General features: G+C 68.4%; 85 protein-coding genes and 2 pseudogenes (1 of these 87 running past the window's edge). 79 read left to right on the top strand and 8 right to left on the bottom strand.

All coding sequences use genetic code 11. From position 1 onward, the window contains the following. Positions 1-8: 8 nt before the first annotated feature. From O7626_RS39570 to rsgA, 3 genes and pseudogenes are all read right to left on the bottom strand, one after another. Entirely contained in the window at positions 9-494 is a 486-nt protein-coding gene (locus O7626_RS39570) for a Rieske (2Fe-2S) protein (protein ID WP_278063014.1), read from the bottom strand. 337 nt (positions 495-831) lie between these two features. Next, a pseudogene (uvrA, locus tag O7626_RS39575) lies at positions 832-3,729 on the bottom strand (excinuclease ABC subunit UvrA); the annotation flags it as partial. Positions 3,730-3,892: 163 nt separating this feature from the next. After that, on the bottom strand, positions 3,893-4,963 hold the full coding sequence (gene rsgA / locus O7626_RS39580) for a ribosome small subunit-dependent GTPase A (RefSeq protein ID WP_278063015.1): 1,071 nt from the start codon (positions 4,961-4,963) through the stop codon (positions 3,893-3,895). Between the two features lie 220 nt (positions 4,964-5,183). On the opposite strand from rsgA, the gene O7626_RS39585 reads away from it, so the two are divergent. Both O7626_RS39585 and O7626_RS39590 read left to right on the top strand, forming a co-directional pair. Continuing rightward, a complete protein-coding gene (locus O7626_RS39585) occupies positions 5,184-5,939 on the top strand; it encodes a maleylpyruvate isomerase family mycothiol-dependent enzyme (protein WP_278063016.1) in 756 nt (251 codons plus the stop codon). 126 nt (positions 5,940-6,065) lie between these two features. Next, a pseudogene (locus tag O7626_RS39590) lies at positions 6,066-6,717 on the top strand (MBL fold metallo-hydrolase). On the opposite strand, the gene O7626_RS39595 reads toward O7626_RS39590, so the two are convergent. Then, positions 6,718-7,200, bottom strand: a complete 483-nt coding sequence (locus O7626_RS39595; RefSeq protein WP_278066543.1) for a helix-turn-helix transcriptional regulator — start codon at positions 7,198-7,200, stop codon at positions 6,718-6,720. It abuts the pseudogene before it with no gap. 135 nt (positions 7,201-7,335) lie between these two features. On the opposite strand from O7626_RS39595, the gene O7626_RS39600 reads away from it, so the two are divergent. From O7626_RS39600 to O7626_RS39705, 22 genes are all read left to right on the top strand, one after another. Beyond that, the gene (locus O7626_RS39600) at positions 7,336-7,629 is read left to right on the top strand and encodes a helix-turn-helix transcriptional regulator (RefSeq protein WP_278066544.1); all 294 of its coding nucleotides are present in this window, start codon (positions 7,336-7,338) and stop codon (positions 7,627-7,629) included. Then, positions 7,629-7,823: a hypothetical protein gene (locus O7626_RS39605; protein ID WP_278066545.1), complete on the top strand. Its 195-nt coding sequence runs from the start codon at positions 7,629-7,631 to the stop codon at positions 7,821-7,823. The genes O7626_RS39600 and O7626_RS39605 overlap by 1 nt, the downstream gene beginning before the upstream one ends. A 217-nt stretch (positions 7,824-8,040) precedes the next feature. Then, on the top strand, positions 8,041-8,856 hold the full coding sequence (locus O7626_RS39610; RefSeq protein WP_278066546.1) for a phage antirepressor KilAC domain-containing protein: 816 nt from the start codon (positions 8,041-8,043) through the stop codon (positions 8,854-8,856). A gap of 162 nt (positions 8,857-9,018) precedes the next feature. Continuing rightward, positions 9,019-9,153: a hypothetical protein gene (locus tag O7626_RS39615; RefSeq protein WP_278066547.1), complete on the top strand. Its 135-nt coding sequence runs from the start codon at positions 9,019-9,021 to the stop codon at positions 9,151-9,153. Beyond that, positions 9,150-10,244: a hypothetical protein gene (locus O7626_RS39620; RefSeq protein WP_278066548.1), complete on the top strand. Its 1,095-nt coding sequence runs from the start codon at positions 9,150-9,152 to the stop codon at positions 10,242-10,244. The genes O7626_RS39615 and O7626_RS39620 overlap by 4 nt, the downstream gene beginning before the upstream one ends. After that, entirely contained in the window at positions 10,241-10,549 is a 309-nt protein-coding gene (locus tag O7626_RS39625; RefSeq protein WP_278066549.1) for a hypothetical protein, read from the top strand. Before O7626_RS39620 ends, O7626_RS39625 begins: the two co-directional genes overlap by 4 nt. Beyond that, complete coding sequence (locus tag O7626_RS39630) at positions 10,546-10,710, top strand: hypothetical protein (protein ID WP_278066550.1); 165 nt, start codon at positions 10,546-10,548, stop codon at positions 10,708-10,710. Before O7626_RS39625 ends, O7626_RS39630 begins: the two co-directional genes overlap by 4 nt. After that, positions 10,707-11,111, top strand: coding sequence for a hypothetical protein (locus tag O7626_RS39635; protein WP_278066551.1), 405 nt, complete (start codon positions 10,707-10,709; stop codon positions 11,109-11,111). The genes O7626_RS39630 and O7626_RS39635 overlap by 4 nt, the downstream gene beginning before the upstream one ends. Further along, entirely contained in the window at positions 11,087-11,794 is a 708-nt protein-coding gene (locus O7626_RS39640) for a class I SAM-dependent methyltransferase (protein WP_278066552.1), read from the top strand. Before O7626_RS39635 ends, O7626_RS39640 begins: the two co-directional genes overlap by 25 nt. Beyond that, positions 11,791-12,327 (top strand): VUT family protein, encoded by a 537-nt coding sequence (locus tag O7626_RS39645; protein WP_278066553.1) that lies wholly within the window; start codon positions 11,791-11,793, stop codon positions 12,325-12,327. Before O7626_RS39640 ends, O7626_RS39645 begins: the two co-directional genes overlap by 4 nt. Then, the gene (locus O7626_RS39650; RefSeq protein WP_278066554.1) at positions 12,324-13,166 is read left to right on the top strand and encodes a hypothetical protein; all 843 of its coding nucleotides are present in this window, start codon (positions 12,324-12,326) and stop codon (positions 13,164-13,166) included. Before O7626_RS39645 ends, O7626_RS39650 begins: the two co-directional genes overlap by 4 nt. After that, positions 13,163-13,465 carry a hypothetical protein gene (locus tag O7626_RS39655; RefSeq protein WP_278066555.1) on the top strand — a complete coding sequence of 101 codons (303 nt, stop codon included), beginning with the start codon at positions 13,163-13,165 and terminating at the stop codon, positions 13,463-13,465. Before O7626_RS39650 ends, O7626_RS39655 begins: the two co-directional genes overlap by 4 nt. Beyond that, positions 13,452-13,799 carry a hypothetical protein gene (locus O7626_RS39660; protein WP_278066556.1) on the top strand — a complete coding sequence of 116 codons (348 nt, stop codon included), beginning with the start codon at positions 13,452-13,454 and terminating at the stop codon, positions 13,797-13,799. Before O7626_RS39655 ends, O7626_RS39660 begins: the two co-directional genes overlap by 14 nt. A gap of 44 nt (positions 13,800-13,843) precedes the next feature. Beyond that, on the top strand, positions 13,844-14,806 hold the full coding sequence (locus O7626_RS39665; RefSeq protein ID WP_278066557.1) for an LPXTG cell wall anchor domain-containing protein: 963 nt from the start codon (positions 13,844-13,846) through the stop codon (positions 14,804-14,806). Positions 14,807-14,966: 160 nt separating this feature from the next. Then, positions 14,967-15,158 carry a hypothetical protein gene (locus O7626_RS39670; protein ID WP_278066558.1) on the top strand — a complete coding sequence of 64 codons (192 nt, stop codon included), beginning with the start codon at positions 14,967-14,969 and terminating at the stop codon, positions 15,156-15,158. Continuing rightward, positions 15,155-15,400, top strand: coding sequence for a hypothetical protein (locus O7626_RS39675; protein WP_278066559.1), 246 nt, complete (start codon positions 15,155-15,157; stop codon positions 15,398-15,400). The genes O7626_RS39670 and O7626_RS39675 overlap by 4 nt, the downstream gene beginning before the upstream one ends. Then, the gene (locus O7626_RS39680; RefSeq protein WP_278066560.1) at positions 15,397-15,960 is read left to right on the top strand and encodes a hypothetical protein; all 564 of its coding nucleotides are present in this window, start codon (positions 15,397-15,399) and stop codon (positions 15,958-15,960) included. The genes O7626_RS39675 and O7626_RS39680 overlap by 4 nt, the downstream gene beginning before the upstream one ends. Continuing rightward, positions 15,957-16,292, top strand: a complete 336-nt coding sequence (locus O7626_RS39685) for a hypothetical protein (RefSeq protein ID WP_278066561.1) — start codon at positions 15,957-15,959, stop codon at positions 16,290-16,292. The genes O7626_RS39680 and O7626_RS39685 overlap by 4 nt, the downstream gene beginning before the upstream one ends. Continuing rightward, positions 16,282-16,575, top strand: coding sequence for a hypothetical protein (locus O7626_RS39690; RefSeq protein ID WP_278066562.1), 294 nt, complete (start codon positions 16,282-16,284; stop codon positions 16,573-16,575). The genes O7626_RS39685 and O7626_RS39690 overlap by 11 nt, the downstream gene beginning before the upstream one ends. 240 nt (positions 16,576-16,815) lie before the next feature. Then, entirely contained in the window at positions 16,816-17,190 is a 375-nt protein-coding gene (locus tag O7626_RS39695) for a hypothetical protein (RefSeq protein WP_278066563.1), read from the top strand. After that, positions 17,183-17,431 carry a hypothetical protein gene (locus O7626_RS39700; RefSeq protein ID WP_278066564.1) on the top strand — a complete coding sequence of 83 codons (249 nt, stop codon included), beginning with the start codon at positions 17,183-17,185 and terminating at the stop codon, positions 17,429-17,431. Before O7626_RS39695 ends, O7626_RS39700 begins: the two co-directional genes overlap by 8 nt. Positions 17,432-17,680: 249 nt before the next feature. Beyond that, the gene (locus tag O7626_RS39705; protein WP_278066565.1) at positions 17,681-17,866 is read left to right on the top strand and encodes a hypothetical protein; all 186 of its coding nucleotides are present in this window, start codon (positions 17,681-17,683) and stop codon (positions 17,864-17,866) included. Positions 17,867-17,871: 5 nt separating this feature from the next. On the opposite strand, the gene O7626_RS39710 is transcribed toward O7626_RS39705, so the two are convergent. Next, positions 17,872-18,105 carry a type II toxin-antitoxin system prevent-host-death family antitoxin gene (locus O7626_RS39710; protein WP_278066566.1) on the bottom strand — a complete coding sequence of 78 codons (234 nt, stop codon included), beginning with the start codon at positions 18,103-18,105 and terminating at the stop codon, positions 17,872-17,874. 112 nt (positions 18,106-18,217) lie between these two features. Here O7626_RS39710 and O7626_RS39715 point away from each other — a divergent pair, with 112 nt between their 5' ends. The 3 genes from O7626_RS39715 to O7626_RS39725 are packed head-to-tail and all read left to right on the top strand — an operon-like array spanning position 18,218 to position 19,737. Then, complete coding sequence (locus O7626_RS39715; protein ID WP_278066567.1) at positions 18,218-19,072, top strand: phage antirepressor N-terminal domain-containing protein; 855 nt, start codon at positions 18,218-18,220, stop codon at positions 19,070-19,072. Continuing rightward, positions 19,069-19,341 carry a hypothetical protein gene (locus tag O7626_RS39720; protein ID WP_278066568.1) on the top strand — a complete coding sequence of 91 codons (273 nt, stop codon included), beginning with the start codon at positions 19,069-19,071 and terminating at the stop codon, positions 19,339-19,341. Before O7626_RS39715 ends, O7626_RS39720 begins: the two co-directional genes overlap by 4 nt. 6 nt (positions 19,342-19,347) lie before the next feature. Then, positions 19,348-19,737 carry a hypothetical protein gene (locus O7626_RS39725; RefSeq protein WP_278066569.1) on the top strand — a complete coding sequence of 130 codons (390 nt, stop codon included), beginning with the start codon at positions 19,348-19,350 and terminating at the stop codon, positions 19,735-19,737. Positions 19,738-19,852: 115 nt separating this feature from the next. Here O7626_RS39725 and O7626_RS39730 read toward each other — a convergent pair whose 3' ends face one another. After that, on the bottom strand, positions 19,853-20,056 hold the full coding sequence (locus tag O7626_RS39730; protein WP_278066570.1) for a hypothetical protein: 204 nt from the start codon (positions 20,054-20,056) through the stop codon (positions 19,853-19,855). Between the two features lie 74 nt (positions 20,057-20,130). Between O7626_RS39730 and O7626_RS39735 the strand changes: the two genes are divergently transcribed. From O7626_RS39735 to O7626_RS39790, 12 genes are all read left to right on the top strand, one after another. Next, positions 20,131-20,436 carry a hypothetical protein gene (locus tag O7626_RS39735; protein WP_278066571.1) on the top strand — a complete coding sequence of 102 codons (306 nt, stop codon included), beginning with the start codon at positions 20,131-20,133 and terminating at the stop codon, positions 20,434-20,436. Then, complete coding sequence (locus O7626_RS39740) at positions 20,433-21,119, top strand: hypothetical protein (protein WP_278066572.1); 687 nt, start codon at positions 20,433-20,435, stop codon at positions 21,117-21,119. Before O7626_RS39735 ends, O7626_RS39740 begins: the two co-directional genes overlap by 4 nt. Before the next feature lie 109 nt (positions 21,120-21,228). Continuing rightward, positions 21,229-21,444, top strand: a complete 216-nt coding sequence (locus O7626_RS39745) for a hypothetical protein (protein WP_278066573.1) — start codon at positions 21,229-21,231, stop codon at positions 21,442-21,444. Between the two features lie 20 nt (positions 21,445-21,464). Continuing rightward, positions 21,465-22,448 (top strand): lambda-exonuclease family protein, encoded by a 984-nt coding sequence (locus O7626_RS39750; protein WP_278066574.1) that lies wholly within the window; start codon positions 21,465-21,467, stop codon positions 22,446-22,448. Continuing rightward, entirely contained in the window at positions 22,445-23,290 is an 846-nt protein-coding gene (locus O7626_RS39755; protein WP_278066575.1) for a recombinase RecT, read from the top strand. The genes O7626_RS39750 and O7626_RS39755 overlap by 4 nt, the downstream gene beginning before the upstream one ends. Further along, positions 23,287-23,502, top strand: coding sequence for a hypothetical protein (locus tag O7626_RS39760; RefSeq protein WP_278066576.1), 216 nt, complete (start codon positions 23,287-23,289; stop codon positions 23,500-23,502). Before O7626_RS39755 ends, O7626_RS39760 begins: the two co-directional genes overlap by 4 nt. Beyond that, entirely contained in the window at positions 23,499-23,990 is a 492-nt protein-coding gene (locus O7626_RS39765) for a hypothetical protein (RefSeq protein ID WP_278066577.1), read from the top strand. The genes O7626_RS39760 and O7626_RS39765 overlap by 4 nt, the downstream gene beginning before the upstream one ends. After that, entirely contained in the window at positions 23,981-24,400 is a 420-nt protein-coding gene (locus O7626_RS39770; protein ID WP_278066578.1) for a hypothetical protein, read from the top strand. The genes O7626_RS39765 and O7626_RS39770 overlap by 10 nt, the downstream gene beginning before the upstream one ends. Further along, positions 24,390-24,740 carry a hypothetical protein gene (locus tag O7626_RS39775; RefSeq protein WP_278066579.1) on the top strand — a complete coding sequence of 117 codons (351 nt, stop codon included), beginning with the start codon at positions 24,390-24,392 and terminating at the stop codon, positions 24,738-24,740. The genes O7626_RS39770 and O7626_RS39775 overlap by 11 nt, the downstream gene beginning before the upstream one ends. Continuing rightward, positions 24,737-25,195, top strand: a complete 459-nt coding sequence (locus O7626_RS39780; protein WP_278066580.1) for a hypothetical protein — start codon at positions 24,737-24,739, stop codon at positions 25,193-25,195. Before O7626_RS39775 ends, O7626_RS39780 begins: the two co-directional genes overlap by 4 nt. 5 nt (positions 25,196-25,200) lie before the next feature. Continuing rightward, positions 25,201-25,638, top strand: coding sequence for a RusA family crossover junction endodeoxyribonuclease (locus O7626_RS39785; protein ID WP_278066748.1), 438 nt, complete (start codon positions 25,201-25,203; stop codon positions 25,636-25,638). Then, complete coding sequence (locus tag O7626_RS39790) at positions 25,635-26,045, top strand: hypothetical protein (protein WP_278066581.1); 411 nt, start codon at positions 25,635-25,637, stop codon at positions 26,043-26,045. Before O7626_RS39785 ends, O7626_RS39790 begins: the two co-directional genes overlap by 4 nt. Before the next feature lie 4 nt (positions 26,046-26,049). Here O7626_RS39790 and O7626_RS39795 read toward each other — a convergent pair whose 3' ends face one another. Next, positions 26,050-26,328, bottom strand: coding sequence for a hypothetical protein (locus O7626_RS39795; RefSeq protein ID WP_278066582.1), 279 nt, complete (start codon positions 26,326-26,328; stop codon positions 26,050-26,052). 121 nt (positions 26,329-26,449) lie between these two features. Here O7626_RS39795 and O7626_RS39800 point away from each other — a divergent pair, with 121 nt between their 5' ends. From O7626_RS39800 to O7626_RS39885, 18 genes are all read left to right on the top strand, one after another. After that, on the top strand, positions 26,450-26,653 hold the full coding sequence (locus tag O7626_RS39800; RefSeq protein ID WP_278066583.1) for a hypothetical protein: 204 nt from the start codon (positions 26,450-26,452) through the stop codon (positions 26,651-26,653). Next, complete coding sequence (locus O7626_RS39805) at positions 26,646-26,978, top strand: hypothetical protein (RefSeq protein WP_278066584.1); 333 nt, start codon at positions 26,646-26,648, stop codon at positions 26,976-26,978. Before O7626_RS39800 ends, O7626_RS39805 begins: the two co-directional genes overlap by 8 nt. Continuing rightward, on the top strand, positions 26,971-27,180 hold the full coding sequence (locus tag O7626_RS39810; RefSeq protein ID WP_278066585.1) for a hypothetical protein: 210 nt from the start codon (positions 26,971-26,973) through the stop codon (positions 27,178-27,180). Before O7626_RS39805 ends, O7626_RS39810 begins: the two co-directional genes overlap by 8 nt. Next, a complete protein-coding gene (locus tag O7626_RS39815; protein ID WP_278066586.1) occupies positions 27,170-27,493 on the top strand; it encodes a hypothetical protein in 324 nt (107 codons plus the stop codon). The genes O7626_RS39810 and O7626_RS39815 overlap by 11 nt, the downstream gene beginning before the upstream one ends. Next, positions 27,486-28,421: a phage Gp37/Gp68 family protein gene (locus O7626_RS39820; protein ID WP_278066587.1), complete on the top strand. Its 936-nt coding sequence runs from the start codon at positions 27,486-27,488 to the stop codon at positions 28,419-28,421. Before O7626_RS39815 ends, O7626_RS39820 begins: the two co-directional genes overlap by 8 nt. Then, positions 28,421-28,792: a DUF4326 domain-containing protein gene (locus O7626_RS39825; RefSeq protein ID WP_278066588.1), complete on the top strand. Its 372-nt coding sequence runs from the start codon at positions 28,421-28,423 to the stop codon at positions 28,790-28,792. Before O7626_RS39820 ends, O7626_RS39825 begins: the two co-directional genes overlap by 1 nt. Further along, positions 28,792-29,046, top strand: coding sequence for a hypothetical protein (locus tag O7626_RS39830; protein ID WP_278066589.1), 255 nt, complete (start codon positions 28,792-28,794; stop codon positions 29,044-29,046). The genes O7626_RS39825 and O7626_RS39830 overlap by 1 nt, the downstream gene beginning before the upstream one ends. Beyond that, on the top strand, positions 29,046-29,264 hold the full coding sequence (locus O7626_RS39835) for a hypothetical protein (protein ID WP_278066590.1): 219 nt from the start codon (positions 29,046-29,048) through the stop codon (positions 29,262-29,264). Before O7626_RS39830 ends, O7626_RS39835 begins: the two co-directional genes overlap by 1 nt. Positions 29,265-29,308: 44 nt before the next feature. Continuing rightward, positions 29,309-29,566, top strand: a complete 258-nt coding sequence (locus O7626_RS39840; protein WP_278066591.1) for a WhiB family transcriptional regulator — start codon at positions 29,309-29,311, stop codon at positions 29,564-29,566. Further along, positions 29,563-29,784, top strand: coding sequence for a hypothetical protein (locus tag O7626_RS39845; protein WP_278066592.1), 222 nt, complete (start codon positions 29,563-29,565; stop codon positions 29,782-29,784). Before O7626_RS39840 ends, O7626_RS39845 begins: the two co-directional genes overlap by 4 nt. Continuing rightward, a complete protein-coding gene (locus O7626_RS39850; protein ID WP_278066593.1) occupies positions 29,784-30,323 on the top strand; it encodes a helix-turn-helix domain-containing protein in 540 nt (179 codons plus the stop codon). The genes O7626_RS39845 and O7626_RS39850 overlap by 1 nt, the downstream gene beginning before the upstream one ends. After that, positions 30,310-30,900, top strand: a complete 591-nt coding sequence (gene dcd / locus O7626_RS39855) for a dCTP deaminase (RefSeq protein ID WP_278066594.1) — start codon at positions 30,310-30,312, stop codon at positions 30,898-30,900. The genes O7626_RS39850 and dcd overlap by 14 nt, the downstream gene beginning before the upstream one ends. Continuing rightward, on the top strand, positions 30,897-32,036 hold the full coding sequence (gene dnaN, locus O7626_RS39860; RefSeq protein WP_278066595.1) for a DNA polymerase III subunit beta: 1,140 nt from the start codon (positions 30,897-30,899) through the stop codon (positions 32,034-32,036). Before dcd ends, dnaN begins: the two co-directional genes overlap by 4 nt. After that, complete coding sequence (locus O7626_RS39865; RefSeq protein WP_278066596.1) at positions 32,033-32,803, top strand: hypothetical protein; 771 nt, start codon at positions 32,033-32,035, stop codon at positions 32,801-32,803. The genes dnaN and O7626_RS39865 overlap by 4 nt, the downstream gene beginning before the upstream one ends. A 2-nt stretch (positions 32,804-32,805) precedes the next feature. Continuing rightward, on the top strand, positions 32,806-33,342 hold the full coding sequence (locus tag O7626_RS39870) for a single-stranded DNA-binding protein (protein WP_278066597.1): 537 nt from the start codon (positions 32,806-32,808) through the stop codon (positions 33,340-33,342). A gap of 2 nt (positions 33,343-33,344) precedes the next feature. After that, positions 33,345-33,560, top strand: a complete 216-nt coding sequence (locus O7626_RS39875) for a hypothetical protein (protein ID WP_278066598.1) — start codon at positions 33,345-33,347, stop codon at positions 33,558-33,560. A 154-nt stretch (positions 33,561-33,714) separates the two neighbouring features. Continuing rightward, positions 33,715-34,161 carry a hypothetical protein gene (locus O7626_RS39880; RefSeq protein ID WP_278066599.1) on the top strand — a complete coding sequence of 149 codons (447 nt, stop codon included), beginning with the start codon at positions 33,715-33,717 and terminating at the stop codon, positions 34,159-34,161. Beyond that, the gene (locus tag O7626_RS39885) at positions 34,158-34,340 is read left to right on the top strand and encodes a hypothetical protein (protein WP_278066600.1); all 183 of its coding nucleotides are present in this window, start codon (positions 34,158-34,160) and stop codon (positions 34,338-34,340) included. Before O7626_RS39880 ends, O7626_RS39885 begins: the two co-directional genes overlap by 4 nt. A 2-nt stretch (positions 34,341-34,342) precedes the next feature. On the opposite strand, the gene O7626_RS39890 is transcribed toward O7626_RS39885, so the two are convergent. Beyond that, positions 34,343-34,576 (bottom strand): hypothetical protein, encoded by a 234-nt coding sequence (locus tag O7626_RS39890; RefSeq protein WP_278066601.1) that lies wholly within the window; start codon positions 34,574-34,576, stop codon positions 34,343-34,345. A 239-nt stretch (positions 34,577-34,815) separates the two neighbouring features. Between O7626_RS39890 and O7626_RS39895 the strand changes: the two genes are divergently transcribed. The 22 genes from O7626_RS39895 to O7626_RS40000 form a co-directional block, all read left to right on the top strand. Continuing rightward, the gene (locus tag O7626_RS39895; protein WP_278066602.1) at positions 34,816-36,090 is read left to right on the top strand and encodes a hypothetical protein; all 1,275 of its coding nucleotides are present in this window, start codon (positions 34,816-34,818) and stop codon (positions 36,088-36,090) included. After that, positions 36,090-37,448, top strand: a complete 1,359-nt coding sequence (locus O7626_RS39900) for a replicative DNA helicase (protein WP_278066603.1) — start codon at positions 36,090-36,092, stop codon at positions 37,446-37,448. The genes O7626_RS39895 and O7626_RS39900 overlap by 1 nt, the downstream gene beginning before the upstream one ends. 2 nt (positions 37,449-37,450) lie before the next feature. Beyond that, complete coding sequence (locus O7626_RS39905; RefSeq protein WP_278066604.1) at positions 37,451-37,804, top strand: hypothetical protein; 354 nt, start codon at positions 37,451-37,453, stop codon at positions 37,802-37,804. Next, a complete protein-coding gene (locus tag O7626_RS39910; protein ID WP_278066605.1) occupies positions 37,801-38,196 on the top strand; it encodes a hypothetical protein in 396 nt (131 codons plus the stop codon). The genes O7626_RS39905 and O7626_RS39910 overlap by 4 nt, the downstream gene beginning before the upstream one ends. Positions 38,197-38,425: 229 nt before the next feature. After that, on the top strand, positions 38,426-39,280 hold the full coding sequence (locus tag O7626_RS39915; protein ID WP_278066606.1) for a site-specific DNA-methyltransferase: 855 nt from the start codon (positions 38,426-38,428) through the stop codon (positions 39,278-39,280). Positions 39,281-39,327: 47 nt separating this feature from the next. Further along, positions 39,328-39,474, top strand: a complete 147-nt coding sequence (locus O7626_RS39920; protein WP_278066607.1) for a hypothetical protein — start codon at positions 39,328-39,330, stop codon at positions 39,472-39,474. Continuing rightward, positions 39,471-39,860 carry a hypothetical protein gene (locus tag O7626_RS39925; RefSeq protein WP_278066608.1) on the top strand — a complete coding sequence of 130 codons (390 nt, stop codon included), beginning with the start codon at positions 39,471-39,473 and terminating at the stop codon, positions 39,858-39,860. The genes O7626_RS39920 and O7626_RS39925 overlap by 4 nt, the downstream gene beginning before the upstream one ends. Next, positions 39,850-40,293, top strand: coding sequence for an SsgA family sporulation/cell division regulator (locus tag O7626_RS39930; RefSeq protein WP_278066609.1), 444 nt, complete (start codon positions 39,850-39,852; stop codon positions 40,291-40,293). Before O7626_RS39925 ends, O7626_RS39930 begins: the two co-directional genes overlap by 11 nt. A gap of 10 nt (positions 40,294-40,303) precedes the next feature. Beyond that, positions 40,304-40,870 (top strand): dATP/dGTP pyrophosphohydrolase domain-containing protein, encoded by a 567-nt coding sequence (locus tag O7626_RS39935; RefSeq protein WP_278066610.1) that lies wholly within the window; start codon positions 40,304-40,306, stop codon positions 40,868-40,870. Next, positions 40,870-41,229, top strand: a complete 360-nt coding sequence (locus O7626_RS39940; protein WP_278066611.1) for a hypothetical protein — start codon at positions 40,870-40,872, stop codon at positions 41,227-41,229. Before O7626_RS39935 ends, O7626_RS39940 begins: the two co-directional genes overlap by 1 nt. A 490-nt stretch (positions 41,230-41,719) precedes the next feature. Then, the gene (locus O7626_RS39945) at positions 41,720-41,977 is read left to right on the top strand and encodes a hypothetical protein (protein WP_278066612.1); all 258 of its coding nucleotides are present in this window, start codon (positions 41,720-41,722) and stop codon (positions 41,975-41,977) included. Next, entirely contained in the window at positions 41,974-42,219 is a 246-nt protein-coding gene (locus tag O7626_RS39950) for a hypothetical protein (RefSeq protein WP_278066613.1), read from the top strand. Before O7626_RS39945 ends, O7626_RS39950 begins: the two co-directional genes overlap by 4 nt. Beyond that, positions 42,216-42,431 (top strand): hypothetical protein, encoded by a 216-nt coding sequence (locus O7626_RS39955; RefSeq protein WP_278066614.1) that lies wholly within the window; start codon positions 42,216-42,218, stop codon positions 42,429-42,431. Before O7626_RS39950 ends, O7626_RS39955 begins: the two co-directional genes overlap by 4 nt. Next, the gene (locus O7626_RS39960) at positions 42,428-42,736 is read left to right on the top strand and encodes a hypothetical protein (protein ID WP_278066615.1); all 309 of its coding nucleotides are present in this window, start codon (positions 42,428-42,430) and stop codon (positions 42,734-42,736) included. Before O7626_RS39955 ends, O7626_RS39960 begins: the two co-directional genes overlap by 4 nt. A gap of 3 nt (positions 42,737-42,739) precedes the next feature. Beyond that, positions 42,740-43,195, top strand: coding sequence for a DUF6221 family protein (locus tag O7626_RS39965; protein WP_278066616.1), 456 nt, complete (start codon positions 42,740-42,742; stop codon positions 43,193-43,195). Next, complete coding sequence (locus O7626_RS39970) at positions 43,192-44,331, top strand: hypothetical protein (protein WP_278066617.1); 1,140 nt, start codon at positions 43,192-43,194, stop codon at positions 44,329-44,331. The genes O7626_RS39965 and O7626_RS39970 overlap by 4 nt, the downstream gene beginning before the upstream one ends. A gap of 113 nt (positions 44,332-44,444) precedes the next feature. Then, positions 44,445-45,224, top strand: a complete 780-nt coding sequence (locus O7626_RS39975; protein ID WP_278066618.1) for a hypothetical protein — start codon at positions 44,445-44,447, stop codon at positions 45,222-45,224. Beyond that, on the top strand, positions 45,221-45,646 hold the full coding sequence (locus O7626_RS39980; RefSeq protein ID WP_278066619.1) for a hypothetical protein: 426 nt from the start codon (positions 45,221-45,223) through the stop codon (positions 45,644-45,646). Before O7626_RS39975 ends, O7626_RS39980 begins: the two co-directional genes overlap by 4 nt. Before the next feature lie 234 nt (positions 45,647-45,880). Continuing rightward, a complete protein-coding gene (locus O7626_RS39985) occupies positions 45,881-46,561 on the top strand; it encodes a hypothetical protein (RefSeq protein ID WP_278066620.1) in 681 nt (226 codons plus the stop codon). A gap of 74 nt (positions 46,562-46,635) precedes the next feature. Continuing rightward, entirely contained in the window at positions 46,636-48,138 is a 1,503-nt protein-coding gene (terL, locus tag O7626_RS39990; RefSeq protein ID WP_278066621.1) for a phage terminase large subunit, read from the top strand. A gap of 12 nt (positions 48,139-48,150) precedes the next feature. Then, positions 48,151-49,845, top strand: a complete 1,695-nt coding sequence (locus O7626_RS39995) for a hypothetical protein (RefSeq protein ID WP_278066622.1) — start codon at positions 48,151-48,153, stop codon at positions 49,843-49,845. Positions 49,846-49,848: 3 nt separating this feature from the next. Next, on the top strand, positions 49,849-50,684 hold the 5' portion of the coding sequence (locus tag O7626_RS40000) for a hypothetical protein (protein WP_278066623.1). It continues 244 nt past the right edge of the window; only the first 836 of its 1,080 coding nucleotides appear in the window; it begins with the start codon at positions 49,849-49,851; its stop codon lies beyond the right edge, outside the window.

Raw genomic sequence — 50,684 nt, forward strand, 5'->3', positions numbered from 1 at the left:
GGGGAGGATCAGGCCAGCACGATGTTGTCCCCGTCGACGGTGACCTTCTTCTCCGGCAGCGGCTTGTTGGCCGGGCCGCCCTTGGGCGAACCGTCCGCCACGGAGAACTTGCTGAAGTGGCAACTACAGTTGATCGTGCCCCCGTCGACCCCGGTCACCGGGCACTGCTGGTGGGTGCAGATCGAGCTGAAGGCCTTGAACTCGCCCTCGGTCGGCTGGGTGACCACGACCTGCTGGTCGGCGAAGATCTTGCCGCCGCCGACCGGGATCTCGCTCTTCTTGGCCAGCGGGGCGGCGGCGCCGCCCTCGGCCGGAGCGCTCGCCGAACCGCTGGGGGCCGGAGCGCCGCCGGACGGGCTGCTTCCGGTGCCGTCGAGGGCGTCGTCGTCGCCGGTGCCGCAGGCGGCCAGCACCACCGACACGCCCACCGCACCCGCACCCGCCAACAGCGCCCGGCGGGTCTGCGTGCCCGGCCCGGTCAGTTCGTCACTCATGCCTAGCCTTCCTCTTCGGCGCCGCGCCCTGGTCGTCCGCGGCCACGTCCGAAGACACGGATATATCCACCAACCGGTTCAACCGGGACCGGGGTCAGGACTTTCCGGTACGCCGCCCGCCCGCCGCCGCACTCTTCGCAGCCGCGCTCTTCCCGGCCGTCGTACTCTTCGCCGCCGCCGTGCTCTTCGCAGCCGGGGCCTTCGCGGTCCTGCCCGCGCGGGCGGCGGCGCCCTTCACGGTACCGCCGCCGGACCGGCCGTTGCCGGCCTTCGCGGTACCGTCGGCTGCTCCGGTCGGACCGCCGTTCTCCCTGGTGGTGCCGGTGTTCGTGGCGGTGCCGTTGGCCCTGGCGGCCCGGACGGTCGCCGCGCTCGCGCCCCGGGGCGGCCCGGTCAGCCCGAGCACCGGCCGGAGGTACTGGCCGGTGTGGCTCTCCGGCACCTCCGCCAGCTCTTCCGGGGTGCCGGCGGCCAGCACCGTGCCACCCCGGTGCCCGCCCTCCGGACCCATGTCGACGAGCCAGTCGGCGGTCTTGATCACGTCGAGGTTGTGCTCGATGACGATCACCGTGTTGCCCTTGTCGACCAGGCTGTCCAGCACCCCGAGCAGCTTGCGGATGTCCTCGAAGTGCAGCCCGGTGGTCGGCTCGTCGAGCACGTACACCGTCCGGCCGGTGGAGCGCTTCTGCAACTCGGAGGCGAGCTTGACCCGCTGCGCCTCGCCACCGGAGAGGGTCGGCGCCGGCTGGCCGAGCCGGACGTAGCCGAGGCCGACGTCGACAAGGGTCTTCAGGTGCCGGTGAATGGCCGGGATCGCCGAGAAGAACTCGGCCGCCTCCTCGATCGGCATCTCCAGGATGTCGGAGACCGTCCGCCCCTTGTAGTGCACCTCCAGGGTCTCCCGGTTGTAGCGGGCACCCTTGCAGACCTCGCACGGCACGTAGACGTCCGGTAGGAAGTTCATCTCGATCTTGATCGTGCCGTCACCGCTGCACGCCTCGCACCGGCCGCCCTTGACGTTGAAGGAGAACCGGCCCGGCCCGTACCCCCGGACCTTCGCCTCGGTGGTCTCGGCGAAGAGCTTGCGGACGTGGTCCCAGACCCCGGTGTACGTCGCCGGGTTCGACCTCGGGGTCCGCCCGATCGGCGACTGGTCCACCCCGACCACCTTGTCGACGTTGTCGATGCCGATGATCCGGGTGTGCCGTCCCGGCACCAGCCGGGCCCCGTTGATCTGGTTGGCCAGTACGGCGTAGAGGATGTCGTTGACAAGTGTCGACTTGCCGGAGCCGCTGACCCCGGTGACCGCGATGAACTGCCCGAGCGGGAACGGGACGGTGAGGTTGCGCAGGTTGTGCTCGCGGGCGCCCTGCACCACCAGCTCCCGCCCCGGCGTCTGCGGCCGGCGCCCCTTCGGGGTCGGAATCGACCGGCGGCCGGAGAGGTACGCCCCGGTCACCGACTCGGTGTTGGCCAGCAGCTCCGGCACCGAACCGCTGTGCACGATCTTGCCGCCGTGCTCACCGGCCCCCGGCCCGATGTCGACGATCCAGTCCGCCGTCCGGATGGTGTCCTCGTCGTGCTCCACCACGATCAGCGTGTTGCCCAGCCCCTTGAGCCGGACCAGCGTCTCGATCAGCCGGTGGTTGTCCCGCTGGTGCAGCCCGATCGACGGCTCGTCCAGCACGTAGAGGACCCCGACCAGGCCGGAGCCGATCTGGGTGGCGAGCCGGATCCGCTGCGCCTCGCCGCCGGAGAGGGTGCCGGCCGGCCGGTCCAGCGAGAGGTAGTCCAGGCCGACGTCGACCAGGAAGCGGAGCCGGGCGTTGATCTCCTTGAGCACCCGCTCGGCGATCATCTTCTGCCGGTCGGTCAGGGTCATCCCGCCGAGCAGTTCGGCGCACTCGCCGACCGAGAGCGCGCAGACCTCGGCGATGTTCCGGCCGCCCAGGGTGACCGCCAGCACCTCCGGCTTGAGCCGGCTGCCCCGGCAGACCGGGCAGGGCACGTCCCGCATGTACCCCTCGTACTTGTCCCGGGACCAGTCCGACTCGGTGTCGTTGTGCCGCCGCTCGATCCACTGCACCACGCCCTCGAAGCCGGTGTAGTAGGAGCGCTCGCGGCCGTACTTGTTGCGGTAGCGCACGTGCACCTGGTCGCCGGAGCCGTGCAGGACGGTCTTCTGCGCCCGGGACGGCAGCGCCCGCCACGGGGTGTCCAGGTCGAAGTGCTCGGCCTCGCCCAGCGCCTCCAGCAGCCGGAGGAAGTATTCCTGGGTCTGCCCGCCGGCCCACGGCGCGACGGCACCCTCGCGCAGCGTCCGCTCCGGGTCGGGCACGACGAGTTCGGCGTCGACCTCCTTCTTGGTGCCCAGCCCGGTGCACTCCGGGCAGGCGCCGTACGGTGCGTTGAAGGAGAAGACCCGGGGTTCGAGGTCCTCGATCGCCAGCGGGTGGTCGTTGGGGCAGGCCAGGTGCTCGGAGTAGCGCCGCTCCCGGGCCGGGTCGTCCTCCGGCAGGTCGACGAAGTCGAGCAGCACCAGCCCGCCGGAGAGCCCGAGCGCGGACTCCACCGAGTCGGTGAGCCGCTGCTTGGCGCCCGCCTTGACGGTGAGCCGGTCCACCACCACCTCGATGGTGTGCTTCTCCTGCTTCTTCAGCTTCGGCGGCTCGGTCAGCGGGTGGACCACCCCGTCGACCCGGGCCCGGGCGTATCCCTTGGCCTGGAGTTCGGCGAAGAGGTCGACGTACTCGCCCTTGCGGCCGCGGATCACCGGGGCGAGCACCATGAACCGGGTGCCCTCCTCCATCGCCAGCACCCGGTCGACGATCTGCTGCGGGCTCTGCTTGGAGATCTTCTGGCCGCAGACCGGGCAGTGCGGCTCGCCGACCCGGGCGAAGAGCAGCCGGAGGTAGTCGTAGACCTCGGTGATGGTGCCGACCGTCGAGCGCGGGTTGCGCGAGGTCGACTTCTGGTCGATCGAGACGGCCGGGCTGAGCCCCTCGATGAAGTCGACGTCCGGCTTGTCCATCTGGCCGAGGAACTGCCGGGCGTACGACGACAGCGACTCGACGTAACGCCGCTGGCCCTCGGCGAAGATGGTGTCGAAGGCCAGGCTGGACTTTCCGGAACCGGAGAGCCCGGTAAAGACGATCATGGCGTCGCGCGGCAGGTCGAGGTTGACGTCGCGCAGGTTGTGTTCACGCGCGCCACGGATGATCAGTCGGTCGGCCACTGTCCGCGCACTCCCGGGGAGGAAAAGTATGTTCTGTCCGATTTGCTGGCGCAGAGAAGCGCCTCGGCAACTCTAGCCCCGGGGTACGACAGTTTCCCGCGCCGTCAAATTCCCGCAGCTCAGCCGCGGCACCGCCATCGACCGACCGCGACCGAGCCCTGACTCACCGCCCCGGACGACCCCGACTCCGCTGCTCCTTGCGAATCCGCTTCCATTTGTACCGCTCCTCGGCGGCCAGCCGCGCGTCCCGTCGGCGTGTCTCGTACGCCACCTCGCGCTGGAGCTTCTGCCAACTCTCCCAGCGCCGCGGGCTCAGCTCGCCGCTCTCCAGCGCGATCTGCACCACGCACCCCGGCTCGCCCCGGTGCGCGCAGTCAGCGAACCGGCAGGCCGCGACGAGTTCCGCCACATCGGCGAAGGCCCGGTCCAGCCCGGCCGCCGCGTCCAGCAGACCCACCGCCCGCACCCCCGGGGTGTCCAGCACCGCTCCCCCGCCCGAAATCGGGATGAGTTGCCGGTGCGTGGTGGTGTGCCGGCCCTTACCGTCCACCCCGCGTACCCCCTGTGTCGTCATCACGGTCGCCCCGGCCAGGGCGTTCACCAGTGTCGACTTGCCGGCGCCGGAGGGCCCGAGCAGCGCCAGCGTACGGCCGGGCGCCACCCACGGGCGCAGCTCGGCCAACCCGGTGCCGCGCTGTGCGCTTACCGGCAGCACCGCCACGCCCGGGGCCGCCCGGCCGAGCTGGTCGGCCATCGCCGCCGGGTCGGCGACCAGGTCGCACTTGGTGAGCACCAGCAGTGGGGTGGCGCCGGACTCCCAGGCCAGCGCGAGCAGCCGCTCGATCCGGGCCACGTCCGGCGACGGGTGCAGTGGCTCGACCACCGCCACGCCGTCCGCGTTGGCCGCCAGCACCTGACCGGTCGAGTCCTTGTCGGCGGTCCGCCGCACGATCGCGGTACGCCGGGGCAGCACCGCCTGCACCGTCAGCCGCCGGTCCGGCCAGTGCCGGACCAGCACCCAGTCACCGGCACACGGCAGGTTGGCCGCGTCCCGGGCCGCCGCGACCAGCAGGCCGCCGCCGAGACTGGCCCGCAGCGGCCCGCTCGCGCAGAGCACCGTGCAGATTCCCCGGTCGGCCCGGACCACCCGGCCGGGTCGGAGGTCGTCGCCGCGTTCGGGGTACGCCGCGGCCAGTGTCGCGTCCCAACCGAGGGACGCCAGATCGAAGGTCATCTCAACCCTTGTCGTCAGAGGTGGATTCAGCAGTCGAATCCAGAAGTGGAAACGGTGACAACGCGCACGTCGTCCGCATGCCTCCCACCTCCTCACGCTCACGGGTGTGCCCTCGAACGGTAGGTCTGGTCCGGCCGGACCGAAAGCCAATTCCGGCTCCGCCACTCCCGGCGGAAGGCGTCCCGGCCCCGCCGACCGGCGACCGCTATCGTCGTGAGTCGTGACACTCGACCCACTCGCGCTGCTGCCCGAGGTGGACCGGGCGACCGAGCGGCTGTTGCGGACCGTCGACAGGCTCGACGACGCGGCGACCGGCGAACCGTCCCTGCTCCCCGGCTGGACCCGGGGCCACGTGCTCAGCCATCTCGCCCGCAGCGCCGACAGCCTGGTCAACCTGCTGACCTCGGCGCGTACCGGGGAGGACGTCCCGCAGTACCCGAGCCCGGCCGCCCGGAACGCGGACATCGCGGCCGGCTCGGCCCGGCCGGTCGGCACCCAGCTCGCCGACCTGCGGGACAGCGCCCGGCGCTTCGCCGAGGCGGCCGGTGAGCTGCCGGCACCGGCGTGGGCCGCCCAGGTCCGCTCGATTCGTGGGCTCCGCCCGGCCGCCACCCTGGTCTGGGCCCGGCTGCGCGAGGTGGAGGTGCACCACGTCGACCTCGACGCCGGTTACCGGACCGCCGACTGGCCGGACGCGTTCGGCCAGCGGCTGCTGCACGAGGTGGTGCACGACCTGGCCCACCGGGACGACCCACCCGCCCTGGTGCTGGTGCCGGCGGAGACCGGGCAACCGCTGACCGTGCACAGCGGCCGGGGCGGGCCGGTCGGCGTGCCGACGGCGGACGGCGGCCCGGAACTGCGCACCGTCGCCGGCCCGGCGCACGAGCTGGCGGGCTGGCTGACCGGCCGGAGCGGCGGCGACGGCCTGGTCGTCACGCCCGCCGGGCCGCTGCCGGCACCTCCGCCCTGGATCTGAACCCGCCGGACCCCCAGGCACCCGGCCCTCGACGGGACGACCCGACCTCTGGTTCGGCCCCGCCTCTCGACGGGAACGACCCGACCCGCCCGACCCTGATCCGCCGACAACCCGGAGGCACCGAAGATGAGTTACACCGGCAACGTCGCCGCCGACGGCCCGCCCGACGTACGCGAGCTGAGCGGCCTCACGGTCAGCAAGCTCTCGGTCGGCCCGATGGACAACAACGCCTACCTGCTGCGCTGCACCGCCACCGGCGAGCAGGTCCTGATCGACGCGGCCAACGAGGCGCCCCGGCTGCTGGAACTCGTCGGCGAGGGCGGGCTGGCCGCCGTGGTCACCACGCACCGGCACATGGACCACTGGGTCGCCCTGGAGGAGGTGGTGGCGAGCACCGGGGCCCGGTCGCTGGTGCACGCCGCCGACGCGGACGGCCTGCCGATCGACTCCGAGCCGCTCGCCGAGGGCGACCGGGTCCGGGTCGGTGACCGCGAACTCGAAGTGATCCACATCGTCGGGCACACCCCGGGCTCCGTCGCGCTGCTCTACCGGGACGAGACGGACGGCCTCCACCTGTTCACCGGCGACTCGCTCTTCCCCGGCGGGTCCTGGGAGGACAACTAACCCTGTCGAGTTTGCGCAGATCATGGACGACGTGGAGCACAAGATCTTCGATCGGCTGCCGGACGACACCTGGTTCTATCCGGGGCACGGCCGGGACAGCACGCTCGGCGCCGAGCGGCCGTCGCTACCGGAGTGGCGTGCCCGGGGCTGGTGACTACACCGCCTTCCGCTCGTCCTCCGAGGTCGGTCCGTCGTCGGGTTGGTTGCGGAGTTGCCGCAGCAGGGTAAGTAGCGCCTCTTTCGCCGCTGTCGGGATGCGGGTGTCTTGGAGGACGTCGAGGAGTTCGTCTGCGCGCGGGTCGGTGGGCGGTGGTGGGGGTTGGTCGATTTCGTCGGCGTCGAGCAGGCCGAGGGCGATGGCGGCGTCGATGGGTCGAATGCCGAGGGCGATGCAGACGGCGCGGACCTGGTCGAGGTCTGGCCGTTCGGCGTCGCCGCCTTCCCATCTGGTCAGTGTTCGTCGGCTGACGCCGGATGCGGCTACTAGGTCTTCTTGTCGCCAGCCGCGTTGTTGCCGCCCCTGCTTGATCAGGTTGGCGAAGGCGTCCTTGCGGTCCGGTTGTGACATGAGGGCACTGTAAAGGCTGGTCAGCGCATGATCGTGCGCCATATCTGGCATGCGTCGCGCGTCACTCATGACGCACCGCCTTGTTTCCCCTGTAAGCTCCCCAGCTTCATTCGGTTATGATGCCGTCACTCATCGATTAAGACAACTAGCACAGGGTGTCGCAACCACTTGCGCGCCATGTATGGCGCATGGCATTCTTGCGCCATGCCCGACGCACAGACCAGCGAGCTACGCGCCATACCAAGCGCGTCCGCCCGTCTCAACTGGCCCCTCATCCGGGCCCGATGCGCCGAACTCGGAGCACGCACCAACCGCGACGCCGCCCGCCTCATGGGCATGGCCCCCCGCACCCTCGACCGGCTCCGCTACGGCAGCGCGGCAACCAGCATCGAAACCGTCCTCCAAATGCAGGAGATGCTGGGCCTGTCCCTCGACGACATGTTTCCCCGCCCTGCCAAGCGCCGCCGCAGCTCCCTGACTGACAAGGCGGCAGCCTGATGCCCGCCTACCGGCTCGACGACCCGGCACTCGACCAGGCGATGCGGGATCTCGCCGCCGAGACGGCCGCCGGATGGCCGGCACCGTCGGAGGAGCAGCGCGCCGAACTCGCACCCCTCCTCGCCCCGCCTGCCGAACCGGTGAAGGTCCGTCGTCGCCGTCGCGTCTCGACTCCGAGGCGGCGGGCCGCGTGAGCGTCCGCAACCTCACCTCCCCCGCCGGTACCGCCACACCGCTGCTGTCCGGCGGATATGTGCTCGACCTCGGCGCCGGGCCGTTCTGGGTGCCGGACCGTGCGACAGCCCGAGCGGAACTCGGCATCCCAGACACCCCGGCCGGGTCAACAGCAGCTCATGTTGCTGGGTTCCCCCGTACCGCCCGGCCGGGGCCCACCCTCGCGGAGGTTCAGCCGTGACCCAGCTCGAACTCTCGGCCGGCGTCAGCCCGTTCGACGCCATCCGGCAGACCGACGCCTACGGCGAGTTCTGGACCGGCCGGGCGCTGATGCCGCTCATGGAGTACGCCTCGTGGGAGAAGTTCGCGGCCGTCATCGAGAAGGCCAAGGCTTCCCTCGCCATCGTTCAGGGCGCGGAGCAGGCGGAGCATCACTTCACCACTTGGGGAAGTGATGGCGGCAGGTGGGGAAACCAGCGACTCGACGACTACCGCCTGACTCGCTTCGGCGCCTACCTCGTTGCGATGGCCGGCGACGACACCAAGCCTGCCGTCGCCCACGCCCGGGTGTACTTCGCGGTGAAGACCCGGGAGGCGGAGGTCGCTCCGGCGCCTCGGCAACTCTCTCGCCGCGACCTGGCGCAGATGGTGATCGACGAGGCGGACCGTGCCGACCGGGCGGAAGCACAACTGGCGATTGCCGCTCCGGCTGCGGATGCGTGGAACACCCTCGCGGCGGCTGACGGTGACTGGTCGGTCGCCGACGCGGCCAAGGTGTTGTCCCGTGATCCGGCGGTCCGGCTTGGCCAGGGCCGGCTGTTCACTGTCCTGTTCCAGCTCGGCTGGACCTTCCGGCAGAAGGGCGACGGCCGGTGGCGGGTCTACCAGGACCAGATCAACGCCGGCCGAATGTCTGAGTTGCCGTCGTCGCACTACCACCCGCGTACCGGCGAGTTGGTGATCGATCCGCCGCAGGTGCGGGTGAAGGCGAAAGGGCTCGCGTTTCTGCTGCAACACCTTGGCGGCCGGGAGCCGCTGCAACTCAACCCCTAGATGCGGCGACGCCCGCCGGGCTGCATCCGACGGGCGCGACGTGCCGCCAGTACCGATCTCTGACTGAGAGGACATCGGCTCATGGCTATACCGACGATACATGTCCCCCGAACGGCTGACGCACCCGCCTCCCCCGAACGGTCGTACTCGCCTGATCGCTTGATGGCTGAGACGTACCGGGCGCTGTGGGATCTGGGTCTGATCCCGGACGGGTCGAAGGTCGATCCGTACGCAACCGTGGCCGCCAGTGCCGATTTGCTGCGGGCGTTCGGCGTTACCCCGGCGGTGGGCGCGTGACCAGCCCGACGCTTCGGCTTCTGTCCCTCGGCGCCGGAGTGCAGTCCACTGTCCTGGCCCTGATGACCGCCGATGGCACCCTGCCGAGGGTCGACGGTGCAATCTTCGCCGACACGGGCTGGGAGCCACGTCGGGTGTATAAGCATCTGGATCGGCTCGCAGTGGCACTCGGTGCGGCGGGTATCCCCCTCTATCGGGTTTCGAAGGGCAACCTGCGCAACGACGCAATCGATCCTGACCACGGCTTCGCGTCCATCCCGTACTACACCCAGGCACCTCCGAAGCCTTGTGTGGACTGCAACGCCACAGGGAAGATCGAAGACCCGGACCCGCTCATCAGTGACGAGCGGGGGGATGCCTTGCTCGTGAACTGTCCGCGTTGCCGGGGCACCGGCCGCGACGACGGTAGGGGAATGGGCCAGCGGCAGTGCACCAATCAGTACAAGCTCGCGTTGGTTCGCCGCAAGACCCGTGAGCTGCTTGGCGCGAAGGCACCCGCGTACCGGAGTGTGCCGCGCGGCCGTGTCGCGGAGACCTGGGTGGGGTTCTCTACCGACGAGATCGGCAGGGTGTCGGACGCGTACCCGGTGCTATATATCCGCAAGCGGTACCCGCTGCTGGATCTAGCCATGAACCGGAAGGCGTGCGAGCGGTGGTTGCGTGCACGCGGTTGGGGCTCGGTCGAGAAGAGTGCGTGCATCGGCTGTCCTCTCCACGGCAACCGGCAGTGGCGGGAACTGCGTGACCGCTGCGACTGCGGTCACCACATCAGCGGGCACCAGTCCGAACCGTTGGCCTACCCCGACGGGTGCCGAGCGATTGGCTGTGACTGCGACCGGTTCAAGAATTCCGAGTGGCAAGACGCAGTCGCTTTTGACGAGGCGATCCGCCACGGGGGCGCCAACCCGTTACCCGAGGGGGTCCAGGCGTTCCTGCACAGCTCCCGCGTTCCGTTGTCCGTTGCGCGGATTGACCGCGTGACGTCCAAAGAGTGGGCAGATCGGTCACCAGACATCTTCGATGCGCTCGCTGAGCTAGGCGATCCGGACGGCTGCTCGCCGTACGGCTGTCGTTCGGGGGTGGCCGCATGACCGCGACCCTGCCGCCGGTTCTGCGGACGCTCGACGAGACGCGGGAGCCGCTGCCGCTACCTGGCCCGTCGTCGCCCGCGTGGCAGGACCCGAAGATGGTGTGGCGGATCGCCACCTATGCGGAGCGGACCGTCAACCGGGCCGCACACGATCTGGCACATCCGTCCCCGGTGTGGGGCTGCCCGTGGTGCCCGCAGGCCGGTGTGTGCCCGTCGTGTGCCCTGCCGTCGCCGGAGTGCCCGGACGCGGCGGGACATCGGCGGACGGCTGCGGGGGTCGAGTCGTCGTGGCGGGCTGCGGCATGACGGCGCCCGCTTGGACGGTGATCGCCCCGGAGGACCGCGCCCGGGTGGTGGAGGACTACCGCGAGTTGTGGCCGGATCTGGCGGCGGCCCGGGATGGGCTGCCGGTGGTGCGGGACGACAGGCCGGAGCGGGTCGAGCAGTCCGAGGCGGTGGCGTCGTGACTGCCGCGATGGTTTGCGCTTGGTGCGGACGCCAGTTGACCCGCTACATGTGCTGCTGGGAGCGCGGTTCGGAGATCCGACCGCCTATCGACTTGGACCTTGGGGTGGCGTTGCAGTTCGGCTACCACCGACCGCCTGCCCGGGTTGTCAACGGCCCGCCGCACCTGCTGAACCAGTGGCCGTCGTCGCCGAGTGTCGCCGCAGCCGTTTCTGTCCTGCTGTCCGGTGGCGTGGTGTTGACGACGACGGAGTTGGCGTCGCGGTTGAACCTGACCGAGAGAGAGCGGCAGAACTATCTGTGGCCGGCGCTGGTTCAGATGACCCGGCTTGGTCGGGTGGAACGAGCGGCTGGTCGTCGGCATCCGCAGCCGGTGTCGTGGCGGTTGGCGGCGGTGGCGTGATGGCTTCGCAAACGATCATCTACACCCTCGACCCGGCCCTGTCGTACTTCCCGACCCCGCCGGAAACCGCCGATGACCTCGTGTATCAGGCCCTCACTCCCGGCCACGGGCAAGGTGAGGCAGCGAACGGGGTACCGCAGGTACGAATACTGGAACCATCCGCCGGTGAGGGTCACCTAGCCCGTGCCGTCCGCGACTATCTGCCGTACGCGCATCTGACCGCTGTCGAGCCGAGTCCGCAGAGGGTGCCGGCACTTCACAACGTCGCCGACGTGGTGGTGGCGACGACGTTGGAGGACTATCTCGTCACCGTCGCCATGACCGCGCTCGGCGGCGGTTGGGAGCCGTTCGACCTGGTGGTGATGAACCCGCCGTACACCTTGGCCGGCAGGCCGGAGGCGTGGGCGGAGCATCTGCTGGCCGTCGTCGAGGATCCGCATCTGCTTGCACCGGGAGGCATGGTTGCGGCGATCGTGCCGTGGGCTGTCGTGCGGGGTAAGTCGCGGCTGGCTCGCCGGGCACGCGACCTTCTCGGTGATGTGGTGGGCCGCTACTCCGACGGCGAGGTCATTTTCCGGCGGGGGCGGGTGCAGCCGTGCGAGCGGGGCGCGTTCGATCCGGTTGGAGCTGGGATTCGACCGGTGATGGTGTGGATCGAGAAGCCCTCGGCGGTGGCGCCGTGAGCCTCCGCATCGGGCCCGTCAACCGGCTCGCGTCAATCGCCGTCGTTGTCGTTGCCTACGTCGGCACAATCGTTGCCGCGAACTGGGCTGTCGCCACATACGGCGCCATCCCCGTTGGCTTCGGCCTGCTTGCTCCCGCCGGAGTGTTGTTCGCTGGCCTCGCGTTCACACTGCGGGACCTGCTTCACGACGCGGCTGGCCCGGTCTGGACAATCGCCGCGATCCTCGCCGGCACCGGTCTGTCGTTCGCGGTTGCCGGGCCGGGGCTCGCCATTGCGGCCGGGACTGCGTTCTTGGTTTCCGAGCTGGCCGACCTTGCCGTGTACGCGCCGCTACGTCGCCGTCGCTGGCTTCTCGCCGTTGCTCTATCCAACGTTGTTGGGCTGGTTGTCGACTCGGCGCTGTTTCTGTGGCTTGCGTTCGGCTCGCTGGTGTTCTTTCCCGGCCAGGTCGTCGGCAAGGCGTGGATGACCCTCGCCGCTGTCGCGGTCCTCGCGTTTGTTCGAGGCCGTCGTCGAGAGGCGGTGGCGTGATGGACACCTGGTATCTCGGCGTCCACCGGTCGAACTGGCTCAGCGACCCACGACTAGCCGACGTTCCCGTGTTTATCTCCCGCAACGTGTTCCCGAAGGGCCGGTTCCCCCGTGCCGTCGGCCGGTATGCGATCGACTCCGGCGGCTTCACCGAACTCCAGTACCACGGCCGGTGGACGATCACTCCAGAGGAGTACGTGGCGTTCCTTCGCCGGGCGTGGACGGAGTGCGGCCCGTTCGACTTCGCCGCCCCGATGGACTGGATGTGCGAAGACATCGTGATCCACGGCGGTCAGGCCGGGCCGCTGCGGTTCGTCGGCACTGGGCTTTCTGTTGTCGAGCATCAGCGGCTTACGGTCGCCAACTTCGTTGAACTGCGCAGCCTCGCACCCGAGTTGCCGATCATTCCGGTTGTCCAGGGGCAGCGTCCGGCCGACTACGTGCGGCACGTCGAAATGTATGCCGACGCGGGTGTGGACCTCGGCGCGGCCCAGCTCGTCGGGGTTGGTTCGGTGTGTCGCCGGCAGCACATGGATGAAGCGGTCGACATCATGCAGGCGCTTCGGGATGTGGGTGTGTCGAACCTGCACGGTTTCGGGTTCAAGATTGAAGGACTTCGGGCGTGCTGGTTCGTGTTGCGGACTGCCGATTCGATGTCGTGGTCGTTCGACGGCAGGCACGCGGGTCCTTGCCAGCATCCGCCGTACGCCCGTGGTCGGCAGCCCCGATCTGAGGCGAACTGCCTGTCGTTCGCGTTGTCGTGGCGGAATCGTCACGTCGCTCCGCCCCGGCGGGTGCCGTCCCGGCAGCTTGCCCTGTTTGAGGCGGTGGCGGCATGACTTGGCAGTGGATCGCGGCCAGCCTGGCGGTGTCCGCCCTCATGTATGCCGCCGGCCGTTTCGACTGGACCCGTTCGGGGCGTCGCCGGGTGTGGAGCGACGCTCGGGCGCACTTCGAGACCGAGACGCGGGCGCTGGTTCGGCAACTCCTCGACGACGAGCGGGAGTTGGCGTGGCGTCGCGAGGTCGAGCACGCCGAGATCCGCGACCCGCGCTGCTGGAGCAACGGTGCCGGCTACCGCTCGTCCCGCTCCCCCGATTCCCGGCCTGCGAAGGAGTCCTTCCATGCGTCTGCTTAGTGCTGTCGCGTTTGTGCTGGCCGGTGCCGCATGTGTGGCGGTCGGTGTGGTCGACGTGCGCCGTGGTGTGTCGCCGCCGGTTGATCCGGTGCCGCCTCGGGTGGTGTTCACCCTGCCGACGTGTGATGGCCTGCCTGCCCGGGTGGATGTCACGAACGTCAACGAGGCCCGGTATGTGCTGGTCGGCTTCAACGACGACCCGGCGTCGCAGATCGAGCCGGGCGGGTCCGTCGGGTTCGAGTTCGACTCCGGCGAGGTGCAGGTGATGGTCGACGGCCGCCCGCACGGACACCCGTACGTGTATCTGCCGCCGTCGTGCCTGCAACTCCCCTAACTCCCCGGCCTACCTGGGTTCGGGGTTACCCAACAAGGAGATCGATGTTCACGCGAAAGCTGGCCGGTGCCGTCGCGGCGCTGGCCCTGATCGGCGGGGCGGCGCTCGTCGCTGCGGTGCCCGCCATGGCGACCGGTAACGGCGGTTGCCCGACCACCACCCTGACCGGCACGAGCGGTGTCACCACCTCCGGTGACGCGACCGCGACGGTGACCGAAAACGGGCTGCGGATGCGAACCCCGGTCCGGGCGTCTCGTGTCCGGTTCGAGCAGCCGTACTCGAACGCGTTCGCGAACCTGACCGGCCTGTCGTACCGGACGTTCACCCACTCCGACGGGGACCGTGGTTTCGCGACTGTCGCCGCCCGGGTCGGTCTGGACACCAACGGGGACGCGAAGACCGATGTGACGTTGGTGTACGAGCCGTACTACAACGCCACCCTCGTCGAGGGCGAGTGGCAGTCGTGGGACACGGTCGCGGCCGGCGCCGGGAAGTGGTGGTGGGCGGAGGAACCGGGGAACCCGCAGACGCCTCGCCCGTGGTCGCACTGGCAGGACACGCATTCGGATGCGGTGCTGACGTTCGTCAACGTCGGGATGGGCACCTGGAACGAGGGTGCGGATGCGCGGGTGGATGACCTGCGGGTGTCGGTGAAGGGGCACGGGTGCAAGCGGTTCGGGTGGAAGAAGCCCGACCCGTCGCCGTCTGCGACCGGGTCCGCCACCCCGTCGGCGACGCCGACCAGGACTGCGGAGCCGACTCCGACCGCGACTGCTTCCCCGACTGCTACCGGTGAGCCGACGTCGGAGCCGACCGGTACGCCGTCCGGGTCGGCGGAGCCTGAGCCGACGTTCTCGCCGTCGCCGGCCGCCGGTGGCGGTGGTGGTTTGCCGCTCACGGGGGCGCCGGTGTGGGTGTACGCACTCGCAGGGCTGGCGGTACTTCTGATCGGCACGGCCGCGTACCTGCTGGCCCGCCGTCGAAACGAGCCGACGTTCACGGCCTGACCCTGTTTGGCCCGGCGGGGGCGACAACTCCCGCCGGGCTCGGGGTGGCCGGTTCAGCCGTACGGGCGTCGTAGTCCACCAGCCCCGCCAGTTCGAGACCACCACCAAAGACCGAGGGGAGATCAAAGTGGGGATTAAGTCCCGTCTATGGGATCTGTTTGTGGCGAACAGTCAGAGTCCCGCCATCGGCAGGGCTGCCGTCCCGGCCGCCGATGACCAGCCGACGCTCGGCCTGCCGCGTGCCCTGGCGCAGCTCAACGACCAGCGCGGCTACGTCGGCCTTCACAAGGACATTAAGGCCCGGAACCGGTCGGGTGGCCCTCGCTACCGGTCGCCGGAGGTGGCGCTGTGAACCCGGCAGCCGCAGTCGTCCTCGGCATCTACGCGTTCTCGGCGGTGGTGTTCGTCGGCCTGATGGTCGCCGACGGGCTAGGCCGGCGGTTTCGGATCAGGGCGCGTCGTCCGGTGCAGGTCGACGCGTACCCGTTCATCAGCGAGAAAGAGCAGACGGATTTGTATGCCCGCTTCGAGGCGATCGTCGCTCCCCTGCGAGTCCGGCAGACGCCGACGGTGCCCGGGGGTGAGTCCCGGTGAGTCTCGTGACTGGCGAAGACCGGGCGATCGGAGTCGGGTTCGTTCTCTCGGTGGTAGCAATCTTCGGTCTGGTGGTGCTCTGCGGCTACGTCATTCCCCGCGAGATTTACCGGTACCGGCAGTCGCATGCCGAGCTGGACCCGGCTCAGGATGCGCTGCGGTGGCGGTGGGGGACGCAACTGCTGTCCGGAGTGGTGGCGCGCAGGTCGGATGCCCCGGTGTCGCACCGCGCGCCGTGGCAGCTACCGGCTTGGCTGCTGACGCTGGTAGCGCACGGACAGGCGAAGGAGCCGGCCGGGTACGGTCCGCCGCCGCCGCTGGCCGTGGTGGAGCAGCCGACCGTCACCGCCTGGCCAACCTCCGACACGAACACCGTCCGCTGGCCGTCGAACCCGGTCCGGAACCCAACGCCCGTACAGGCCGCCTCCGACCCGTTGGATGCGGCGCTGACAGTCGGCCGGGTGCTCGCCGACCCAAGCCTGCGCAACCTGGTGCGGCAGCCGACGTCGATGGACGCCACCCAGCAGCTCGAACCGATCCGGGCGGAGGTCTTGAAGTGATCGCGTGGATTCGGTCCCTGCGGCTGTGGTTCGTGCAACAACGGGACCTGCGGGCCGAGGTGCTGCACCTTCGCCGAGAGGTGGTCGCCGTCCGCGCCGACTACGAACGCGACCTGCTGGCGTTGGCCGAGAAGCACCGGGAGCGAATCGCCGAACAGAACGAGACGATCGTCGCCCTCGAACGCGGGTGTGAGGACTGGAAGCAGCGGTGCGCCGACGCCGAAGAGAAGGTGCGGCAGGAGCGCCAGTTCGGCAACAAGGCGTGGCAGCAGGTCAGCCGGTTGAAGCGGCAGTTGGGTGAGCGGGCGGAGGTGCCTGCTGATGCCTTCTGAGTTTGTGATCGTCACACCGGTTCAACTGTTGGCCGCGTACGGCATCTGGCTGGCGATGGTGTTCGCCGCGTTGGGGATCGGCTGGTGGTTGGCGGGTGCTGACCGGTTGGAGTCGACGACCGATGACCCCGACTCGGTGGTGACGGTGGAGATCCCGGTCGAGTCGCGGACCCGGCGTCGTGGCCGCCCGCCGCGTACGGGTGCGATCCATGCCGCGCATCTACCTGTCCCGGATGAGTCGCCGACACAGGTGATCCGGCTTCCGAACGGTGGCCAGTCGTGATCGGCGAGTGGTGGATGTTGGTGGGGGTTGGGCTCATGGTTGTCGGTGCTGGCCTGCTGGTGCTGGTTTCTCGCCGGGCTCGGGGACGGCGTGTGCAGCGGGCTCGGGTTGCCGCCCGGTGGGTTGCGTACCGGCAGGGGCCGGAACCGCTGCCGCCGGTGCGGGCCGGGGTGTATCGGGGTGTTCCGGTGCGGGACCGGGACGCGACGGCGGTCATGGCCCGAATTCCGGGTGGTGGCCGTGGCTAGCACCCGCAACGACGCCCGACTGTGGGCTCTGCTCGCCGATCTGTTTCGCCAGGCCGGCACTCAGTACCCGGACGATGCGCAACGCTACGCCCGTACTGCCGTCGCGATCGTTCGCCGCGAGCGCGCGACCGGCAACGCCCGGACGTGGGCACCCGGTGAGGCAATTCCGTACGACGTGGCCAAGGTGTACGACCTTGACGGCTGCGTGTGGGATCGCCAGTCGACGGATCCCGAGAGCACGATGCGGGACGCATGGAGGATGCGCGGCTTCGATCCGGGTGAGCACGAGCCGTCGTGCGGCGGAGTGCATCTCACGCCGTACCTGCTTGATGCGTGGGGGCCGCTGACGGAGGTGCGTCGTGGCTGATCCCGACGGCATGCACTGCGAGCTGATCACCGACGAGGCCGGGAAGGTTATCGCCCGCGCCCGGGTGTCTGCCGACATCGGCGAGGAAGGCCGGGCGGCTCTGCGGGAGCTGATCGCCGCCGCCTGCCGGTTGGATGACGAGCGGTTGGCGGCCGATCCGGAGCGGGCGGAGCTGCGGCGCAGGTCGGCGGAGCGGATCGCGGAACGGAATCGGCGTTGGCGGGGTGAGGACCGTGGTTGAGCCTCGCCTACCCGGGCCGATGACACCCGAGCGCGCAGACCTGTTGGCGCAGCGGTGGCGGTGGGGCTTGTACACGTGCCTCACCGTCGACTTGGCCCTGTACTTCCTCAACATGCCGCCGGTGGTGCTGGCTGTGCCGCTACTCGGTGCCCTGTGGTGTATCGAGTCTCGGGCTGAGTGCCGGGGTTGGCGTGACGGCTACCGGGCAGGCCGGGCCGAGGAGTTGCGGCGCCATGCGGGTGGTTTTCGGTGACCGAGACGCGCGCCTATCTGCTGGTCGGGGTGGTGTTCCTCGCCGCCGGTGCCGTCCTGGCCGGGTTGGTGTCGCCGTTGGAGTGGTTGGGGCTGACGGGCGCTGGGGCCGGGTTGGCGTCTGTGGTGTTCGGCCTGGTTGAGGTGTGGGACCGGTGGCGGGCGTCAGGTGATCCCCGATGAGGCGGTCAGGCAGGCTCGTCTTCGACCTCAACGCCAAGGTGCTCGGCCAGAATCTCCGCCGCCCTGTCGGCGCCACCTGCTCGGCGGATGAGCCTGCCCAGCTCGATCGGCACGACCGCCGCCGCCGGCTTGTCGCGGTTGGTGAGGAAGACGGTCCAGCGCAGAAGCCGAACGCGGTTGATCACTTCGGTGATGTTCGCGCGGGCCTCGGAGACGGGCACGTCGTCCTGGATGTTCATGACGAGAACTTTAGCTTGCCGACTACTTGTACAATTAGTCTCGACGTACATAGGATCGAAGTCTAAGGCACGGCGTCTTGTACGTCACCTTGTGATCTAGCGAAGGACTGATGTGACACTCCCCGACGGCACCCCCGCAGCGGCGATCGTCCGCATCCCGTTCCATGGGACCGAGATCCACACCACACTCGTTGACGGCGAGCCGCACGTGGTGCTCCGCCCGACGCTCGAAGCCATGGGGTTGGACTATTCGGCCCAACTCAAGAAGCTCAAGGGCAAGTCATGGGCAACCGTGGCAGAGACTGCCACGGTTGCCGAGGACGGCAAGGTCCGCGACATGGCCACGATCAACCTCGATGCCTGGGCGATGCTGCTGGCCAACATCGACGAGAACCGTGTTGCCCTCGCCATCAAGCCCCTGGTGATCGAGTACCAGAAGGAAAGCGCGAAAGCGCTCCGTGATTTTTGGACCAAGGGCGGCGCCATCAATCCGGGCGCTACTGACGACCAGCTCGCCGCGATGCAGGAAGAAATTCGCGCCGAGATGCGTGAACGGCGCATGCTGTCGATCGCTCACGGCCGCGTCTCCCTCTTGTCCGCCATGAACGGCGTCGATGAGGAGTGGCGCAACGGCCAGTACAAGCACCTGTACGCCGTTGTCACCGGCACCAAGCCGGACATCGCACCCGGCGACCGACTGCTCATGGCCGATCCGTACCTGACCGAGCGCGGGGTGGCCAAGGCCGACCTCGCCTCGATCAGGTCCACGTTCGGCAAGCGCCTCAAGGCTGCCTACGTGCTGGCCTACGGCGAGGAGCCCGGCGAGGTTCCGGCGCAGATCAACGGCCGTGAGCGGATGGTCAAGGCGTACTACGAGCGGCATCGCCACCTGTTCGATGAGGTGTTCGCCCGCTATTACTCCCACCTCGCTGGCCCGGCTCAGCTTGAGCTTGGCGGTGCGGCGTGAACCTCGAACGCTACGTGAAGGTCATCAACGGTGAGGAGTGCTTGTCGGCTGAGGCCGTTGGCATCCTGGCCGGTCTGACCGCCGAGGAGATCCGCGCCGAGGCAGCGATCCAGGAAGCGGTTACGCCGGGCCGGTTCGTCGTGCCGAAGTCGTGGCGGCGGGGCGCCAAGGAGCAGATGGCCAAGTACGGGACCCGCAATCCCGCCGAAATCCTCGTTCGCGTGTTGGCCGAGCGAGGCGAACTCGACCTCCCCACCGAACGGAGCTGATCAACCATGTCCGATACCGACCTGACCGCGCAGGACATCGTCTGCGCGGCACCCCGCAACGGAACCCGGACCACCGTCTGCACCCTGCCGCCGAACCACGATGACGACCACCGGTCGACGGACGGTCAGACGTGGTTCAACCACGGACCGGTGCAGACGTACGAGATCACCTGGATGTCTGGTCACGTCGAGACGGTGCCCGCCCATCAGGTGTCCTTCCCGCACGCCGGGATGCTCGCGGCTGCTGCCTTTTCGGGGCACGTGCCTGCGGATGGTGGCGCACCGCGTGTCCAGATCCATGCCGAGATCGACGGCCAGTGGTGGTTGATGTTGTCGGCTCGGGAAGAGGACATCCGGACGATGCGGAACGTCACCGGCGGGGAGCGACTGCCGTGACCGCCCTGCCGAACTCTGCCACCGTCGACTGCTGGCGCTGCGGCGACACCCCTGCCGCCGGCACCTGCTGCTCGTCGCACGACAAGCTGCTGTGTCACCGCTGCTACCGGCTGACTCACTTCGTCGAGCGGTGCACCGACAGTTGCCGGGAGTGTGCGGCTGAGGGTTTGCCGTTGGTGCTCACCCCGGCGGTGGTCGCCGCGACGATCGGCCGGAAGTCGGTGACGTCGTGACCATCCAGCATCTGTGCATCGAGTACCGGTGCGACGAGGCGCAGGCGTACGGCGCCGAGGGAGGTCGGTGTGACTGCCCGTGCCATGACATGACTGAGGTCGAGGTTGCTGCGTTTGTGAAGGCACTTCGGGCACCGATTCCGACGCCGGAGGTGGCGCGATGACGGGCCCACTGGACCTCGACGAGATCCGCGATCTGACCGAACTGCACGCGCGACTCGCCCAGATCGTCGACAAGGGCACCCGTGGCGCGCTCGCCCGGGACGACTACGTGGCGAACGCGCATCGGCTGGCCGCACTGGTGCCCGCACTGATCGCCGAGGTTGAGCGCCTGCGGCCGGTGGTCGAGGCCGCACGTCGGGTGGTCTACCCCGGCGGTGTGGACGAGTTCAACGGGCTTGTCGCCGCTGTCAGCGCGTTCAACGCGGATTCTTCGGCAGTTCCGGGACCGGAGGTGCCGTGGTGACCGCGACTCTTCCGCCGCGCGCGCTGGCTGACCCGGACGCCGTCAACCGCCCGGATGCCGAGTACCGGCGGACCCGCGCCTACTACATGGCCGCAGACGCAGTGAAGTGCCCCACCTGTAGGGCCGGATTCGGAAGCGCCTGCAAGTCAACCGGCGGCGGCAACTCCGCCTTCGCCCCCACCCACAAGGCCCGTACCGCCCGGATCGCCGGCTGGACCGACGAGCAGCGCCACAAGTTCGGCGACGCGGTGTGGCGCTACCAGCGGCCGTCGTGGAACGCCCCGTCGATGCCCGTCGAGGAGATCGAGCGGTTCGCTGCCGAGGCGGAAGCCGCCGCCGCGCCGATCCCGGTCAAGGTAGAGAAGCGGCTGACTCCGAAGGGTGTCCGGCTGTCCGAGTTGCAGGCCGAGGAGATCGAGCGGGCGGCGCACGGCGGCGGGAAGACGTCGGCGTCGACCGCGCATTTCCACGGCGACCACCAACACCGGCAGACGATCAACGCCCTGCGGGACAAGGGCATCCTCGCCGAGGGTTCGGTGTCCGGTGACGGCTACGCCCGCGAGTACACGCTGACCTTGTTCGGATGGCGGGTGTACCGGCAGCACCGGCTGATCATCCGCCGTCTGTCGGATGCGCAGATCGACGCGTTCATGGCCGAGCAGGGCTGCGAGGTGTCGGCGTGATCGGCGATGGCTGGAAGTTGGCGCTTGCTCTGGCCGCGATCCTGTCGGCGGTCGCGCTGCCGTTCCTGTTCGGTTGGCTGGCGTCCCGGGATGGCCGGGGTGATCGGCCGTGACCGTGCTGGACCTCGGCTCTCTCCCGACTGTTGCCCTGTCTCCGCTACCGACTGACCTGCAAGGCGCGGTGGTTTCGCTTCCGTTTCACGCCGTGTGCCCGTGGTGCGGGGTGCGTCCGGCCGGGCTGCTGGCGGGGCACTGCGGCGACCCGGTGTGCCGAACCGCCTACCTCGACGCCGACCGCGAGTTTGAGAGGGCAGCCGACCAGTGACGCAGACACTCGCCCGACCGGTGCCGCTGCTGGCGCCCGACGCCAGCCACGAAGCGTGGCTTGCCGCGCGCCGTAGCGGCATCGGCGGGTCCGATGTCGCCGCTGTCATCGGCATCAGTAAGTACGCCGGTCCAACCCGGGTCTATTACGAGAAGCTTGGCGTTCTCGGTGACGAAGACAACGAGTCGATGGAGTGGGGCCGTCGTCTCGAAGATGCCGTGCGGCAGAAGTTCGCCGACGAGCATCCAGAGTTCTACATCACCAAGGGCCCCGGACTGGTCGCCCACCCGGAGCGTCGCTGGCAGTTGGCCACCATTGACGGTCTCGCCGCCGAATGCCCGGACGGTGATCCGGTTGCGATCGTTGAGCTGAAGACCGGCAAGGCCGGCGCCGACGACTGGGGCGACCAACTCACCGACGAAGTTCCCCTCCCGTACGTCTGCCAGGTCACCTGGTATCTCGACGTGTACGGGCTGACCACCGGCTACCTTGCCGTGCTCCTCGACGGGCGGGACTACCGCGAATACCTCATCGAGTACGACGTCGAACTCGCGTCGAAACTTCGTGGCCACTGCTCGGCGTTTTGGCACGGCAACGTCCTCGCTTCTGTGCCACCGGACCCGGACGGGCTGGAATCGACCACGGATGTCCTGGCCAGCCAGCACAACCCGAAGGCGAAGACCAAGGGCGACCTGGACCCGAACGTGGTCGGGTGGGCGCAGATCTACGGCAACGCCCACCAAGACGAGCTGGCCGCGCAGGAGCGGAAGCGGGAGGCCGGCAACCACATCCGTGCCGCGTTTCTCGCCGCCGGGTCGCCGCACTACGGCTACGTCGGCGACCGGAAGATCGCCTCTTTCTCGAAGTCGACCGGCGGCACCGTTGCCGAGTTCGACGAGGAGCGCTTTGCCGCCGAGCAACCGGACCTCTACGCCAAGTACCTGACGACCAGGGTTGTCGACCCGGTACGTCGCCTGACCGTATCGAAGGAGTTCACCTCATGACGACTCGCACCGAACAGCTTCGCAACGCCATCCCCGAGGCACCTACCTCTCCCGCGCCCAATGGTGCCAGCAAGGCGCTCACCAAGAAGCCCGACCCGGCCCGGGACCTGCTCGCCTCTATGGAGAGCGAGTTCGCTGCCTGTCTGCCGAAGATGCTGCCGCCGGACCTGTTCATGCGGGTCGCGCTGACCGGCTTCCGGAAGACGCCGGAGTTGCTGGAATGCACCCGTAAGTCACTGCTCGGCGCCCTATTGGAGACTGCCCGCCTCGGGTTGGAGCCCTGCACCGAGCAGGCGTACCTCATCCCCTACAAGGCGGAATGCACGCTGGTCATCGGCTACCAGGGCTTCGTGCAGTTGATGTACCGCACTGGCCAGGTCGAGCAGGTCGAAGCCGAAATGATCTACGAGGCGGACGACTGGGAGGACTCGCGCGGCGACGGCGGCCGGTTCTTCCACAAGCCGAACTGGCTCGCCGAGGACCGTGGCCGACCGATCCTCGCCTACTCGTACGCCAAGCTGCTGACCGGCGGCCGAACCAAGGTGGAGATTTGCACCCGGCAGCGGGCCGAGTACATCAAGAACCAGTACGCCAAGTCGAACAAGTCGCCATGGAAGACCGGCAGCTTCGACGCGATGTGGCAGAAGACGCCGGTCCGGCAGTTGCAAAAGTGGGCACCGAAGTCCGCTGAGATGCGGCGGGCGCTGATCGTGGACGGGGCGACGTTCGACAACACGGGTGAGCCGGACGTGGACCCGAACGTCATCCAAGGCGAGTTCGTGGAACAGACAGCAGCCCCGGACGTGGCCCAGCCGTCCGACGCGCCCGGGGCTGGACAGTGACCGACGACGGCGTGGTTGACGCCACGATCTATGCCGACGACGGTCTGACCGTCCGGGACGAGCGCGGCGCTTCGCTGGTCGTCGAGCGGTGGGATGACGGCAGCATCGCCGCCTGGATCGCCCCGCCCGGCGACAACGACGGCCCGTCGGTCCAGCTCAGCGCCGACGACCGGCGCCGCGTCGCCGCCTACCTGCTGGACGGATTGCCGTGACCGTCCCGTGGGAGAACGCCCAGTTCGAGCCGTGGACGCCGGTCGACGCCGAAAACGCCCTTCGCTGGGTGCTGCGCGCCATGCACGAGGCATCTCAGGGTCTTCGGATGCTCCGCGACGAGGAGGTGGCGGCAAAGCACACCTTCGAGGCGGCAAGGCGGCGTGCGTTCTTCGCCGACGACCGTCCAAAGCCAACCCGGGGCGGTCACACGGTCGCGGACCGGGACGCGTACATCGAGCGGGAGACGGCGCCGGAACGTGAGGCGTACGAGTTGGCGACGACGGCGAAGGAAGCCGCTCAGGATCATTTGCGGACGTTGAACTCGCAGTCGGTGTTGGCGGAGCAGGTGGCCCGGTTCGGCGAGGTCCGGGATGTCGCCCCACTGCCTGCGGGAGATCACACCCGGATCGGTCCGTTCACCGAGCTGGCGATGCACTACCCGGGTCTTCCGGTGACTCCGGTCGTGGTGGACGGGGCGTGGGACTGATGTACGGCGAACTTCCTGACGGCGTCAGCGCACCGCACGTCGGCGATGAAGTCCTCATCCGGGGCAAGGTCGTCCGCTGGGTCCCGACAGTTGGTGCCGTTGTCGAACTGTTCTCGAAGACCGACCAGTACGAGGTGTGGATCCGGCCTGACCGGATTGCCGAGGTCATCGTTCCGAACGTGCCGGACGAGCCCGCTGACGGGACGTGGCTCCTCGGTGAAGACCCACACGTTCGCAACGCTCGGGTCTTCCAGCGTGACGATGCCGAAGGGCACTGCGACCGGCCGGAGCGACGCCATGACCGGCACTGGTGGGACGTCGTCGCCGAGGAGTGGATTGATTGGCCTGAGGCGGTACGTCGGGGCGCGGATCCTGCACGACGGGTGCGGGAGGTGACCGATGCCGGCTGATCTTCTCGACCGGCCGCCGGTCACAACCGTGGCCGCCGCCGACCGGATCCTGATCCGGCATGTTCTGTACCGGGCCCACCGGGACGGTTGGGTCATCCGCTGGTCCGACAAGCGCCGCGACGGCTTGTGGTCGTGGTGCTCCGTCGACTGGCCCCGGTTCGCCCGCCCTCCAGCGAAGGCGCAGCGGGTCACCTGGGACGGGCGGACTCTCGCCGTTCAGCGGGTGTCGGACGATCCGGTCGGCTGGGACACGGTGCTGTGGGGGCGGCCAAGGTCGGTACGTCAGGCGGTGTGGATGTTGGTTGCCGCTGGGGTGCTACCCGAGGCGGTGACCCGATGAGGGGAATCACCGTCCGCTATCCGTGGGCTGCCTGCATTGCCACTGGCCTGCCGGGCGCGAAGCGGGTCGAGAACCGGGGTGCGACCACCGCCTACCGGGGCGCACTGCTGGTGCACGCCGGGAAGACCGCCGACGTCAAGGCCGACACCGACCCGCGTGTCATGAACCTGTTCGGTCGGGATCCCCGCCTCGGCTGGCCCACCGGTTGTGTGATCGCGGTCGCGAACCTGGTCGACGCACACCAGGCCAACCTTGACGGTTGCTGCAAGCCGTGGGGTGAGGACTGGCACTACGGTCCCCGGTCCGCCCGGATCGCGACTCATCTCGTGCTCGCCGACGTTCGCCGGCTGCCCCGACCGGTGCCGTGCCGGGGTGCTCTCGGCCTGTGGACGCCGCCGGCCGATGTGATCGCTGCGGTTGAGGCGCAGTACACCGACATCGAGGTGGCGCGGTGACCACCATGACGAGCGTTCGCATCATCGTCGCCGGTGACCCGAAACCGAAGGGCAGCCTCAAGCACATCGGTCGGGGTCGGCTCACCGAACAGGTCGCCGGCTCCGGTACGTGGCGGCAGCGGGTCGCGTGGGCGGCGCGGCAGCAGTACTCCGGCCCGCCGCTGACCGATCCGGTCGCGGTGACGTTCGTCGTCTGCATCACCCCACCCAAGAGCGCACCGAAACGGCGCATCACCTGGCCGGCAACCCGCTCGTCCGGCGATCTCGACAAGCACGCCCGGAATCTGCTCGACGCCCTGGTGGACGGGCGGGTGATCGCTGACGACTCCCGGGTGGTGGAGCTGCGTTGCCGGAAGCGTCACTGCCTGCCCGGTGAGTCGTCCGGTGCCGTGATTCTGGTCCGCCCTATGTCCGCCCCTGACCTGACAGGAGATCTGACGTGAGTACCGAAACGACGACGACCAACGCCCCGGCGACGACGAAGGCGGGTCTGCCGAGCCGCCGGCAGCGTACCGAGTGGTTCTCTCCCCGCAGCGTCCCGTCCGACAGCTGGAACGTCACGGTGGGGCAGACGCCGGAGGGGGCGCAGAAGCTCGGGGATCAGATCCAGGCAGCTTCCCGGCGTCTGGAACGGGACGGCGGCCAGTATGCGGCGTCGTCGGTGCAGGGCCGCCGTGTGCTGAAGCTGCTGGAAGCGGCGAACTATCTGTCGGCGGCTGCGCAGCTTGGCCCGGATGACGACATGGGCCGGTATGCGCGGCGGTTGGCGCAGCAGGTGCGGACGTATGTGGGGCATCTGGTGCCGGTCCCTGAGGCGTCGGACATCCGGCCGGAAGTGCCCGGTGTCTAGCCGGTCAGGTGTCGGAGCCTTCGTCGGCCGGGATGCGCTTGACGGTCGCGCGTCGGGTGGCGGGGATTCCGGCACCGCGCCGGATGCGGTCGATGTGCTGCCGGTCGTAGCGGCTGACTTTCTCGATCGCGGACGGGCCTGCCCCGGCGCGCAGCGCGCGGACGATCGCGGCGTGGTGGGCCTCGCGTCGGGCCTCTTCCTCGCTGATCGCCTGGGTGTGCTGCTCGGACGCTTTCGCGACCTCAGCCAGGGCTTCCACCTTGGGGTCCGTCTCCTCTGTCATGCGGCTGATTATGTCGCCGCCTCTTGTCTCCTCATGCTACAAGTCTGTAGTCTTAGGTTATAACACGATGAGACGAACGGTCGCACGAACCCCCAACTTCCACCTCTGGAGCTGATGCCGCATGCCCGAAACCGAGTACCGGATCACCTACACCATCGAACGCCGTGAACGCGGTGCCAGCGACTTCACGGAAATCGGCTTCGGCTCGTCGCACGCCACCGGCACGGTCGACGCGGCTGCGTACGACGTCGAGTCCCAGATCCAGAACAGGCAGTGGGAGACCGGCGACGGCATGCCCGACCCTTTGGAGGTGGGCCGTGGCTGAGCCGCTTGCGCCGCTCCACCCCGACGCGACCGGCTTCACCCTGTTCCGCATCATGCCGAACGGAGTGGGGCGGGCCTACTCGCAGGTTGAGTTCGTCCACGGACATCGAGGGGCCGCCGCGTTCCTGCACAGGTTGCGCGCTCTCGGCTTCGTCAAGAACAGCAGCACAGCCGCCGACGGCTGGCACGTGTTGGACGTCCTCAACGCCGACGGCGACATCGTCCAGGACTATGCCGTCCCGCCCACGGGGCCGGCATTCCAGTACATCAAGCGGAAGTTGCGGCTCACGGTCGCGCACGAGCCGTCGGAGGTGTCTCGTGGCTGACGTTCTGTCTCCAGCCGAGGCCCCGACCGGCGAGTGCACGCACTGCACGAAGCCGGCAACGAAGTGGTGGCGTCTGCTCGGCGGCGGCGACCCGATGGGTTTCGGCTTCCGCAAGGTCTGCGACGACCACTACGACGCCGAACGTGAGGACCGCAACGACGCGCTTCGTCAGGCGTTGGAGGCGATGCGCCGTGACCGCTGACCTGTCTCCGGTGGAGACCCTACGAGCAGCCGCCGACCGGGTGTGGACCGCACCGAACCCGCACCCGTGGGCGGCCGTCGACCCGGACGCGGCCCGCGCCTTGGCTGGCTGGTTCGAAGCTGTCGCCGTCCAGTACGACGACGAGACCGAGGTCGACGACACCCTGGAATGCGCCGGCTGCGGATACGACGGCGGCTGCGGTGGACACACCGACACCGTTCACGAGGTGTGCGGCCAGATCGTCAGCGCGTGCACCTGCATCAAGCCGGCACTGGCGGTGGCCCGGAATCTGCTGGGGGTGCCGAATGGCTGAGACCTCGATCGAGTGGACGCAGCGTCCCGGCACCAGGGGCGTGACGTGGAATCCAACCACCGGGTGCGACAAGATCTCAGCCGGTTGTGGCCTGCCCCGTTTCCCTGGGGACGACACCGGCGGCTGCTACGCGATGGCGATGGCCAAGCGACTCAAGGGCATGGGGCAGGCGAAGTACCAGAACGACGGCGACCCGCGCACTTCCGGGCCCGGTTTCGGCGTCACCATGCACCCGGGCGTCCTACCTCAGCCGTTGAAGTGGCGCGACCCGCGCACCGTCTTCGTGAACTCGATGAGCGACCTCGGGCACGCCCGGATCTCCCGCGAGTTCGTGGCTCAGGTGTGGGCGGTCATGGCTGCCACGCCGCAGCACGTGTACCAGATCCTCTCGAAGCGTCCGGAGCGGATGGCCCGAATTCTCAACGACGAATGCCGGTGTGGTAGCGGGCATGCGCCGGGTGTGCACTTCCGGTCAGCGATGGACTGGGCATCGACCCCGCACAGCCCGACGTACGTGCCCGGCCTGCAACCCGGGCTGTACCACCGGATCACCTGGCCGCTGCCGAACGTCTGGGTGGGCACCAGTATTGAGCTGGACAAGCACGTCGACCGGGCTGATGCGCTCCGTGCCACCCCGGCCGCCATTCGGTTCATCTCCGCTGAGCCGCTGCTCGGGCCGCTGCCCAGCCTGGACCTGACCGGCATCGACCAAATCATCATCGGCGGTGAATCCGGTCCGGGCTCGCGTCCGATGGACCTCGGCTGGGTCCGCGAACTCATTGCCATGGCTCGGGACGCAGATACCGCCGTCTTCGTGAAGCAGCTCGGGCTCCGCTGGGCGGGCTCGGGTAAAGGCGGCGACTGGACGGCGTGGCCTGAGGATCTCCGGATCAGGGAGTACCCCGCTGACCGGGTGGCGGTGGCGTGATGCCTGAGCGGATCCAGAGGAGCCGAAAGCGCGGCTGGCGGATGCCGGACGGCGTGATCTACGTCGGTCGGCCGACGAAGTGGGGAAACCCGTTCATGGCCAGCCCCGTTGTCCAATCGTTCCCGAGTCTCACTGACCGGCAAGTGGCGCAGTTCGTCGTCAACGACTTCAAGGCGCTCGTCCGGACCGGTCGTGGACTGGCGGCGCGTGGGCTGCGGATGTCGTCGCCCGAGCAGGAGGAAGTCACCTACCCGTCGGTTGAGGAGATCCGCGCCGAGCTGGCCGGTAAAGACCTTGCCTGCTGGTGTCCGGTCGGCGACCCCTGCCACGCAGACGTTTTGCTTGAGATCGCGAACGGCGGTGGTCGGTGATGGCTCTCCGCAGTGTCAACACCGGCAACGTCGAGTCGTTCCGGGCTTGCGCTATCGAACTCCGTGATGACCGGGTGGTGCTCATCGGCGTCTACGCCGGCTGGCGCAAGGAGCGCATGGACGGCCTGTGCCCGGTCCACAAGTCCGCCGCCTGCATCGAGACGTACTTCGCCGCCGAGGATCTGACCCGCTGGTCGTTGTGGACCTTCTGGGAGTGGCGGTCCCGCATGCGCCGGATGCGTGGTGGTCGGTGATGGGGGTCCAGAGCCTCCGTGGCGGCAACGCCACCAACCGCCTTCAGGTCGCCGCCGACGAGAAGGCAAGGAAGAAGCGTGAGGACCGGGACAAGAACGCCCGGGGCAACCTCGCCGCGTTCGCCATGGACCGGCACCCCGAGGCGTGGGGAACCCGCGACGACGAACCGCAGACCCCGGAGGTTCGGGCGTCCCGTCTGGACGCCGCCTGCTGGTAGGACGAACTGCTCGACGCGCTCGGGCTTGAGAGAGGAGGCAAGTGATGGACTGGCGCCATTTTGCGGTTTGTAGGGACGAAAGTCCCGAGTTGTTCTTCCCGGTTGGAACCTCCGGCCCGGCCGTTCTCCAGGTCGAGCAGGCCAAGGCCGTGTGCCGACGGTGCCCGGTCGTTGTCGAGTGCCTGGACTACGCCTTGACCAGCGGAGAAGACGCAGGTGTGTGGGGCGGAATGTCCGAGGAGGAGCGGCGTGCGGTGAAGCGCCGTGGCGGGCTTCGGGTCCTGCGAGCCCACCAGGCATGAACACCGAACCGCAGCCGATGACCGGCTTCACGGATACCGGCGAGACGCCACATCTGGTGGCCGGTCTGCACCCGCACACCTCTTGCTGCGGTCAGCCTCTCGTCTCCATCCCGAACCACCAAAAGGCGTGGGATCCGTTGCAGGTGTGCCGTGCATGCCGGCACTCCGGTGTCACCCCACTCCCCCACGACCACGACCCGACCAAGGACACCGCCTGATGCTCGCCATCACCGACCTCCACCCCGACGACACCGCCGCCCGCGACCGGATCGCCGCCCAACTCCACGGCATCCGCGTCGCGGCCGGCGTCAGTCAACGCGCGCTCGCCGCCCGCCTACACGTCACCCAACGCCGTGTCGCCGTCCTCGAACACAACCGGTCATGGGAGGCACGGACCGTCCAGGGGTGGGCGAGAGCATTCGGGCACCGGCTGACGTTGACGATCGTCGGGCTTGTCGTCCCGGACGACGGTGACGCGCTCGCCGCCGTCTACGACCAGCAGCACCCCGCCAGCCCGGCCGAAGAAGACCAGCTTGCGCTTCGCCGGGTTGTGAACGACCTTGCCCGGATCCGCCGCCGCCGGATGTCCGCGCACCGGTTCGGGCAGATCCTCGGCCGCTGCGAGTCGTCAATCCTTCAACGTGAGGACAACCCTGACGGGACACGGTTGGCGACGGTGCAGCAGACGGCGCGGGCGCTCGGTGGGCGTCTCGATGTTGGTCTGGCGCCGGTGGGGGTGTCCTGTGCTGCTGTCTGACCGGGACCTTCGCCACGCCATCTACACGGGCCGGCTCGGCATCGACCCGTACGAGCCGGCGCTGGTGCAGCCGTCGAGCATCGACCTGCGCCTGGACCGGCATCTGCTGCTGTGGCCGCTCGACGGGCATGCGATCGACCCGGCGCAGGAACCGAACATGCGCCGGTTTGAGATCGCCGACGGGGAGACGTTCGCCCTGTGTCCGGGTGGGATGGCGCTCGCCTCGACGGTTGAGTGGGTGCGGCTGGCCGCCGACATCGCCTGCCGGGTGGAGGGCAAGTCGAGCCTTGCCCGTCTCGGCCTGGCAGCGCACATCACCGCCGGTTTCATTGACCCCGGATTCGCCGGCCACATCACGTTAGAGCTGGTGAATCACGCCCCGCGTCCGATCCTGCTTCGGGCGGGGATGCGGATCGCCCAACTGTGCGCGATGCCGATGCTCGGCAAGGTCGAGCAGCCGTACGGGACCGACCAGCTCGGCTCGCACTACCAGAACCAGCGCGGCCCGACCCCATCGCGTTCATGGCAGGGCTGGCGCACCTGGCCCACCCAAACCCCCGAAAGGAGCACCCCGTGAAGCTTCGAGTAGCACCGCACGCCCTCGGCGACGCCGCCGGCTGGGTCGCGAAGAGCCTCCCCAACCGTCCGTCCGTGCCCGTGCTCGCCGGGGTGCTGCTCCGTGCTGTCGACGGCGGGTTGCAGGTGTCCGGCTACGACTACGACCGGTCGGCCCGGGACACGGTGCCGGCCGACGTTGCCGAGGGCGGCGCGGCCCTGGTGTCCGGCCGGCTGCTGGCCGAGATCGCGAAGGCGTTGCCCGCGAAGCCGGTCGACATCACGTCCGTCGGCGCGCACCTGGAACTCGTCTGCGGCAGTGCCCGGTTCACCCTGCCGACAATGCCGGTCGAGGACTACCCGGCCCTACCGGACCTGCCCGGCCCGGCTGGCACCATCGACGCCGCCGAGTTCGCCGCCGCTGTCGCACAGGTGGCGGTCGCCGCCGGCCGGGACGAAACCCTGCCGATGATGACCGGCGTCCGGGTCGAGATCGAAGGCGACCGGGTGGCGCTGCTGGCGACGGACCGGTACCGGCTTGCGGTGCGGGAGTTCGAGTGGCAGCCGGACGACGCCGGCCTGTCCGCGACCGCGCTCGTGCCGGCGCAAACCCTGGCGGACACGGCGAAGACGCTCGCCCAGCAGGGCGGGCAGGTACGCATCCACCTCGGCGAGTCCGGGCAGGGTGAGGGGGTCGTCGGCTTCTCCGGCACTGCACGGCACACCACGTCCCGCCTGCTCGACGGCGGTAACTATCCGCCGGTCCGCACCCTGTTCCCCGACCCGGACAAGGTCACCAGCCACGCCACCGTGACGGTCGCCACGCTGATCGAGGTCGTCAAGCGGGTGTCCCTCGTCGGCGGCAAAACCACCCCCGTCCTCCTGACGTTCGCTCCGGACGGGCTGACCGTGGAGGCGGGCGGCACCGAAGAGGCGCGGGCGTCGGAGGCGATGGACGTCACGTTCACCGGCGACACGCTGACGATCGGCTTCAACCCCGCCTACCTGGTCGACGGCCTGACCGCGCTCGGGTCGGTGGTGGCCCGGTTCGAGTTCGTGGACGCGTTCAAACCCGCCGTCATCACACCGGCCGACGAGGGCGGGGAGAGCGTTCCCGGCTACCGGTACCTGATCATGCCGATCCGGGTCAGCCGATGACCTGCACCACCCGCCGGCCGACATCCGTCGTCCGCGACCACCTTGCCTGGCTCGCCGCCGCAGGCATGACCCGGCAGGCGGTCACCGCCGACAGTGGTGTTTCGGACCGCACCCTTCGCAACGTCATCCACGGCACCAGACCATCAGTGAACGGCGACACGGCCGCACTACTGCTCGCCGTCCGCCCCCGGGCCGTCGTCGAGAACGGCCGCCTACCCGCCCTCGGCACCGTTCGTCGACTCCAAGCTTTGGTCGCCTACGGGTACGGCATCGAACACATTTCAACCCTGTCCGGGCTCAGCATGCGCCACCTGTTCGACCTGGTTGCCGGTCGCCGACCGACCGTCACCATCCGGGTTCGTCACATGGTTACGGACGTGTACGAGCGGTACTCCACCACCCCCGGCCCGTCGAAGTGGGCATGGGCCGCCGGCCGGGCACGCGGATGGGCACTCCCGGGCGCGTGGGACAACATCGACGACCCGGACGCTGTCCCGCAACGCGGCTACACCAGCCGCCCCGACAGGCTCCCCGGGGTACTCGTCGGCCGGGTCCTACGCGGCGAGGCATCAATTCACACCCTCACCGACGACGAGCGGGCCGAGCTGTGGCAACGCTGGGCCGCCGAACGTGCTGCCGAAGGCATCGCCCCGACGGTGAGTGCTTTCACCAGGACTTTCGGGCTGCGGTACGCCACCGCCGCCCGCATCAGAACCGCCGCTCTCAGCGGCACCGAGACCAACCCGTACGAGAGAAAGGTGGTCTGACCATGGCAGGAGACACGACGATCACGGTCATCGGGAACCTCACCGACGATCCGGAGTTGCGGTTCACCCCGTCCGGCGCGGCCGTGGCGAAGTTCAGGGTGGCAAGCACCCCAACCCGTTTCGACAAGGAGCAGCAGAAGTACGTCGACATGGAACCGCTGTTCCTCTCATGCACCGTCTGGCGGCAGGCCGCCGAGCACGTCGCCGAGTCGTTGCAGCGCGGCGCCCGGGTGATCGTGTCGGGCCGGCTCCGGCAGCGGTCCTACGAGACCCGTGAGGGCGAGAAGCGCACCGTCATCGAGCTGGAGGTCGACGAGATCGGCCCGTCGCTGCGGTACGCCACGGCGAAGGTGCAGAAGATGTCGCGCTCCGGCGGCGGCGGTGGCGGGTTCGGCGCCTCCGGTGGCGGTGGCGGCGGCGGTGGCCAGGGCGGTGGCGGCGGAGGCAACTTCGACGACCCGTGGGCCACGGCGGCTCCGGCCTCCTCGCGTTCGTCCAACTCGGGCGGAGGCAGCTTCGACGACGAACCCCCGTTCTGATCATGGAACTCGTTGGACGTCCGCGTCTGGACTCGCTGCTGCCCTGCGGTAGCGAGTCCGCCCGGCGTCGCCACCTCGCCCACGGCCGCGCGTGCGCCGTCTGCTGGCCCGACGGCGGCCTCCCCGCCATGCCCGACACCACCGTCGTACCCGGCTGGCTGGCCGACATGATCGCCGACGAGTTCGGCCCCGACATCCCCGAGGAGTTGGTCGCGTGAACCGTCCCCCTTGCCCTGCCTGCCGTGCCCCGGTCCACACCGCCCGCACCGTCCCCGGCGGTGTCAGCACCGTCTACCCGTGCGCGTGCTGGCTGGTGCCGGCTGACGGGGATGCGGTGGCGAGGGAACTGGAATGCCGTCGGGTGGTACGGCAGTGACCAACCCACTCATCACCGAGCCGGACGCCAACGAGGTCCACGGCCCCCACGGGTCCAAGTTCCGCCGGCAAGCCGACGGCCTCTGGTACCGGCTCAACCGCGCCTACTGGCCGACCGGGCGCCCGAAAACCTGGGCTGAACTGGTCGCCGAGGACGGGCCGCTCACCCTGCCGCCCGGACCACCGCCGGAAGGCTCCGAGCTTCGCCCCAAGGTGCTGGCCGCGATGCTCGCCATCGCCGACGGGCTGATCGTCCGACGCGGCCGGTCAGCGATCAACATCCAGACCGGCGAGCGGTGTACCGATGCCGTCAACCGCGCCGTCGGCGGCGGAGCCGCCTACCTGGGCGTCCCCGACGCTGACGGGGTCCGGCGGTACGCCCTGAACCCCGGAGCCCAGGACTTCGTCACCCGGTACCGAGCCCGTTTCAGGGATACGCCATGACCGCCGTCGAGCCGGTCGGGAAGCCGTGCATCTGGGGTGGCGCCGACCCGTGCGGGGAGCCGGGTCGGCTGCATTTGGGCGGCTGGTATTGCGGCGATCATGACCCGAGGGCGTTGCGGGGGCGGCAGCAGGGGGCGGTACGGCGGCTGGTCCGGCCCGTCGAAAGGCAGGCAGCGTGAGGTCAGCTAGCTTCCGGCGCCCAACCGTCTCGCTCGTTCGCCGCCTTCACCAGGTCGCTGACGTACTCGCGGCTGTAGCCCGTGCGTCGAGCAGCTTCCGCCTTGCTCATGCCTGCGCGACATGCGGCCACGATCTTGTTCCAGAGGTCTTCGCGTTGCCGGTCGAGCAGTGCCTCCGTGCGCTGGAACGCGCGGGCAGCTTCGTCCAGCGCGGTTGCTTCCGCGCCGGTCTGCATCGCTCTACGCGCTCCCCTGGGCACAGACGGCATTGTCACACAGGTGAGATCGCGAAACCAAGTCGCGGTGTCGGTTCGCGTTGGGAGTGTCAGTTGATTCTGTGAAGTCACTCCGCAATACTAGACCACGGACGAAGATCGTAGGGAGAGTACGTGCCAGACGTGTGGGGAGTCATGCAGATTGCCAGGTGTAGCGCCGAGCAATCTGGTGGCGCGCTCCCCGTGGTAGCGGGTGCCCAGTGGGCATAGACCTGATCACGGAAGTTCTCTTCCACGCGCCCGAGGACCTGACGCCGGCCGAACGCGTGGTCCTTCTGGTTATCGCCGAGGAGGCGAACGACGGCACCCGTCGCGGCTGGCCGGGACGAGACGCACTCATGCACCGCAGCGGGCTCGGCAAGACCGGCCTGGCACGCGTCTTCGCGCGTCTCGCCGAGCGCGACCTTGAGGTGCGGCTGGCGATCGGTACGGACAGCAAGGGCCAGCCGGTGTACGCGTTCCGGGGGCAGCAGACTCAGTACCAGTTGCCGAAGCTGTGTCCGCTGCCGAAGCACGACCGTCAGGGATGCCGAAAGGGTGGCCTGACGGCTACCCATTCCCAGGTAGAGACTGTGCCCGAGCCGGTTCAACCGCCCGTGGCCGCACCCGAACCCGAAAGGGTGGCCCCTGGGCTACCCATAGAGGCAGAAAGGGTAGCCGCCAAGCCACCCTTTCCGGAGCAATGGGTGGCCCCCGAGCCACCCATTAACCCGGAAAGGGTGGCCGGAGTGAAAGAAAGGGTGGCCCCCAGGCCACCCCTTCCCCTCATATCCCCTCAAGAATCATCCCCTCAGTCCCGCGCGACCGTGAAGCCGAAGTGGCTCACCGACGACACCCAGGCCCCGGCAAAGACGGTGCCGATCAACGCACCCCACGCCAGCCAGTCGGCGCTGTTCTCCGCCGCCGCCCTCAAGCTCACCGAACGTGAACAGATCATCTTTGACTGGCTCCGCTGGAACGACTACCCCGACGCCATCGAAGCCGACGCCAAAGCCATCGACAAGATCCTCCGACTGGAGTTCGCCGGCAAGGGGGTCGGCTACCTCCGGGGCATCGCCAAGCCAGACGGCTCCGGCTTCGGCGCCTGGTACCAGCGAATCCGCCGCGAACGCGCCGAGAAGGTCGACCAGCAGATCAAAGAACTGGAGCGCACAGAGCCGACCTGTGAGCACGGCTCTCTCGCCGGGCGCGCTCTGCACCCCACCTACGGCACCCCGCTCTGCGCCCAATGCCGGGCAGGTGTCCCCGCCACACCCGACGAACCCACCACCCCCGCACCCGTCACCGCAGCCCTCGACGCTTTCCGGAGCGCACACAGCGGCCACCTCGCCACCTACGAACTGATCCTCATCACCCAGCAGATCACCGCCCTACACGCGGCAGGCGCCACCGAACAGCAACTCGTGACCGTCGCGGTCACCGCAGCCAAAGCAGGCGTCGGCATTCTGGCCGCCGCAGCACGGAAGGACTCCTAGTGCACGAAACCACCTTCGAAGGGCAGCGCCAGCAGCGTGGAGACCGCGCCCCCTCCTACGATCTGAACGCCGAACAGGTCGTCATCGGGATCATGCTGTCCGACCCGAACGCACCCCGCGCCGTGGAGTCGCTGCTCACCGACGAAGACTTCTACAGCCCGAAGCACGCCGACCTGTTCCGCACGATCATGCGGGCGGAATCTGACGGCACCCCCACCGAACCAATCGCCATCTCGGCGGTTCTCGCCGACCGAGGCGACCTGGAACGGCTCGGCGGCCCCCTCTACCTCAACGAGTGCGTAACGAAAGTTCCACTCGCCGCTCAACTCGGCTGGTACGCCAACCGCATCACCGAGTGCGCGCAGCGGCGCGCGTACGAGCAGACCGGTGTGCAACTCGTCAACGCCGCCACCTCCCCCAACCGAGACGTGGACGACCTGGCGTCGCTCGCTCATTCGCTGTTGGAGAAGGCGCAGCCCCGTAGCCGCCAGTTGAAGATGACCGACTTGGGTTCGCTGATTAACCCCGGTCTGGATGAGATCGAAGCGCGAGGGAAGCGCCCGCCGGGTATCAGCACCGGCTACCACGACGTGGACAAAATGTTGGGTGGGTTGCGTCCGAAGCAGCTCACCACTGTGGCGGGCGCGACAAGTATGGGCAAGAGTGTTGCCCTGATCGACATGGCCCGCCATATTGCGATCAAGCTGCGCTTGAACGCCGCCTACTTCACCTTTGAAATGTCGAATGGTGACGTATTCGACCGGGTGTTGTCCGCCGAGTCGGCGGTTCCGTTCCGGCTGATCCGCGACGGCATGCTGGACGAACAGGACTGGCAGCGGGTCACCAACAGAATCGGGCCGATGTCGAATGCGCCCCTGTTCTTGACGGACAAGGCACCGATGACGGTGGCGAACATTAAGGACCACTGCAAGCGGCAACAGGACGGCCCCGGCCTCGATGTCGTGTTCGTGGACCACATGCACTTGGTGTCGCCGTCCAACCCGAGGATCGTGGACCGCACCGCGATCATGGCTGATGTCAGTCCGGCGTTGAAGATGCTCGCCATGGAGTTGGATGTCCCGGTGGTGGCCGCCGCGCAGCTCAACCGTGGACCGTCGGCCCGCCAGGACAAGTTGCCTGAGTTGACCGACCTCAAAGGTTCGTCGTCGATCGAGCAGGACTCTGATGTCGTGATTCTGCTGCACCGACCCGACTACTACGACCACAACTCGCCCCGCCGTGGCGAAGTGGACTTCATATTCGGCAAGAACCGGAACGGGGAGAAGGGCGTGGTCACGCTGGCCGCACAACTGCACCTGTCCCGATTCGTTGACTTGGCCCTACCTGAGGGGAGCTAACCGTGACCATCTGGCAAGAACTCGTTGACTGCGAGCCGCGCCTACAGCACCTCTGTGACGCCGCCGTGGATGTGGCCCGCACCGGAGAACGTCCCGACGTTGTCTACACCGCCGTCAAGCCGTTCGTGGACTTCCTTGTGGGGGTTCGGCGCGGCAACAACCGGGTCATGGCCGACAGCAACCGTCGCTGGCGGGAGTTCGACGACCGGTTTAAGCCGGTACTGCGAATCAACCCGAAGGAGATCTTCGACTACCAGGTGGCGGTGCTGGAGAAGCAGTCGAACCGCGACCTCGCGGTGTCCCACATCTACAACGAACTGTGCGCCGTGCACGACCAGAGGCAGGTGGCGGCATGACCGAGCAGTTCCGGGTGGCGAAGGGCATCGACACCAACTACCGCCGGCTGGCCCCAACCTCGTGGCACGGTTGGCGTCTCGACCCGCAGGTGCTTGCCCTGATCTACGACGGGCCGGAATGCCCAGCCGGCTACCAGATCGACTTGGACCGCCTGGCGACCCCGGCCGACATGGTGTTCTGGGTGCTGCACGTGCATGACAAGCCGTGGGCGGACACCGTCACCGTTGGGCTCGTTGAGGCGATCAGCACACTCCTCGCGCCGCACCAGGACTTGTTCCGGTTGTGCAACGGCGGCCAGGTGCAGCAGTTGCCGGGGTTGACGCCGGAGTCGGTTCGGGCGCGGGTCGCTCGGTACGTGGAGACCGGCGACACGGATGGGGTACTGGCGTGAGCAGCCAGGAGACCGTGTCGAGCGTGGCCAAGCCGCCCCGTGGTGGCCATCTGCCGCCGCCTGCTCGCCCTGCCGGTGTCCCGGCAGTCCCGGTCGGCCCCGCCCCCGCCCCGGCCGATGTGGAGCTGCTGGCGTTGGGTGCGGTGGTATCCGCGCTTGATGGGATGACACGGGATGAGCAGCGTCGGGCGTTGGCGTTCCTCACCGACCGGTACGGCGAGGATCGGTCGTGATCACGCCGTACTGGTCGGACGACATGGTGACTCTCTACCACGGTGACTGCCGGGATATCTTGCCTCAACTCGACCTACGAGCGGACTGCGCTGTCGCCGACCCACCGTACGAGGAGACGTTGCTAGGCTGGGACCGTTGGCCGACCGGATGGCTCGAAGCGGTCGCGGCCGTCACGGATTCGATGTGGTGTTTCCTGCCGCTGCGTCAGTTCGCCGAGCCGCCGTACCGGGGACAGGAGTTTCGGGCAGCCGGCTGGAAGCTGTCACACGACGTCGAGCCCGACTGGAATAGCCAACACGACCATGTGACATGGGAGAAGCACAACGGGTCTGGGTTCGTCAAAGATCGGTTCCGGCGCGTGCACGAACCCGCCAGCCACTGGTATCGGGGTAAGTGGTCTGCCGTGCATCACGAGGTGCCGCGCGTGCCGGCCGTACACAGGCGCGGTGGACAGAACTTCGTCCGGCAGCAACCGGCACACACCGGCGCGGTCGCCGGTCGCGGGTACGCCGACGACGGACTCCGCTTGATGCGCTCGGTGCTGCACGTCCGCAATGTCAACGGTCGCGCCATTCATCCGACCGAGAAGCCGGTGCCGCTTCTTGAACCGCTGATTCGGTACGGCTGCCCGCCCGGCGGCCTCGTGGTCGATCCGTGCGCTGGTTCGTGTTCGACGGGTGTTGCTGCCCGGCTCGCGGGTTGTCGGTCAATCCTGATCGAGGGCGACGAGGCGATGTGCGAGAAGGCCGTGACGCATCGACTGTCTCGCGTTGATGCGGGCGTTCCTGACAACGTCCTTGGTGGTCAGGGTGACGTGCCGGATCTGTTCTCTCTGGGCGGTGCGGCATGACCGGTGTGTGTGCCAACAAGGGCTGCTCTCGTCCGGGTGTGGTTACGGTGTCGAGGTCGTCGGTCCGGGTCTCGTTCCGGATCGACCACGCCCAGCTCCCGGCCTGGGCTGACACGTTGCGTTGCTGGACGTGCGCGGGCGCAGAACTCGACGCGCTGATCGCCTCCGCTACCCCGGTCGAGGTGAAACCGTGACCGTCACGATCTTCGCAGAGCTTGCCTGCATCCGCTGCGACGTCCTGTACGAACCCAAAGACGTGTTTGAGAGCCGGACAGCGATCCGGGCCGCCGCCTCGACCGACGGCTGGCTGACCAGATCCGATGGCCAAGACCAGTGTCCGGGCTGCCGTCCGCCGGCCGGTCGGAAGCGTCCGTTGCGGTGCGCGGAGCGGCAACAGGACGAGATCGTCGACCGGTACACGAAGCAGCGGCAGTCGGCGCCGCAGATCGGCCGGGAGTTGGGGATTTCGACGTCGGCCGTGTACACGGCCCTGACCCGTGCCGGTGTGCAGCGGGCGCCGAAGGGCTGGCCGAAAGGGCAACCGCGCGGCGCCCGGATCGGCGGCACCCATGTCCGTTGACGGCCGCCGCATCGCCCGCCGGGTGTCCGCCTGCATGCGGATACAGGTCCGGGTCGCCGATCTTGACCCCGCACCGCACGCAACCGCCGTCCTCATCTACGACCCCGCCGACCCACTGATGGTGCGCCTAGTCCTCGACGAGCAGGAGGCGAACCCGTGGCACATCGGCCGCGACCTCCTCGCGGACGGCTTAGCCACCCATGCGGGGTTCGGTGATGTGCGGGTGTGGCCGCTGTCGACACCCGATGGTGACGTGCTGTACGTGGTGCTGGCGACGCCGGAAGACCCGGACTACTGGGCGCTGCTGGAGTTCCCGGCACCGGAGGTACGCCGCTTTCTGAACCGCGCCTACCGGCAGGTGCCACGCGGCACCGAAGCCAACCTGATTGACCTTGACTGGTTGGTAGCGCGGCTACTGACCGAAACCCCCTGAGGAGGAACCCATGACCCAGACCACAACTACCCCACTGACGATGCGCCGTAATGGGCTCGCCATCGAGGCTGAAGACGCGTACCGCGACCACCAAGACAAGCCGACGACGCAGACCGCCAACCGGCTGGTCGACCTGATCCCGTTCCTCGTCGCCGAGCTGGACGAGGCAGCCGAATGGGCCGCGATCGGCGGCCGGCACCGCGAGGCCCTCGCCCGACGGATCCGGGAGATCCGGGCCGAGCAGGACCGGTCGACGGTCATCGACGCCGCCCACCTTGCCCGGCAACGCGACTTCTCGGAGCGGACCTTCGGACCCGGCGCCCGCACGAAGGGCGTAGTCGACCACATCCGCAAGGAACTGGCCGAGATCGAGGCTGATCCGTCCGACCTCGGCGAGTGGGTCGACGTGGTCATCCTCGCCCTCGACGGGGCTTGGCGGGCAGGCCACGAACCGCAGCAGATCATTGACGCGGTCGTGGCGAAGCAGATCCGGAACGAGGCCCGGGTGTGGCCGGACTGGCGTACCGCCGACCCGAACCGGGCCATCGAACACGACCGATCCGCTGAGGTCGCGTGATGGGCGACGTCACAACGACCGACCTCCGGATCGAGTCCAAGGCCACCGAGTACACCGTGACCGCCGCCGGGCTGCCGGAGGACGACCTCGACGCCGCCGCGTTCACCATTACCGTCGCGTACCGGGGTCACGGGCTGTGGGCGGTGCTACGGCGCCGCTGGTGTCTCGGCGCCGACGGTGAGTGGGAGTTCGAGCCGATCCCGTCGGAGCGGACTGCCGCGTGGCTGGCGGCCCACCGGTTCGACCTCGACACGGCACTCCGCCTGGCCGCCGCCGAGGTGCCGCATCTGCGGACGAACGGGCGGACCGTTCACGACGCCATCGCCGACGCCGCTCGCCGCCAGCAGGCAGGTTGCTGACCGGTGATCGACGCCCGCCCGTTGGGGTTGATCCGCCGCTATCCGGTGGCAGGCCGGGACCGGGGCAGGATGAAACCGCAGCCGTGTGCCTGCCCCGGCCCGTACCCGCATGCCTTCTGCTGGCGGGTCGACTGCTGCTGCCCGAACCACGGCATCGGGGCACGGTGACCTGATGTCCGCCGACGCCCTGATTCCCGGCCCTCGACGTCTGGCCCGCTGCGACGACTGCGGCAGGCCGATTCCGAAGGGGCCGGTGATCGACGGCATGGGCACGTCGTGTGCCCGAGAGCATGGGCTGTTGCCGCCGCGTAGGCCGAGGCCGTCGAAGCCGGTCAGGGAGCCGGCGGACGACGGGCCGAACCTGCTCGACTTGCTCAACAATGCGGAGTCAAATGAATGCGCCGAGCAATAGTGAATCGATGGCTATCGCGTGAGTCTCGGCGCATTCTTTAAAGTGGATTTGCCACACGAAACACAATAGAATGGGTGCGTGGTGACCAGCGAAAACGGCATCGTCAAGGCTGCCGCCGGTATCGCAGACCCGGCCGTCCGAGCCCGGCACTGCCAAGAGTTTCTGGTGAACGGCCGGGCGACCATCCGAGAGATGGAACGGCTCCGCGACGACGCGATCCGGGAAGCCCGCGCCGCCCGGCACCCGGAGGCGAAGACAGTCAACCGACTCGCCGAGTTCATCCGAACCCGCCGCAACGTCGTCGTTGACGCCCTACGCCACAGGGAGCGACCGTGAACCTGCCGGAAGCAACCGAGCACATCGACGGCCCCGTCATCTGCCGCGCCCACTCGAAGATCCGTGAGGGCGTGGTTCGCGGAGTCTCGGAGAAGCGCCATCAGGTGCGGGTGGAGATGCGGTACACGGCGACGCGCAACTACCAACTCTCCGGTCGGTGCGAGTGGTGGCATCCCAGCCGTCTGACAATCCCGCAGTGGTGGCTGGACAGGCAAGCCGAGCAAGAGGCGGTCGAGGCGTGAAGATCCGTAAGTGGCCACGTCGCTACGAGATCGAGGTGTCCGGCTGGCGCTACACCCGCCGCCTGCTGGTCGGCCTCCGTCGGGGTGAGTGGTGGATCGGCGCCCGCTACAACTTCCAGTGCGACTGGTGGGAGGTCGGCGCGTTCGGGCTGACGGTGTGTGTGCCGGCCGAGAAGACGCCACGGCGAGCGATCGAAGTGAGGGCGACGTGACCGACGACGCCAAGGTCCGCGACTGGCGTATCCGCGAGAACGAGCAGCACCGGCAGGCTGTGATGGACTGGCTGATTGAGAACGGGATCAACCCGAATGACGTGCCAATCAACACCATCGCGAGCGTTACCGATGGCAAGCTGACCATCTCGCTGTGGGTCGCGGATGAGCAGGGAAACCACCAGATCGACCCGGACAACCCTATCGAACTCGCCCGGCACACCATCACCGTGCCACTCAAGGTCCCGCCGACGTACCACGTCGAACTGTGGCTCGCCCCAACCTGCCCGACGTGCGGAAGGTGAGGCATGGGCGACACCAGTGAGATCCTGTCCTTCATTCGCGCCCGGCTCGACGAAGACGAGCAAGCAGCGATGAGGGCCGCCGGAACGTTCGGCGGCGATGCAGTATGGCGTCGGAACACCCTGGCAGACCCGGACTACCCCGCCGATCACGTGCTCGTCATCTTCCAGCGGGTGATTCCAGCAGGCTTGCCCGGAGATGACGAGGCGCCGCTACGGGTTGACGAACTCGACCACATTGCCGGCCACGACCCGGCGCGGGTACTGGCCGAGGTGAACGCCAAGCGGCGGATTCTCGAACGGCACCCGGGCGCGACAGCAACCGACGAATGCCCGGGTTGTAGCGCATGGCTCGACGGCACATGGCGCACCCCACCCGGCACCTTGTGCCCGGAGCAGGTGGACATGGCGCTGCCGTATGCCGGGCATGCCGACTACCGCCCCGAGTGGAGACCAACGTGAGCGACCTGCTGAACCGCATATCCGCTGCTGTCGATGGCCTCTGCCCCTGCGGTGCCCCACCGGCCGACGGCTCGGCGTACTGCTCCGACGACTGCCGCCCCACCCACATCTCCGAAGACACTGACCAGCGCGAAGCCGGGGATCTCGCCACCCCGATGCGGTGGCGACCCGACCTCGTCACCGAAGCCGACGACACCGACCTGATCCCACTCGGCACCGAAACCCTCGGCTACCGGGGCCGCTTCCACGCCCAACTGTTCGAGCACCGCAGCAACCCGGACAGGTGGCATCTCCGACTCGACGACGGACACCGGTTCGTCGGCTGCGACCTGGACGGGGCGGGCGGCCGACAGGATCCGATCACCGACGGCTTGCGGGAGCGGGTCATGGACGCGTGGCAACGGCTCGAACGTGAGCTGGTCAACCCACGTCACATCGAACTGGATAACACTGACCCATTCGCGGACGTGATGCCGCCACGCGACACACCCCGCAGCGACCTGTTCACCTGGACGCGTCGGTGCCGTGCCTGCGGTCGGAGGTCCCAGCCAGTCGTCGGACACCGCGTCCGACTGACCGACCCTGCGCGGGTCTACAGCATCAGCAGCATTACCGACCTCGGCGCTGATCTCATCGAAGACATTGAAACCTGTGACCTGTGCGTGCACTGCCGGACGCCATTTCGCGGACCGTCGCTTGCGGCCGTCGTCTACTACCCGGACGACGCGGGAAGCGTGGAGTTCGGCATCGTTGCCCGACTGGTTCTTCGCTCACCACAGCACCAGCGGGAACGAGTCGTCACCGATCGGGAACTCGCCGGGTTTCCTAGCAGCCCCCGCGAGCTAGTCGAGTGGATCTGGGACGAGATGGAGCGATCCCTACTTCGGCTGACCGACAGCGAACCCTCAACCGTGCCGCCATCGCAGCCGTCGAGTCGAGTCTTCTTCGCCCCACCCGGCACCGACCCCGTCTCCCCGGCCGACAACGGGCAGTGGGCTGAGGCCACCGCCTACCTCACCGACGATGGACTTGCTGCTGCCGTCGGCTTGTCGCCGCCGATGGGCCGCGATGAGGTCATGGCCCGCTTCCGAGAGGCGTACGAGCGAGCACGGACACGCAGCCGGGGCCAGCAATAGCGGAGGGGCGCCCGGCCCGCCAGCCCAGACGCCCCTACCGATCCCCCCACGACACGACACGGGTTGATCCACATCGACTGTAGCCGCACGCTGCACCGGAGGAGATCAGCCCGATGGACACCACCACCCCCACCGACCGCCTCTGCGTCTCCGCCGAACGATGCCGCGCCTACGACCACCTGACCCGACAACCCGCCTACGTCGGCCCGGCCTACCTGTGCGACGCCTGCCTCACCGCAGCCACCCGCGACGTCCGCACGTTGGTCTACGACTACATCGACCTCGAACAGCTCCAAATTCCCACCCTGTCGCAGGCCCTCGACGCCCAACCACGAGGCAAAGCCGGCCCGCCGATGCCGCTCCGCGCCGAACCAGAGGCGCTACAGGCCGAGATCCACCACGTCACCACCCTGTGGGCCGACGAACTCCGCCGCGAACACCGACTCCACAACCGCCAACGGGCCTACCTCGTCGGGGCGTGGCACACCACCAGCAGCAACCCGCCACCACCGCCCCGCAGGCTTCCCGGCGGCGAAGTCCAGGAAGCCGTCAACACCCTCACCCCACGCCTTCACGACCTCGCCGCACTCAGCCCGCGCACCGTCTTCCCATCCGGCGTAGACAGCACCCCTGAGGACATGGCCGGCTGGGAAGCGATCCACCACCTGCAACACCTCCGAGCCCGCGCCCGCTCCATGCTCGGCCGCACCCGCCGTACCCGACAACTTCCCGGCACCTGCTCAACCTGCGGCGGCAACCTCCACCAAGACGAACCCCGCTACGAACAAGACCCCTGCGATGTCTACTGCGCCAGTTGCGACAGCCAGTGGACCCACGAGCAGTACGAGCAATACGTGGGTCTCATGCTCGCCCTCCCCCGGACCCGCGCATGAACCCCGACTTTGATCGGCAACCCCAACGCAACCCGTGGCCGTTCCCCGGCGACACCGAACTCCAACGCGCCCGCCGATACGTCCACGCCTACCGACAACACCTCAAAACTGCCAACCCAGACCTGTGCGCCGCCCTCGACGACGCCGCCCGCTCCTACGGCGACCACTGGGTCTGCGGCGGACTCCTCACCATCCCCGACGATCAGCTCATCACCACCGACCAAGCGGCCGAACTTGCCGGCGTCGACTCGGAGACAGTCCGGCAGTGGCGCAAACGCGGCTACCTCTCCCGCAACGGGAACCGCGAATACCTACAGGTCAAAGGACTATCCGAACGACGGCGGCCGATGTTCCGCGCCAGCGACATCAAAGAGATCGCCGAAACGACCAGGTGGCGCAGGACAACACGCACCACCACATGATCCCCACACAGGTGGGACCGTGCTATCTTCCGCACAAGCCGAAGTGTCTCTTCGGCCAGATTCGGAATCTCCGCCCGTGCGAACAGACCACGCCGGAGGTGCCAATGTCCCCCCGGATCCGCCGAGCCCACAAGACATCCTCGGCCCCTCCTGTCCGGCAATCACCTCGGCGAGCACCGAACTGCTGACGTCCTCGCAGGTTCACGAGAAGCAGGGCAAGGACGGCAAACGGTCATGACAGCAGTCGATGAAGGCAAGGAGCATGACAAGCGCCTCTGCCTCGGCAAGAAGCGCATGAAGCAGCGCCCCGGCGCCAAGACTGGGAAAAATCCGGTCTTCGACGACGCAGGCAACGAGCTGTGCACGCGCCCCGCCGGCTGGGGAACTTCGCACCCCGGGATCGGAAAGTGCAAACTTCATGGCGGCAACACACCGGATCACGTGACGCACGGGCAGAAGGAACGAGCCCGGCAAGCGGTCGCCACATTCGGCCTCCCTCGCCAGGTCGACCCCCGCGACGCGCTCCTTGAAGAGGTGTACCGCACAGCCGGCGCCGTTGACTGGCTCCACCAGCAGGTGCAGGCGCTCCGAGCCGACGACGTCATCTGGGGCAAGGCCGAAGAGGTCGAGAAGCAGGCTGGCGAGTTCCCTGGCACCGACACGACGAGCAAGGCTGCCGTCCACGTCTGGGTGCAACTGTGGCAGGCGGAGCGGGCTCATCTGGTCAAGGTGGCGAAAGAGGCGATTTCGGCGGGTATTGAAGAGCGCCGTGTTCGTCTCGCCGAGCAGCAAGGCGCGCTCCTCGCTGGTGCGATCCGGGCGATCCTCGGGGATCTCGATTTGTCGCCGGAGCAGCAGACGCGGGCGGCGCAGGTGGTGCCGTTCCGGCTGCGTGAGGTTGCCGCAGCCGCCTAGCTCATCCGTCCGAACGATCCCACAGTGGTACGTGGGGTCCGTGCCGATAGCCGTACTTTCGGTCAGGTGATGGTGTGACCGTCGCCCCGATCTCGCCATGGGAAGCCGCCGCCCGCATGTTCGAGCCGGCGCCACCACCCGAGGAGCGGCAACCGCTTTGGCGCACTCCGGGTGAGATGGCTAAGGCACTGGACCGCAAGACGGTACAGACGCCTGCGCTGGACCTGATCGACGCGAGCTTGGTGGACGTAGCCGAAGGCCGCTGTGACCGGTTGATGATCTCACTCGCACCGCAGGAAGGGAAGTCGGAGCGGGCATCCAGGCGCTTCCCAACCTGGATGCTTCACCGCAACCCGGACCTGCGCATCGCGATCGTCTCGTTCGCCCACCGCCGCGCCCGAAAATGGGGCCGGTCGATCCGCAACGACATCTCCCAACACTCCGACCTGCTCAACCTCAGCGTCGACCCGTCGTCGTCCGCCGCCGACGAGTGGCGAATAGCTGGCCACATCGGCGGGGTTTACACCGTCGGAATCACCGGCGCACTGACCGGCGAGGCCGTCGACCTGCTGATCATCGATGACCCCTACCGAGACGGCAAACAGGCCGACAGTCCCGCATGGAAAGAAGTCGTTGAGGGGTTCTGGGAAGAGGTTGCCATCCCCCGCCTCGGACCTGGGGTCGCAGTCCTCATCATCCAAACCCGATGGCGGCACGACGACCTGACGGGATGGCTTCAAAAGCGCGAGGATGGCACCGACTGGCGCGTCATCAACATCCCAGCCCAAGCTGACCACGATCCGGCGAAAGGCGAGGTCGACCCGCTCGGCCGCGATCCGGGCGAGTATCTGATCTCGACGCGGGGTCGTACGCCTGAGCAGTGGGAGCAGCGGAAGCGGGAGATGGGCGCCCGCGCGTGGACCGCACTGTGTCAGGGCCGTCCGTCCCCGGCCGAGGGCAACATCTTCCAGCGCGAGTGGTGGCAGTTCTACGAGCAGCCCCAGTGGGTCGAGCGTGTCGACGGATCGCGCGTTGTGCACTCCTTCGACGAAGTCCTGACCTCGTGGGATATGACGTTCAAGGACACTGAAGGCACCGACTACGTGTGCGGCCAGGTGTGGGGCCGACGCGGCGCCCACGCGTACCTGCTCGACCAAGTTCACCGCCGGATGACGTTCGTCGAAACCTGCCAAGCGGTACGGACGCTGGCTGCGCGCTGGCCGCAATCGGCGGCGAAGCTCGTCGAGGACAAGGCCAACGGGACAGCGGTCATCAACTTCTTGTCCCGGACTGTCCCCGGGTTGATCCCGGTCGAGCCGGACGGGTCGAAAACCGCACGCGCCGCTGCCGTGTCGCCGTTCGTCGAAGCCGGGAATGTGTTCCTGCCGGCGCCCGAGATCGCGCCGTGGGTAGACGATCTGATCGAGGAAGCGGCTGGGTTCCCGGCTGCCGCCCACGATGACCGGGTGGACGCAATGTCGCAGGCGCTGAACCGACTGCTACTCAACCCGCTGTTGCTCGACGACAGCATCGTCGAGCCTGAAGACGAGTTCGATGAGCTGATCTCACCGGTTTGATGGGGGTGACCGGTGTCGCCGACCATCACCACTCGCCGCTCCCGCCTTCGCGAGGCCGAACAGCAGGTTGCTGCCCTGTCGGAGCAGAATGCCGGCCTGGTCGGCACCGTCCAACTGCTTGAGGAGTCCGTCGCTGAGCTTCAGCTTGCGATGGAGGACGTCGGCTGGACGCGGATGCTCGCCGCCGCCGAGCAGGAGTTCACCCGCGACGGGTTGGTGCGGATCACTGCCGGCTGCCGTCTGTTCGCGGTCAAGAACCCGCTGATCGTGCGCGGATTGCAGCTCCGTCAGGCGTACGTGTTCGGGCAGGGTGTCGAGATTTCGGCCCGCGCGAACGGCAAGAATCGGGAGAACTCGCGAGAGCAGGATGTGCAGGCGGTTGTCCGGGCGTTTCTTGACGACGCCGGGAACCGTCAGGCGCTCACTGACGCGTCGGCGCAGATCCGCAACGAACGTGCCCTGGGCACGGACGGGAACCTGTTCTTCGCCCTGTGGACGAAACCGTCGACCGGCTGGGTGCAGGTGCGAACTCTGCCGTGGGACGAGATTCAGGATGTGATCCGGAACCCGCAGGACGCGTCGGAGCCGTGGTTTTACAAGCGGGTGTGGCATGAGGAAACGGTCGACTACACGACCGGGTTGCCGAAGACGGAAACGCAGACCGCCTACTATCCGGCGCTCGGCTACCGGCCTACTGGACGGAACCGGCCGCGCACGATCGGCGGCCACAAGGTGCACTGGGATGCCCCGGTCCGGCATGTGAAGGTCAACGACCAGCAGGGGTGGAAGTTCGGCATCGGCGACGCCTACGCCGCCCTGGACTGGGCGCGGGCGTACAAGGAGTTCCTCGAAGCGTGGGCCACCCTGGTCAAGGCGCTCAGCCGGTTCGCGTACCGGATGACGGCCAAGGGTAGCCAGCGGGCCCAAGCGAAGACTCGTCTTGCCGCCGCCCCACCTCGTGACCCGCACACCGGCAACCCGCAGGAGGCCGGCGCGACAGCGATCCTGCCGCCGGACATGCTGTTGGAGGCGGTGCCGAAGACCGGGGCGACGATCGACTCCGAGTCTGGGCGTCCCCTCGCCGCGATGGTCGCCGCCGCGTTGGGTGTGCCGGTGACGATGCTTCTCGGCGACCCGGGTGTCACGGGTGCGCGGGCGACGGCAGAGACGCTGGATCAGCCGACCGAACTGGTGATGCAGCAGCGGCAGCAGGTGTGGACCGAAGTACTGCGGGACATTGTCGGCTATGTGATCGCGGAGGCGGTCCGGGCGACGAAGGGCCAGTTGACGGGTCGGATCGAGGTGGACCCGGTGACCGGCCGCGAGGTTGTCACCCTGGACGGGGACACGGCGGCAACGGTTGAGATCACCTGGCCCGACCTCGACGACGTGGATCCGAAGGCGCTTGTTGAGGCGATCAAACTCGCGTCCGATACGGGCACCGTTCCGCCGGAGACCATTCTCCGTCTGCTGCTGACCGCCTTGGGTGCCCGGGACGTGGACGAGATTGTTGACCGGCTCATCGGCGACGACGGCGAGTTCCAGTGGCCGACAACTCCAGGGCTGGGTGGGCAGGCGGTAGACGCGGCCCGTAGTGGGGGCGATCCGGCTACCGTCGGTGCGGGGCGGATGACACCAACTGACCCGGACCCACCCACAGGCGATCTGGAAACCGCGCCGACCCGCGAGGATTCCGAGTCGGGGTGACCGGTGGCCATCACTCCGGACACCGTCCAACAGGTGCGGGCACTCGTCACCGACGTCGGCGGGCACGTCGATGGCACGGTTCGCATCCTTACCGAGGCGTGGCTACGGGCGTGGAACGAACTCGAACCAGCATGGCAGGCAGCGGTCGGTGAGGTAGTGGCTGTCGCTGCGGCTACGAGCCGCTGGCCGTCGCCGTGGGAGTTGGCGCGGATCGACGCCATCGCATCCGCTGTGGTTCGCACCGAGCAGGCGTTGGCGCTACTGGCGGTCGAGGCGGGCCTTGTTGCCGGAGCTGCGGTCGCACCTGTTGTCGCGGCGACGACGGCAGCGGAACCGGTGCTGATCGCCTCGCAGTTACCGGCCGCGTTGGCTGCCGCCGCCGCTGCCGAGTACGCGGCCCGGGTTCTGCCGTCGGCCCTCGATGTGATCGTGCGCCGCACCTCGGAGCAGATCACCTCCCTGACCCGACCACTGTCGGATGAGGCGCAGGAGGCGGTACGCCGGGCGCTGATCCGAGGGATCGCGGTCGGCGACAACCCGGTGGTGGCGGCCCGGGACATGGTCCGTCGGGTTGAGGGTGCGTTCAACGGCGGCCTGGCCAGGGCTATCAACGTGGCGCGGACCGAGATGGTCGGCGCCTACCGGGAGACGTCCCGTTACATCCACGAGGCGAACGCCGATGTCCTCGCCGGCTGGATCTGGTGGTCGGCGTTGCAGCCGAACACGTGTCCTGGTTGCTGGTCGATGCACGGCCGGGAGTTTCCAGTCGACACCTCGGGTCCGGACGATCACCAGTCTGGAAGGTGTGCCCGGCTTCCGAAGGTGAAGCCGTGGACGGA

Origin of the sequence: Micromonospora sp. WMMD1102, from assembly GCF_029626265.1 — a bacterium.
Taxonomy (GTDB): Bacteria; Actinomycetota; Actinomycetes; order Mycobacteriales; family Micromonosporaceae; genus Plantactinospora.

What these genes read in the sequence shown, in the direction of transcription:
- O7626_RS39570 (WP_278063014.1), bottom strand. Translation starts at nt 494, where the DNA reads ATGAGTGACGAACTGACCGGGCCGGGCACGCAGACCCGCCGGGCGCTG.
- rsgA (WP_278063015.1), bottom strand. Translation starts at nt 4,963, where the DNA reads ATGACCTTCGATCTGGCGTCCCTCGGTTGGGACGCGACACTGGCCGCG.
- O7626_RS39595 (WP_278066543.1), bottom strand. Translation starts at nt 7,200, where the DNA reads ATGAGTGACGCGCGACGCATGCCAGATATGGCGCACGATCATGCGCTG.
- O7626_RS39600 (WP_278066544.1), top strand. Translation starts at nt 7,336, where the DNA reads ATGCCCGACGCACAGACCAGCGAGCTACGCGCCATACCAAGCGCGTCC.
- O7626_RS39605 (WP_278066545.1), top strand. Translation starts at nt 7,629, where the DNA reads ATGCCCGCCTACCGGCTCGACGACCCGGCACTCGACCAGGCGATGCGG.
- O7626_RS39615 (WP_278066547.1), top strand. Translation starts at nt 9,019, where the DNA reads ATGGCTGAGACGTACCGGGCGCTGTGGGATCTGGGTCTGATCCCGGAC.
- O7626_RS39625 (WP_278066549.1), top strand. Translation starts at nt 10,241, where the DNA reads ATGACCGCGACCCTGCCGCCGGTTCTGCGGACGCTCGACGAGACGCGG.
- O7626_RS39630 (WP_278066550.1), top strand. Translation starts at nt 10,546, where the DNA reads ATGACGGCGCCCGCTTGGACGGTGATCGCCCCGGAGGACCGCGCCCGG.
- O7626_RS39655 (WP_278066555.1), top strand. Translation starts at nt 13,163, where the DNA reads ATGACTTGGCAGTGGATCGCGGCCAGCCTGGCGGTGTCCGCCCTCATG.
- O7626_RS39660 (WP_278066556.1), top strand. Translation starts at nt 13,452, where the DNA reads ATGCGTCTGCTTAGTGCTGTCGCGTTTGTGCTGGCCGGTGCCGCATGT.
- O7626_RS39665 (WP_278066557.1), top strand. Translation starts at nt 13,844, where the DNA reads ATGTTCACGCGAAAGCTGGCCGGTGCCGTCGCGGCGCTGGCCCTGATC.
- O7626_RS39690 (WP_278066562.1), top strand. Translation starts at nt 16,282, where the DNA reads ATGCCTTCTGAGTTTGTGATCGTCACACCGGTTCAACTGTTGGCCGCG.
- O7626_RS39710 (WP_278066566.1), bottom strand. Translation starts at nt 18,105, where the DNA reads ATGAACATCCAGGACGACGTGCCCGTCTCCGAGGCCCGCGCGAACATC.
- O7626_RS39725 (WP_278066569.1), top strand. Translation starts at nt 19,348, where the DNA reads ATGTCCGATACCGACCTGACCGCGCAGGACATCGTCTGCGCGGCACCC.
- O7626_RS39730 (WP_278066570.1), bottom strand. Translation starts at nt 20,056, where the DNA reads ATGGCACGGGCAGTCACACCGACCTCCCTCGGCGCCGTACGCCTGCGC.
- O7626_RS39735 (WP_278066571.1), top strand. Translation starts at nt 20,131, where the DNA reads ATGACGGGCCCACTGGACCTCGACGAGATCCGCGATCTGACCGAACTG.
- O7626_RS39755 (WP_278066575.1), top strand. Translation starts at nt 22,445, where the DNA reads ATGACGACTCGCACCGAACAGCTTCGCAACGCCATCCCCGAGGCACCT.
- O7626_RS39775 (WP_278066579.1), top strand. Translation starts at nt 24,390, where the DNA reads ATGCCGGCTGATCTTCTCGACCGGCCGCCGGTCACAACCGTGGCCGCC.
- O7626_RS39780 (WP_278066580.1), top strand. Translation starts at nt 24,737, where the DNA reads ATGAGGGGAATCACCGTCCGCTATCCGTGGGCTGCCTGCATTGCCACT.
- O7626_RS39785 (WP_278066748.1), top strand. Translation starts at nt 25,201, where the DNA reads ATGACGAGCGTTCGCATCATCGTCGCCGGTGACCCGAAACCGAAGGGC.
- O7626_RS39795 (WP_278066582.1), bottom strand. Translation starts at nt 26,328, where the DNA reads ATGACAGAGGAGACGGACCCCAAGGTGGAAGCCCTGGCTGAGGTCGCG.
- O7626_RS39800 (WP_278066583.1), top strand. Translation starts at nt 26,450, where the DNA reads ATGCCCGAAACCGAGTACCGGATCACCTACACCATCGAACGCCGTGAA.
- O7626_RS39820 (WP_278066587.1), top strand. Translation starts at nt 27,486, where the DNA reads ATGGCTGAGACCTCGATCGAGTGGACGCAGCGTCCCGGCACCAGGGGC.
- O7626_RS39825 (WP_278066588.1), top strand. Translation starts at nt 28,421, where the DNA reads ATGCCTGAGCGGATCCAGAGGAGCCGAAAGCGCGGCTGGCGGATGCCG.
- O7626_RS39830 (WP_278066589.1), top strand. Translation starts at nt 28,792, where the DNA reads ATGGCTCTCCGCAGTGTCAACACCGGCAACGTCGAGTCGTTCCGGGCT.
- O7626_RS39835 (WP_278066590.1), top strand. Translation starts at nt 29,046, where the DNA reads ATGGGGGTCCAGAGCCTCCGTGGCGGCAACGCCACCAACCGCCTTCAG.
- O7626_RS39840 (WP_278066591.1), top strand. Translation starts at nt 29,309, where the DNA reads ATGGACTGGCGCCATTTTGCGGTTTGTAGGGACGAAAGTCCCGAGTTG.
- O7626_RS39845 (WP_278066592.1), top strand. Translation starts at nt 29,563, where the DNA reads ATGAACACCGAACCGCAGCCGATGACCGGCTTCACGGATACCGGCGAG.
- O7626_RS39850 (WP_278066593.1), top strand. Translation starts at nt 29,784, where the DNA reads ATGCTCGCCATCACCGACCTCCACCCCGACGACACCGCCGCCCGCGAC.
- O7626_RS39865 (WP_278066596.1), top strand. Translation starts at nt 32,033, where the DNA reads ATGACCTGCACCACCCGCCGGCCGACATCCGTCGTCCGCGACCACCTT.
- O7626_RS39870 (WP_278066597.1), top strand. Translation starts at nt 32,806, where the DNA reads ATGGCAGGAGACACGACGATCACGGTCATCGGGAACCTCACCGACGAT.
- O7626_RS39875 (WP_278066598.1), top strand. Translation starts at nt 33,345, where the DNA reads ATGGAACTCGTTGGACGTCCGCGTCTGGACTCGCTGCTGCCCTGCGGT.
- O7626_RS39885 (WP_278066600.1), top strand. Translation starts at nt 34,158, where the DNA reads ATGACCGCCGTCGAGCCGGTCGGGAAGCCGTGCATCTGGGGTGGCGCC.
- O7626_RS39890 (WP_278066601.1), bottom strand. Translation starts at nt 34,576, where the DNA reads ATGCAGACCGGCGCGGAAGCAACCGCGCTGGACGAAGCTGCCCGCGCG.
- O7626_RS39910 (WP_278066605.1), top strand. Translation starts at nt 37,801, where the DNA reads ATGACCGAGCAGTTCCGGGTGGCGAAGGGCATCGACACCAACTACCGC.
- O7626_RS39930 (WP_278066609.1), top strand. Translation starts at nt 39,850, where the DNA reads ATGTCCGTTGACGGCCGCCGCATCGCCCGCCGGGTGTCCGCCTGCATG.
- O7626_RS39935 (WP_278066610.1), top strand. Translation starts at nt 40,304, where the DNA reads ATGACCCAGACCACAACTACCCCACTGACGATGCGCCGTAATGGGCTC.
- O7626_RS39940 (WP_278066611.1), top strand. Translation starts at nt 40,870, where the DNA reads ATGGGCGACGTCACAACGACCGACCTCCGGATCGAGTCCAAGGCCACC.
- O7626_RS39965 (WP_278066616.1), top strand. Translation starts at nt 42,740, where the DNA reads ATGGGCGACACCAGTGAGATCCTGTCCTTCATTCGCGCCCGGCTCGAC.
- O7626_RS39975 (WP_278066618.1), top strand. Translation starts at nt 44,445, where the DNA reads ATGGACACCACCACCCCCACCGACCGCCTCTGCGTCTCCGCCGAACGA.
- O7626_RS39980 (WP_278066619.1), top strand. Translation starts at nt 45,221, where the DNA reads ATGAACCCCGACTTTGATCGGCAACCCCAACGCAACCCGTGGCCGTTC.
- O7626_RS39985 (WP_278066620.1), top strand. Translation starts at nt 45,881, where the DNA reads ATGACAGCAGTCGATGAAGGCAAGGAGCATGACAAGCGCCTCTGCCTC.